Below are 56,728 nucleotides of genomic sequence, written 5' to 3' on the forward strand. Positions count from 1 at the left end.
CCGCGAAGCAGTCGGCCAGCCGGCGAGTGTCCACCAGCACGACCGCACCGATCGCACCCCGCACCAGTTCGTCCCACATGAACCAGAAACGGGTCTGACCCGGCGTACCGAACAGGTACAGGATCAGGTCACGGTCGATCGAGATCCGGCCGAAGTCCATGGCCACCGTGGTCGTCGTCTTGCCCGGCACCTGCCGGGTGTCGTCGACGCCCACGCCAGCGGAGGTCATGATGGCCTCGGTGGTCAGCGGCGTGATCTCCGAGACCGAGCCGACCAGCGTCGTCTTACCGACGCCGAATCCACCGGCGATAACGATCTTCGCCGACGTCACGCGGCCGCTCGGGTTCGGCGGGCGGTGCGACATGTCAGAGCCTGCGAAGTCCACTCAGCACCCTCTCCAGCAGTTCAGTGCCCACCGCGTCGTCGGAGTCGTCCAAAATGGTCGGCTCGTGGACCGCGACCAGGCCGTCCGTCGCCATGTCGGCGATGAGCACCCGGGCCACACCGAGCGGGAGCTGCATCCGCGCCGCGATCTCTGCGAGCGATTGCACGCGTCCGTCACACAGCGCGGCGATGTACTGGTGTTCGCGGCCCTGGCCGCCGTTGCCATTGGCAGCGGCCCGACCGCGCACCGTCGTCTCGACGAGCGCCTCCAGCGCGATGTCGAGCCGGGGACGGGTGCGACCACGGGTCACGGCGTATGGACGGACCAACGCTCCGGTTGGTTCGTCACGATCGGCCATCTCGCCGCTCACCTCCTTCGCACCCGTTACCGGCTCCCACCGGTGAAACCCGTCGTTGTCGTTGTTTCAGTAGTGCCGACCTCACGATCGGCGAAAACGTCAGCCCAGCATGCCCGCAGCCGCACGCGGCTGCGGGGTCAGCGCGTCGCCTACCCGGTCGACCAGCAGCGCCATCTCGTAGCCAACCTGGCCCACGTCGGAGCTGCGGGCGGCCAGCACGGCGAAGGACGAGCCGTCCGAGATGGACATCAGGAACAGGAAGCCATTGTCCATCTCCACGACGGTCTGCAACACCGCGCCTCCCTCGAAGCAGCGTGCTGCCCCCTGGGTCAGGCTGACCAGACCCGATGAGATCGCGGCGAGCTGGTCTGCCCGGTCGCGCGGCAGATCCCGTGACGACGCGAGGAGTAGGCCGTCGGCCGATACGGCGACCGCATGCGCGACGCCGGGCACCCGGTCGGCGAAGTTGGCCAGCAGCCAACCAAGATCCTGCGTAGTTGTCATCCTTCTTGCTCCTTCTGCCCGCTCCCGGCCACCGGGCCTGAGCCAGACTGCGAGGATTGCCCTCCCGGAGTCGCCTCCGGGTTGGTCGGGTTGTCCGAGGTGCTACGCCCTCGCTGCACGCCCCGGTGGTAGGCGGAGAGCAGGCCACGGACCGCCTCCGGGGAGCGCCGCTGGACCGAGGTGGTGGGCTTCTCCACCGCGCCGGGCACCAGCTGCGCCATCGGCTTGCGTTTCGGCAGACCGGTCGTGGTGGTCTCGCTCACCGGCACCGCGCCGGCCGCCGCGGAGGCAGCACGCCAGCCGTCGTCGGCAGCGGTCTGCCAGCCGTTGCTCTGCGGTTGCGACCGGCGGTTCGGCAGGCTCTCGGCGAGGCTCGGGCGGGTGCCCTCGTTCGCTGTGGAGCCGTTGTCCCGCGGCGCTCCTCCGGCCGTCGGAGTGTCTGCCATCGGTGTGTTACCTGTCGTCCCGGGTGGTGTCTTGTGGACTGCCCGACCGCTGGCCTCGACCGTGGCGAACTGCTGGGTCGCGGAGTCGCCGTTCGTCGCTGGCTGGGCGCCGGCCGCGGTCTCCTCGGAGCCCGGGCGACGGGTACGGAACCAGGCCGACTCAAGCTCCCGGAAGATCGGCAGCTCCATCGTCTCGTCCGCGTACCGCTGACGGTTCTGCGCCTGCGGCTGCTGCGGCGTCGGCCGGGTCTGCGGAGCCGGAGCCGGTGCCGCTGCCGGGGTCGGCGCTGGCGCCGGAGGCCGGGCTGCGGCCGGCTGCTCGCCGGGTCGCGGTACCCGAGGCAACTCCGTCGTCATGTCCAGGGCGGCGGCGAGCCGCTCGGGCACCGGCGGGGTGGCCGTGTCCCGGTCGCTGCCCGGCACTGGCGGCCAGGCCGGCGGTGCCGGGGCGCTGGCTGCCTGGGCGGGCGGGGCGGACCGGGGCGCGAACCCGCTGAACGACTGGCCCGAGGCGGGCGGCGCCGAGTACGGCTGGCCCGAGTAGGGCTGACCGGACGCGGGCGAGGCCGAGACCGGCGACGCCGACACCGGCGGACCGGCGTACGGCTGGCCGGAGGCCGGAGCGGCGGACACCGGCGCGCCGCCGTACGGCGCACCCGAGTAGGGCTGCCCGGAGTAGGGCTGGCCGGAAGCCGGCGAGGCGGAGACCGGATCGCCGGAGTAGGGCTGCGCGGAGACCGGCGGCGCCGAGTACGGGTGCGCCTCGGGGCTGCTCGGCAGCTGACGCGGAATGGACGGCTGCTGGCCGGTGGTGGGGCTCTCGTCCCCGGCCCGGCGCTGCGGCAGCGGGTCGATCCCCTGGCCGTTGGCCGACCGGGGGGTGAACCCGTCGCCGCCGTTGACGCCGTTCGTCCCGGCCGCGCCGGTCAGGTCGGACCAGGCCGGCATCGACCGGTACGCGCCACCGTTGGCGGGGGTGCCGGCGCCGTTGCGCGACGCGGGGTCGAACGGACGACCGCCCAGGGTGACCTGGTTGCCGGACTCGCTCGGGCGAGGGCCGTTGCCCAGCGCGGGCAGCGCGCCGAAGACCGGCGCGGGCCCACCGGACTGCGGACCACCGAACTGGGGAGCACCGGCCGCCGGCAGCGCCGGAGGCTGCTGCACCCGACCGGAGAGCGCCCGGGGCACCAGCACCGAGGTGGGCAGGGTCACGTCGGCGACCGTGCCGCGTTCGTTGCCAGGGCGCAGCTCGACCCGGACACCGTGCCGGGACGCCAGCCGGGCGACCACGACCAGGCCCATCATCCGGGAAACGGCCACGTCCACCTGCGGCGGCGTGGCGAGCCGCTCGTTGAGGTCGTGCAACTGCTCGGCGCTGATGCCGATGCCGCGGTCCTCGACGTACAGCGAGGAGCGGTCACCGACCCGGCGAGCCTCGACCATGACCTGCGAGTCGGGCGGGGAGAACGCGGTGGCGTTGTCGAACAGCTCCGCGACGAGGTGCACCAGGTCGTTGACCGCGTGCGCGGCGACCTCGATGTCGCGGTCGATGACCCCGAACTCGATCCGGGTGTAGTGCTCGACCTCGGACTGCGCGGCGCGCAGCACGTCGATGAGAGCGGCCGGCTCACGCTGCACACGGGTGGAGTCGGCACCGGCGAGCACCAGCAGGTTCTCGTCGTTACGGCGCATCCGGGTGGCCAGGTGGTCGAGCTGGAACAGCTCGGCGAGCCGGTCCGGGTCCTCTTCGCCGCGCTCCAGCCGGTCGAGGTGCCCGATGAGGCGGTCGACCAGGATCTGGGAACGGCGGGCCAGGTTGACGAACATGGTCGCGACGGAGGCGCGCAGTGCCGCCTGCTCGGCGGCCGTGCGGACGGCTTCCAGGTGGACGGCGTTGAACGCCTCGGTCACCTGGCCGAACTCGTCCTTGCTGCGAACCGGTAGCGGTTCGGCGATCTGGTTGGCCAACTGCACCGGGGAGAGCTGCCCGACGACCTGCGGGTCGCGCAGTCGGGCCACCGCCTGTGGCAGGCCGTACTGGGCGACGGAGAGCGCGCCCTGCCGCAGCTCACGGAGCGAGCGGGCCATCGAGCGGGCGACCAGGTACGCGAAGAGGATGGCGAGCAGCAGCATGCTGAGCAGCAGGCCGGTCTCCAGGAAGACCTGGCGCTGGACGTCCGAGCGGAGGGTGTCGGCCTGGTCGACCACTTCGCTGTCGAGCTTCCGCTCGACGGTGCGGATCAGCTTGGCGTTGGCCGTCATGGCGGCTTCCCACTGGTCCGGGCCGAACGGCGCACCGCGCATGTTGCCGGTGGTGTTGCCGTCGATCCAGCCGGTGTAGTTCTGTGCCTGCCGGCGGTCGCCGCCCGCGACCGTCTGGTCGTGGAACTTCGCGTCGTCCGGGGTGGCGACGGCCTTGAAGCTCTGCAGGGCCTGCTGCTGGCCGGTGTCACTGGCTACGTAGTCCCTGCGCAGTGCCGGGGTCAGGCGCTGTCCGCCCTTGACACCCAGCGCGCGGTGCACCACGACCCGGCGTACGGCGAGGAACTCCTTCTCCCGGGCGACCGCCGCGGCGGCGCGCATCCGGTCGCTGAGCTGGTTGTCACCGGCGAGCTGCGTGGACGAGTCGCGGATGGCGAGCAGGTCACTGATCAGACCCTCGTACGCCTGCACGGTCTCGGTGAGCGCGAGCTTTCCGTTGAACACCTGGCTGCGGACGCCGGACAGGTCCTGCAGGTTCTGGTCGATGCCGTCGAGCAGACTTTCCAGGCTGCTCGGCAGGTCCTCGATCTCGGTCCGCTGCTGCCGGTAGGGGATCGCGTCCTGGTCCACCCGGGAGTTCACCCGGTTGTAGGCCTCCTGGTACTGCGCCGTCGGCTGCGTCCCGTCCGCGCCCAGCAGCAGCACGGCGGCGGTCCGCTCGTCCTGCAGGCTGTCGACCAGGTCACCCGAATAGCTCGACAGATTCGCCAGGTCGCCAGCTCGGTTGGCATTGTTGAGCGTCTCCACGTGGTCGATAAGACCACTGGTGCCCACCACGACCGTGGCGATGGTCGGCACGATCATGATGAGACCGAGCTTGGACCAGATCGGCATGTCCCGGAGCCGGCTGGCCGGCCGGCGCAGCCGCGACAGGAAGGAGCCCGCCGTCTTTGGCCGTTTGCTCACGTCACCGCCCTCGCGATTACAGCTTGAACGCGTTGCCCCGGGCAACGCCCAGCGACCGACCCGGCGGGTCGGACCCCCGAGATTCCATCACGCCGCTCGACAAGAAGAAAGCCCAGGTTGTCCCCAACCGAAGGTGTGATGAGATGTTGATGCGATTTGATAGCAGTCTGTCTGGCCGGAGTAACTGAAGGTAATGAAACATCCGCACCGAGTTGTCCTACTGGCCGGCCCATCGGGCTCCGGAAAGTCGTACATAGCGCAGCAAACCGGCTTGCCGGTGCTCTGCTTGGACGACTTCTACAAAGACGGCGATGACCCTACGTTGCCGAGACGAAACGGCCAGGTGGATTGGGAATCGCCGCAGTCCTGGGACGCCCCCGGTGCGGTGGAAATCATTGCCCGACTTGCCCGCGAGGGCCGAGCCGATGTGCCGGTTTATGCGATCGGCGCGGATCGAAGGGTGACCACCCGGCCATTTGATGTCGCCGGATCGCCACTTTTCGTGGCCGAAGGGATCTTCGCCGCCGAGATCGTCGAGGAGTGCCGTCGCCGTGGCCTGCTCGCCGGGGCGTACGCGCTGCGCCGGCCTCGCGGGGCGACCTTCCTCCGCCGACTCGCCCGCGACCTGTCCGAGCAGCGCAAGGCACCCCGGGTGCTGATTCGGCGGGGCGTGGCGCTGCTGCGGGCCGAGCCCGCGGTGCTGCGTCGACAGATGGGTCTGGGGGCCGAGGCGGCCCGCGCCCGGGAGGTGCTGCGCCGGGTGGCCGGCCTGCTCGCCGGCCACCCACACGGCTGAACTCAGGCCAGCAACTTCGCGTACGCCGGCTTGATCACCTCATCGATGATCCGCAGCCGCTCGTCGAACGGGATGAAGGCGCTCTTCATCGCGTTGATGGTGAACCACTGCAACTCCTTCCAGCCGTAGCCGAAGGTCTCCACCAGCAGCGACATCTCCCGCGACATCGAGGTGCCGCTCATCAGCCGGTTGTCGGTGTTGACGGTCGCCCGGAAGCGCAGGTCCCGCAGCAGGCCGATCGGGTGGTCCGCGATCGAGGCGACCGCACCGGTCTGCACGTTCGACGAGGGGCACAGCTCCAGGGGGATCCGCTTGTCCCGGACGTACGCGGCCAGCCGGCCGAGCGAGCCGTCGGGGGCGATGTCGTCGACGATCCGCACCCCGTGGCCGAGCCGGTCCGCTCCGCACCACTGGATCGCCTGCCAGATCGACGGCAGCCCGAACGCCTCGCCAGCGTGGATGGTGAAGTGGAAGTTCTCCCGTTGCAGGTATTCGAAGGCGTCCAGGTGCCGGGTGGGCGGAAAGCCCGCCTCGGCGCCGGCGATGTCGAAGCCGACCACCCCGGCGTCCCGGTGCCGCACGGCCAGCTCGGCGATCTCCTGGGAGCGGGCGGCGTGCCGCATCGCGGTGAGCAGGGTGCCCACCCGGATGCTCAGGCCGGCCTCGACCGCCTGCGCGGTGCCCTCGGCGAACCCGGCCAGCACCGCCTCGACCACCTCGTCCAGGCTCAGGTCCCGTTCCAGGTGCTGCTCCGGGGCGAAGCGCACCTCGGCGTAGACCACTCCGTCGGCGGCCAGGTCCAGGGCGCACTCGCGGGCCACCCGACGCAGCGCGGGCGCGGTCTGCATGACCGCCACGGTGTGCGCGAACGTCTCGAGGTAGCGCTCCAGCGAGCCGGAGTCGGCCGCGTCCGCGAACCAGCGTCCGAGCGCCTCCGGGTCGGTGGTGGGCAGTTCGTGGCCCACCTCGGCGGCCAGGTCGACGATCGTCGCCGGCCGCAGCCCGCCGTCGAGGTGGTCGTGCAGCAGCGCCTTCGGGACCTTGACGATGTCCTCGTATCGGATAGTTGCGACCATGCTCAGACCCTAGTCAGCCAGCTCAGGCCCGCCGAGCCAGGCCACTAGGCTCGACGACATGGACGCGTTCCGTGGGTTGGACAAGCCGCGGCCTGACATGGACCCCCGGGTCCTCGACCGGCTGCGCTGCCCGGTCTGCGGCGAACCGCTTCGACAGGCCACCGACGTTCGGGCACTGCGCTGCCCACGGCGGCACAGCTTCGACATCGCGCGTCAGGGCTACGTGAACCTGCTCACCGGTCGGGCGCCGCACGTCGGTGACACCGCCGAGATGGTCGCCGCCCGTGCGGACTTCCAGGCCGCCGGGCACTACGACGTCATCTCGGGAGCGCTTGCCGACGCGGCGACGCGCGCCGGGGCGGGCTTCGGGGCGTACCCCCTGGTGGTGGATGCCGGCGCCGGCACCGGCCGGTACCTCGCCGCGGTGCTGGCGGCGCTGCCGGACGCCGTGGGGTTGGCCCTGGACGTGTCCAAGCCGGCGCTGCGCCGCGCGGCCCGCGCGCATCCCCGGGCCGCCGCCGCGCTCGCCGACACCTGGCAGCGGCTGCCGCTCGCGGACGCCTCGACCGCCGTGCTGCTGAACGTCTTCGCGCCGCGAAACGGCGCCGAGTTCCACCGGGTGCTCGATCCGGCCGGGACGCTGCTGGTGGTCACGCCGGACACCGACCATCTCGCCGAGTTGGTGGACGCCCTCGACCTGCTCCGGGTGGACCCGGACAAGGCCGACCGGGTGACCGACAGCCTCGGCGGGCACTTCACCCTGGTCAGCTCGGCGGCGCACCGGGTGGAGCTCGCCCTGAGCCGGGCGGAGGTCGCCACAGTGGTCGGGATGGGCCCGAGCGCCTGGCACACCGACCCGGACGCGCTCGCCGCCCGGCTGGCCGCCCTGCCCGAGCCGGTACGGGTGACGGTGGCGGTCCGGGTGGACGCGTACCGGCCCCGCTGAGCTCAGGTGGAGAGGTCGACCTCTTCCCAGCCGGGCGGCTCGTCGTGGTACGGCCCGCGCAGGATCACCGCCCACTCCAGCGCCCAACGCCGCTGCCCGATCGCGTTCGCGTCGACCAGGCCCGGCGCACGCCGGCCGCCGCGCTCGGTCTCCAGGTACGCCCAGTCCAGGCAGTAGTGCAGGTCGAGCAGGGCGGCCGCGTCGGCCGGGTGCTGCGGCGCCGTGAGGATCCGGGCTTGCCAGTGCGGGAAGGTCTCCCCCTCGGCGATGTGCGGCAGCCGCTCGACCAGCCGCTCGTCGACGGCGAGCGTCGGGTCGAGCTGCTTGCTCAGCCCGAGCACCCACGCCAGCGCGAAGAGCGCGTCGTGGTGCAGCACGAACGACCGGTGGTCGCCCTTGCCGCCCATCACGAACTGCCACTCCGGCGGGGTGACCATGTCGACCAGGTGCGAGCCGAGCAACCAGCTCATCGCCGCCTGCGGAGGCATCCCGAAACAGCGGGCCAGGATCAGGTGCAGCACCGCGATCCGCGCCTCGATCTCCACCGTCGGGCGCAGGTCGATCTGGTCACCCGGCTCCCAGACGAGGGGAAACTGGGCCGGCGGCAACGGCAGGCCGAGCCGGGACAGCTCGTCCAGGCTCGCCTCGCGCACCTCACGTGGGTCGGGGGCAGCAACGGTCACGGCGGATCTTCCTGTCTGCTCGCGCCGGCGCAAGGCCGGTTGTCCCCCCTTGGCCTGCGACAATAGCGCTCCCAGGTGACCGGCACCACGCCAGGGGACGCCGGATCGATCAGCCGATGCGTTCGATGACCAACGACGTCGCCGCCGGGGCCGTCGACGCGATCCGGACCGCCTCGGCGGCCTCTGTCAGCGCGGCCGGAATCCGCGACGCGTCCTCGGCACGCAGCTCGTAGAGCGGGTCACCGGCCCGTACCTCGTCACCCGGCCGCTTGTGCAACACCACACCGGCCGGCACGCTGACCGGGTCCTCCTTGCGCGCCCGACCCGCGCCGAGCCGCCACGCCGCAACCCCCATGGCGTACGCGTCGACGGCCGCGACGTATCCGTCCCGCTCGGCGCGGACCACCTCCACCTCGGCGGCCGTCGGCATGGGTGCGTCCGGGTCGCCGCCCTGCGCCCGGATCATCGCCCGCCAGGAGTCCATGGCCCGGCCATCGCGCAGGGCCGCCGCCGGATCGGCGTCCGGAAGGCCGGCGGCGTCGAGCATCTCCCGGGCCAGGGCGAGGGTCAGCTCCACCACGTCCGCCGGCCCGCCACCGGCCAGCACCTCGACCGACTCGGTCACCTCGACCGCGTTGCCGATCGCCAGGCCCAGCGGGGTGGACATGTCGGTGAGCAGCGCGACCGTCCGCACACCGTGCGCACCGCCCAGCTCGACCATGGTGCGCGCCAACTCCCGGGCCTGGTCGACGGACTTCATGAAGGCGCCCGAGCCGACCTTGACGTCGAGAACCAGCGCCCCGGTGCCCTCGGCGATCTTCTTACTCATGATCGAGCTGGCGATCAGCGGGATCGCCTCCACGGTGCCGGTCACGTCGCGCAGCGCGTACAGCTTGCGGTCGGCGGGGGCGAGCCCGGCACCGGCGGCGCAGATCACCGCACCGACCTCGTCCAACTGGGCGATGAACTCGTCGTTGCTCACCGTGGCCCGCCAGCCCGGGATGGACTCCAACTTGTCCAGCGTGCCGCCGGTGTGCCCGAGACCCCGGCCGCTCAGCTGCGGTACGGCCGCGCCACACGCCGCCACCAGCGGGGTGAGCGGCAGAGTGATCTTGTCGCCGACGCCGCCGGTGGAGTGCTTGTCGACAGTCGGCCGGCGTACCGCCGACAGGTCCAACCGCTCACCGCTGGCGATCATCGCGGCGGTCCACCGGGCGATCTCCGGCCCGGTCATGCCGTTGAGCAGGATCGCCATCGCCAACGCGGACATCTGCTCGTCGGCGACAACCCCCCGGGTGTACGAGTCGACCACCCAGTCGATCTGGGCGTCCGACAGCACACCCCCATCCCGCTTCGTCCGAATAACGTCAACAGCAGCAAACCCGCTCATCAAATGATCTTTCTTAGTCGGTTGGAGAAATCGTGCCCGACGGACGGCAGTGCCCACGACGGGGCCGGGGCCGACCGTGCCCGGCGGAGGGATCAAGCCTGACCGCCCGGAGCCGGGCGCGGTCGGCCCCGGCCCTCAACCGCAACCAATCCCAAGCTCAATCAGCAGCCCAGCGAACCGGGATCTCCAACGGCGGCTCACCCTCACCAGCCCAGAAGATGGTGCCGGTGGCGTCCACCACGACCACCCGGGGCGTCCGGGCCAGGCCCCAGGTGATCGCCTCGGCCGGGTCGTCCCAGCTCGGCGCCTCCTCCAGCACCCCGGTCTCGGCGCCGGCATCGTCTCCGGCCGACCGCTCCCAGTACGCCGTCCAGACCTGCTGACCCGCGGACATGTCCGGGTGCACGAAGACGGTGCCGCGCCCGCGCCAGGCGGCGAGCCGCTCCGGGACCACCGGCAGCGGCGTCTCACCGGTGACCGCCTCCAGGTCCTCCACGCCGAAGGCGTGCGGCAGCAGCTCGGCCATCCGCAGGGGCCGGGTCTTGCTCTCGATCAGGCAGTCCGGCCCGCCGTGTTCCCAGAGCAGCTGCCGGCAGCGGCCGCACGGCATCAACGGCTCGCCGGTCGCGTCGACGCAGGAGAGCGCGACGAGCCGACCGCCACCGGTGGCGTGCAGGCTGGACACGACCCCGCACTCGGCGCAGAGCGTCACCCCGTACGCGGCGTTCTCCACGTTGCAGCCGACCACCACGCGGCCGTCGTCGACCAGCGCGGCCGCGCCGACCGGGAACGTCGAGTACGGCGCGTACGCGTGCCGCATCGCGTCGGTGGCGGCGGCGCGCAGCCGCGCCCAGTCAATGTCGGTCATGCCACCATTCTGCCCAAGCAGCCCAGGTCAGGAGCGGGCAGGGCGGGGTCCACGGGCACTCTGTACCTACTGGTATGTACAGTGACGCCATGGACTCGCGACAACTACTGGTCGACACCATGAGCGAGCTCATGTGGGAGCGCGGCTACGCCGACACCAGCCCGCGTGACGTTCGCGAACGGTCCGGCGTGGGCCAGGGCAGCATGTACCACCACTTCCCGACCAAGCGGGATCTCGCGCTCGCCGCCCTTGAGCGCAACGTCGCCGATCTGCTGCCGGCGGCGTCCGAACTCGACGATCCGGGCGACCCGATGGCTCGGATCGAGGCATACCTGATGCGTCCCCGCGACGCACTCAAGGGCTGCAAGGTCGGCCGGATGACCCAGGACCCGCAGGTCCGCGAGGACCCGGTGCTGCTTGCCCCGGTGGCGCGCGCGTTCGCCCAGGTCCGCGTCCGCTGGGTCACGGTGCTTCGCGAGGCAGTTGCCGCTGGCGAACTGCGGGACGACCTCGACCCCGAGCAACTCGCCAGCACCCTGATGGCCGTCCTACAGGGCGGCTATGTGCTCGCGATCGCCCAGCAGGACCCGGGCCCGTTCGACGATGCCCGCGCCGGCGCCCTCAGCCTGCTCCGGGCGGCGGCACCAGCCGGGCTCGCCCACGAGAACGACAGGAGGAACTGAAGCCATGACGGTACGCATCGGCATCAACGGGTTCGGACGGATCGGGCGCACCTACCTGCGGGCAGCCCTGGCGAACAACGCCGACGTCGAGGTGGTCGCGGTGAACGACCTCACCGATGCCCGCACGCTGGCCACCCTGCTCGAGTGGGACTCGATCTCCGGCCATCTGGACGGCGTCGCCTTCGACGGCGACGCGATCGCCGTTCAGGGCACGCGCATGAGGGTCTTCGCGCAGTCCGACCCGGCCACCATCCCCTGGGGTGTCGTCGGCGTCGACGTCGTGATCGAGTCCACCGGCCACTTCGCGGATGGCGGCGCGGCGGCGGCCCACCTCAAGGGCGGCGCGAGGAAGGTGATCATCTCGGCGCCGGCCAAGGGGGACGTCCCCACGTTCGTGCTCGGGGTGAATGACGACCGGCTCGACCCGAACAGCCACGACGTCTTCTCCAACGGCTCCTGCACCACGAACTCGCTGGCGCCGCTCGCGAAGGTGCTCAACGACTCGTTCGGCATCGAGTCGGGACTGATGACGACGGTCCACGCCTACACGGGCGACCAGCGGCTCCACGACGCGCCACACTCCGACCTGCGCCGCGCCCGTGCGGCGGCTGTCTCGACGATCCCGACGTCGTCGGGCGCGGCGAAGGCGATCGGCAAGGTCATCCCGGAGCTCGACGGGCGTCTCACTGGCGCCGCTCTGCGCGTACCTGTCGCGACGGGCTCGATCACCGACCTGACCGTGGTCCTCCGCCAGAGCGCCGACGTCCGGGACGTCAACGCGGCCTTCCGCGAGGCGGCCGCATCCCCGGGGTTGCGGCGCTACCTGCAGTACTCAGAGGCGCCGCTGGTCTCGGCGGACATCGTTGGCAACCCCTACTCGTCGATCTTCGACGCGCCGCTGACCGAGGCCGTCGGCAACCAGGTCAAGGTGTTCGGCTGGTACGACAACGAGTGGGGCTTCTCCAACCGCCTCGTGGAGTTCTCCGAGCGGATCGGAGCGGCTGCGGCGGCCTGACGCCGAGGACCACCACGGCGTACCCGGGAAGTGTCTGGGTGGGTTTGGCGGGCGACCGCTGTGGTCGTGCCCGGCGGGACGTCCCGCCGGGCACGCCTGCGGGCATCAGCCCTTGATGTACGGCTTGCCGTCGGCGGCCGGTGCCCGGACCCGGCCGACCAGCCCGGCGACGGCCAGGATGGTCGCCAGGTAGGGCAGCATGGCCAGGAACTGGCTGGGGATGGAGCTGCTGATCGCGCCCAGGTAGGTGGCGAGCTGGTCGGCGAAACCGAAGAAGAGCGCGGCGAGGAGCGCGCCGGTCGGGTTCCACCGGCCGAAGATCAGCGCGGCCAGGGCGATGAAGCCCTTACCGCCGATCATGTTCTTGGTGAACGAGTAGAGCGCCAGCGTGTAGGACGCGCCACCGATGCCGGCGACCACGCCGGCCAGCAGCACGTTGCGGTAGCGGACCCGCAGCACCTTGACGCCGAGCGTGTCGGCGGCGATCGGGTGCTCGCCGACCGATCGGGTCCGCAGCCCCCACCGGGTACGGAACAGCCCGATGTGGATCACCAGCACCAGGAGCAGCCCGAGGTAGAGGAAGATGTTGCCGCGGAACAGCGCCGGCCCGAGCACCGGGATGTCCTTCAGCAGCGGGATCTCCCAGTTGCTGAAGCGGGGCGCGCTGTTGTACTTCTCGGCGTCGGTCTGCATCAGCCGCTCGTAGAGGAAGCCGGTGACGCCGACGGCCAGCAGGTTCAGCACGATGCCCATGACGACCTGGTCGACCAGGTAGCGGATGGCGAAGACGGCCAGCAGCAGCGAGATGAACGCGCCGCCGATGGCGGCGGCGACCAGGCCCACCCAGACGCTGCCGGAGATGCTGCCGAACAGGGCCCCGCTGAACGCGCCCATCAGCAGCTGGCCCTCGATGGCCACGTTGACGACACCGGAGCGTTCGCAGAGCACCCCGGCGAGCGCGCCGAAGATCAGCGGCAGGGCCAGGATGAACGTGCCCCGGATGATGTTGACCAGCGGCATGAAGTTCTGCCCGGCCGGCGCGGCGGAGACCTGCCAGCAGAGGAACGACAGCACGAAGGCGACCAGCCCGACGCCGAGCACGGGAAGGAACCACCGCTTCGGCACCCCGGCGAGCAGCGCCGCGCCGGCGGCGATCGTGATGATCCCGAACAGGATCGCCCCGATCGTGCCGTTGATCTCCAGTGCGGCGCCGGCCGCGTCGTCGCTGAGCGTGAACCGGGCCTGCTGGTCGGTGGCGAGCGCGCCGAAGAGCACCGCGGACAGCAGGCCGAGCCCCAGCAGCGTGAGGCCGACCTTGCGGCTGCGGGTCCAGAAGCCCTCGTCGACCGGGGCGACGGCGATGTCGGGGACAGCCATGGTGGACATGAGTTACCAGCCCTTCGCCAGGCTCGTCTGCAACCGGGCGGCACGTGCGGCCCGGAGCTGGAAGATCGCCTTCACCAGGGCCGGCGCGGCGATGAAGATGACGATCAGCGCCTGGAGCACGGTCACCAGCTCCAGCGAGATCCCGGAGTACGACTGCATCCGGTTACCACCGGCCTGCAGCGCCCCGAACAGCAACGCGGCGAGCAGCACCCCCCAGGGCTTCACCCGCCCCAGCAGCGCCACCAGGATGCCGTCGAAGCCGATCTGCGCGACCACCAGCGGGGTCAACGCGCTGGCGGTGGAGCCGAGCACCATGTTCGAGCCGCCGAGGCCGGCCAGGATGCCGGCGAACACCATGATCAGGATGTACGTCCGGGTGACGCTGATGCCGGCGGTCCGGGCGGCGTCCGGGTTGGCGCCGACCGCGCGCAGCTCGAAGCCGAGCGTCGAGCGGTTGAGCAGCCAGGCGACCGCCCAGGTGGCCAGCACGGCGAGCAGGATGCCGGCGTGCACCCGCAGGTTGTCTCCGAGCAGTCGGGGCAGCTGGGCGGAGCTGTCCACCGCCTTGCTGATCGCGTCGGTACGGGTCGGGTCCTGCACGCCGTTCTGCACGATCAACCAGGTGAGGAAGTACGTGGCGACGTAGTTGAGCATGATCGTGTTGATCACCTCGTGCGCGCCGGCCCGGGCCTTGAGAATGCCGGGGATGAAACCCCAGATCGCTCCACCCAGCGCGCCGGCCAGCACCGCCACCAGCAGGTGCAGGCCGGGCGGCAGCGGCAGCAGGAAGCCGGCCAGCGCCGCCATGATCACGCCGATGGTGGCCTGGCCCTGGGCGCCGATGTTGAACAGGCCGCCCCGGAAGGCCAGCGCCACCGACAGACCGGTGAAGACCAGCGGCGCCGCGTAGGTGAGCGTCTCCGAGATCGGCGCGAGCACGGCCTGCCAACCGTTGGCGCCGTCCAACCAACCGGAGAACGCCTCGGGGTCGAACACCGACCCCTTGAACAGGTTCGCGTACGCCTCGCTGACGAGCGTCCAGCTGGAGTTGATCGCGTCCGACGGGCGGGAGGTGATGTACGAGTAGGTGGAGAGAACCTCGGGATCAGAAATGATCATCAGCACCGCGCCGACCACGATCGCCAGCACCAGCGACAGCAGGGTCACCGTGAAGGTGTTGGCCGCCCAGAGGTTGTCCAGGAACAACCGGCCCAGGCTCGGCTTCGCCTCCGGCTCCCGGTCCGGCTTCGCCGTTGCCGCCGAGCGGTCCGGCTCGGTCGCCACCTCGGCCCGTTCGGTGTTGCCGAGCGCGTTCTGCGCGGCCTGCGCCTCGCTCACCGGCTCCTTGTCCGGCGAACCGGACTGCGGGTTGGGGTTGGTCATGCCTCGTCCTCGCTCGCGGAACCGTCGGCGCTCGCCGGGCTCCCGTCTGCCACGCCGGGCTTCTCGGCGGCGGGTGCCGCGTCGGGCTGATCGGCGGCGGGTGCCGCGTCGGGCTGATCGGCGGCGGGTGCCGTGACGGCGTCGTGGGCCGCGTCCGGGCTGATGCCGGCCATCAGCAGACCGATCTCCTCACGCGCGGTGTCCGGGCCGACGATGCCGATGATCCGGCCGCGGTACATCACCGCGATCCGGTCGGCCAACCCGATCACCTCGTCGAGTTCGCTGGAGACGACCATGACGGCGGTGCCGATGTCCCGTTCGCGGATGATCTGACTGTGGATGAACTCGATCGACCCGACGTCGACGCCACGGGTCGGCTGGGCGGCGATGAGGAGCTTCAGCGGCCGGGACAGCTCCCGGGCCACGATCACCTTCTGCTGGTTACCCCCGGAGAGGGTGCCCACCGCGGCGTCGGCCGATGAGGTACGGACGTCGAACTGCTCGATCCGTTCCTTCGCCGAGGCGGCGATCGCGTTCGGCTTCAGCGCGAGCCCGGCACCGAACGGCGGCCGGTCGTAGATGTCCAGCACCAGGTTCTCCGCGACGCTGAACTCCTTGACCAGGCCGTCCACGCTGCGGTCCTCGGGAACGTAGCCGACGCCCGCCCGGAGCACCTTCTTGGGCTTCCAGCCGTCGATCCGGTCGCCGGCCAGGCTGACCGTGCCGGCGAGCACCGGGCGCAGGCCCATGATCGCCTCGATCAGCTCGGTCTGACCGTTGCCCTGTACGCCCGCCACGCCGAGCACCTCGCCCGCGCGTACGGTCAGGTCGATGCCGTCGACCGCGCGGATCTGCCGGTCGTCGTCGACGACCAGCCCGGCCACCTCCAGCACCGGCTCGCCCGGCGTGGCCGGGGACTTGTCCACGGTGAGCCGGACGTTGCGTCCGACCATCAACGCGGCCAGTTCGTCCCGGCTGGCCTCCGGCGAGGCGGTGCCGACGGTCTTTCCGCGTCGGATCACGGTGATCCGGTCGGCGATGGCCTTGACCTCGCCGAGCTTGTGGGTGATGAAGACGATCGACTTTCCGGCCGCCTTGAGCGACCGCATGACCGTCAGCAACTCCTCGGTCTCCTGGGGGGTGAGCACCGCGGTCGGCTCGTCCAGGATGAGCAGGTCGACGTCGCGGGTGAGCGCCTTGACGATCTCGACTCGTTGCTGGACGCCGACCGGCAGGTCCTCGATCACCGCGTCCGGGTCGACCCGCAGGTTGTAGCGCTCGGACACCTCGGTGACCTCGCGTCGGGCCCGACGCCGGTCCAGGAAGCCGGCGATGCCACCCCGGACCTGCTCGGCGCCGAGCATGATGTTTTCGGCGACGGTGAAGACCGGCACCAGCATGAAGTGCTGGTGCACCATGCCGATCCCGGCCCCGATCGCGTCGGACGGGCCCTTCAGCTTCAGCGGCTTGCCGTCGACCAGGATCTCGCCCTCGTCGGGCTGGTAGAGCCCGTAGAGCACGTTCATCAGGGTCGACTTGCCCGCGCCGTTCTCGCCGAGGAGGGCGTGAATCTCTCCAGGCTCCACCGTCAGGTCGATGTGATCGTTGGCGACCAGATCACCGAACCGCTTGGTGATGCCGCGCAGTTCGAGTCTCAGCGCAACCTCCTGGAGTGCGAGCGATGGTGCAGCCTAGCTGCCGTGGAACCGGCCGGATCGGACCGGCCGCCATGGTGCGCGATCGGCCGCTCCGACCCCGCTGGGTATCCGCGGAGCCGGAGCGGCCGATCGGTCGTACCTGTCCCCCGCCGACCTCACCGATGATCTCACCGGAGGGGCCGGCCGGTTGTCACTTGGTCGGCTGGGCCTTCGAGGTGACGGTGATGGTGCCGGCGGCGATGTCCGCCTTGATCTTGTCGACCTCGGCCTTCAGCTCGGCCGGGACCTTGCTGTCGAAGTCGTGGTACGGGGCGATCGAGACACCGTTGTTGGCCAGGGTGCCGACGAAGCCCGGCTTGGCCGGCAGCTTGTCACCGGCGGCGGCCTTGATCACGGCCTCCTTGACGGCATCCGGGATGTTCTTGACCACGGTGGTCACGATCGCGGAGCAGTCCGGGGTGCTCTCGCAGCCGTCGACGTCCACCCAGATGGTGCTGTACTTGCCACCCGACGCCTTGGCCGCGGCGGTGGTGCCGAGGCCGGAGCCGCCGGCGACCGGCATGATGATGTCCGCGCCCTGGGCGACCAGCGCGTCGGAGACCTTCTTGCCCTCGTCCTGCTTGGCGAAGTCGTTGGTGAAGGAGCCCTTCTGGGTCTCCTTGTTCCAACCCAGCGCCTGGACGTTCTTGCCCTTGGTGGTGTTGTAGTACTTCACACCGTCGACGAAGCCGTCCATGAAGATGGTGACCGGCGGGATCGGCAGACCGCCGTAGGTGCCCACCTTGCCGCTCTTGCTCATCCCGGCCGCCAGGTAACCGGCCTGGAACGCGGCCTGGGCGGTGTCGAACTGCATCGGGTAGATGTTGTCCAGACCCGGGTTGGAGTCGACGATGCCGAACTCCTGGTTCGGGTTCGCAGCCGCGATCTTCTTGGTGGCGTTGGCCATCAGGCCACCGACCGCCAGGATGAAGTTGCACTTCTGGTTGACGTACTGCGTCAGGTTCGGCTCGTAGTCGGCCTCCGCCTTCGACGCGACGAACTTGATGTCGATGTTGTCGTTGGCGGCCTTGGCCTCCTGCAGACCCTTCCAGGCCGAGGTGTTGAACGACTTGTCGTCGATGCCGCCGACGTCGGTCACCATGCAGGCGCTGAACTTCTTGGCGCCACTGCCGGCGTTGTTGTCATCCTTGGGGGCCTCGCCACAAGCGGCGGCGGTGAGCGCGAGCCCACCCACCGCGAAGATCGAGGCGATCCGCATCCCACGCACCGAGCGCAAGACGTCTCCTTCCCATTGCACACCGCGCCTAGTGCGGTGGCAGCCCATCAGCCGACCTGCGGTATGCCGCCGGCTGTCCCACGTTACGGACGGGAGCGTACGCCCGCGCCCACCCACCGGCCGACAATCGTGCACGACTGTTGAGCGCCTGTTACCCGGGTGTAACCCTTGCGTGGGGCAAGTCACTCTTCGTGCTGGTAACCGAGCGCCGTGGCGTCCGCAACGTCCGTTTTCTGGAGGCGTTTCCCTCCTCGGACGTTACCGCCAAAAGACCGCGACCGCCGCGTTGACCAGGGTCAGACCGATGATCGCGAGGAAATGACCACGGTTGACCATGTCCCGCTTCCGGGAGAAGAAGACCATGACGAAGATCAGCAGCCCGATCACCAACTTTGTCACAAGTTTTGCCGGTGCCGGCTCGTCGCCGTCGCGCAGGGGGGCGGACAGGCCCAGCCCGGTCAGCACCTGGATCACCGAGCCCCACAACATGGCCGGGTTGATCCGCAGCCGGCCGCTGGCGTACTGGGCGATCGAGCCACCGAGCAGCAGGGCGAACCCGATCAGATGGACGTAGAGGAGGATGAGTCTGAGAGCTTCCACGCTCGCCATACTTCCCTATGAACGACGGATCGTAGTAGTGGGAACCGCCGACAAACGCGAATCAGTCGATCAACCGGTCGCTGTCGGGGCGGCGCGCGACAGGGCCGGCTCGTGCGGCTGGTCGAGCACCGGTCGCGACTCCGCCCGATCGTCACCGCCGAACGCGACGGCGACCCACCCGGCGAGGCTCACCGCCGACAGGAGCGTCACCGGCAGCGTCACCCGTTGCACCGAGGTCGCCAACCACCACTCGATGTCGTTCGGGCCGGACAGGTAGGTCCCGACAAGGACGGCCAGGTAGTAGCCGTTGGCCGCCCACAGCCAGCCGTCCGCTGCCAGCCCGGTCGCACGGCGTCGCCCGCGCAGGAACAGGGTGCCGAGCAGCGCCACCACCGCGGCACCCACCAGCAGCAGACCGACCACGTCCCACAACGCCACGATGGTGAGCTGGAACCGCTCCATCACCGGCGCAGTCCGGTCACCCGAGGCGCCTTCGGTGATGTCCGACTGGGCGTCCAGCAGGCGGGCCAACACCGCCCAGGCGCCCCCGGCCAGCACCGGCAGCCAGACCAGCGCGGCTCGCCGCAGGTCGGCGCGGGCCCGCACGGTGACCAGCAGGGCGAGGCCCACGACGGCGATCAGCCCCTCGTTCTTGCTGAGCGCCGCGACGGTCAGCAACAACAGCGGCAACAGGGGCCGGCGCAGCGGATCCGCACCGAGCAGCAGGGCCACCACCGCGCCGGCGAAGGCGGCGGACCAGAGCGCGTCGGCGAGCCCGCCGGTCACCGCGTACTCGACGTTCGACCAGGTGGCCAGGCCCACCGCGATGGCCAGCGCCCAGGCCACCCGCGCGGACACCCGGCCCAGCGCCCGCCGGACCAGGTAGACCAGCATCGCGATCGCGGAGACGGTGACCAGCGCGCCAACGAGCTGGGCGGTACGGAAGTCCGGCTCGACGACGCTCCACACGGCAGCGATCGGCGCGGAGGCGAAGGGCGGGTAGTCGGTGTGCGAGAAGACGAAGGCGGGGCTGCCGATCGTCGTCCGCGCGTACTCGCTCCCGTTGGCGAAGTAGCCGGCGTGCAGCCACCAGATGGAGTGCGCGTCCCACTGGTAGGGCGGTTCGAAGATCATGAAGCACGGCGGTAGCAGTGGCAGCGCGATCAGCAGCGCGTGCGACCACCCTCCGTACGGCACCGGCTCGCCGGGGCGGCGCAACAGCCACCAGGCGCAGCCCACTCCGGCGGCCACCACCAGGGCGATCCAGAGCGGCAGCGGACCGCCGACGACCAGCATCAGGAGCACCGCGACCGTGCTCAGCAGCGCCGCCACCAGGGGCGCGAGGAGCAGGGCGAGAAAGGGACTGCGCAGGATCGCGAAGGCCAGCGGGAAACCGGCGACGAGGAGGGCGAGTACGGCGAGGATCGGGGTGACATCCATGTCGTCAGTCGCCCTTCCGGACGACCAGCCGTACGCCGGCGCTGGTCGGCCGCTTCCGCTGCACCGCGGCGACGCCCACCGAGTAGTCCCGCGGCGCCCCCTGGACGACGACACACCCGCGCAGCGCGGCGAGCTCACTCAACCGCTGGTGCCACAGGCCCTTGTTGGTCCGGGCGGGAGTGAGCGAGATCCGGCTGCCCGGCGGCACCTGCTCGACGAACTGACGCCAGAGCGTCTCCAGGTCCACCTGGTGCTGGGTTGCCGGGAGGTCGTGTTCCCGGTCACTCATCAGGGCGATGCCGCGGCCGGTCGCCTGCACGGCGCCCTGAGCCGTCAGGAGTAGACAGCCCACCCCGACGAGGGCCACGACGATCCGGACGATGGTGGTCTGGTCCGGGCGCCTCGTGGTCGTCATCGGTCAGCGAGCGTCTTGGCGGGAACGACGCCGGGACGACGGCGGGCCCGTTCCCGGCCCAGGATCCACAACGCCTCCACCCCGTCCCGCCAGGTGATCTTCTTGCCCTCGGCACGGCCCCGCGCCCGGTAGGCGATCGGCACGTCGTAGGGGCGGATCCGCCGCCGCAGCAGTTTGCCCGTCACCTCGGCCTCCATGCCGAACCCGCGGGACCGGATGTCCAGCGATCGGTACAGCTCCACCGGCATCAGTTTGAAGCACGTCTCCAGGTCGCCGATGTAGGAGTTGAACAAGACGTTCGCCGCCGTGGTGACTCCCCGGTTTCCGACCACGTACCAGAAGCTGTAGGCGCTGTGGCTGCCGAAGGTGCGGTTGCCGTAGACGACGGTCGCGTTCCCCTCCAGCACCGGCGCCAACAGCTTCGGGATGTCCTGTGGGTCGTACTCCAGGTCGGCGTCCAGGATCACCATGTACTCGCCCCGGGCGTTGTCCACGGCCGTCTTGATCGCCGCGCCCTTGCCCGCGTTGCGGGGGTGCGTCACGACCCGCAGCCGCGCGTCATCCATTCGACCGAGGATCTCGGCGGTCTCGTCCGTACTGCCGTCGTCGACCACCACGATCTCGATCTCACACGGGTACTGCACGGCGAGGGCCTGCTTCAGGGCCTCCGCGACGCGTTCCGCTTCGTTGTAGACCGGCATCAAGATCGACAGTTGCACGAAAGTCTCCCCGGGAACAGCACCGGACGGCGGATGAAGGGCGGCGGGCCACCAGCGGCTAGTGAAGCAGGCCCGCCACACGTTCGCTGACCCGCTCTCGCTGAGCGGCATCGGCGCGGTGCCGAAGCACCCTACCTCGCGCCACCGGAGACCGGCCGTACCGCGGTCTCAGCCCTTGACGGCTCCCGAGGTCAGCCCGGAGACGATGTAGCGCTGGAGGAACTGGAAGACCAGCACCGTCGGGATCGCGGTCAGCAGGGTGCCGGCCGCGAAGATGCCGAAGTTGTTGTTGCGCTCGTTGCCCTCCAACAGGCCGTACATCCCCACCGCCAGGGTCTTGGAGTCGGTACTGGTGAGGAAGACGTTGGCCATCAGGAACTCGTTGATGGTGCCGATGAAGGCCAACAGCCCGGCGACCGCCAGGATCGGCGCCACCAGCGGCAGCATGATCCGGAAGAAGACCTGGGCGTGCGAGGCACCGTCCATGGTCGCCGACTCGTCCAACTCCCGCGGCAGCGTGTCGAAGAAACCCTTCATCAACCAGGTGTTCACGCCGAGCGCGCCACCCAGGTAGAGCAGAAGGAGGCCCCAGGGTGTGTTGAAGCCGATCGACGGCCACAGGTCGGTGATCGTGCCGAAGATGAGGTAGATCGCCACGATCGCCAGGAACTGCGGAAACATCTGGATCAGGAGCAGCGAGAGCAGCCCCACCCGGCGGCCGCGGAACCGCATCCGGGAGAAGGCGTACGCGGCGAGCGCCGAGAGGAACACCGACGCGAACGACGCCAACCCGGCGATCAGCAGCGAGTTGAGGAACCACCGCCCGAAGGCGGTCCGCTCGAACAGCCCACCGAAGTTGCCGAGGGACACCCCGCCGGTCGGCACCAACTCGGTGGTGGACAACGTGCCGAGCGGGTTGAGCGCGGCGGAGAGCACGAACACGATCGGGAACAGGCTGAACAGCACGCCGAGCAGGGCCACCAGATGCCGCCAGCCGACCTGGGCGAACCAGCGGTGACGCCGCCGACCGGTCCGGTTGAGTTTGCGGTCGACCACGCTCACGCGAGCCACCTTTCGTTCGCGACTGCGGGGCTCGCAAGCTCACTCCTCGCGCTCACGCGTACACCTCTTCCTGTTTGCGGGTCCGCCGGAAGCTGATCGCGGAAACCACCGCGACGATGGCGAAGATGAACAGCGAGATCGCGGCGGCGAAGCCGAACTGCGCGCCCTGCCCGCCGAAGGCCAGCCGATAGGTGTACGTGATGAGCAGGTCGGTGGCACCGTTGGCCGGGTTGTCGGCCGGGAAGGGCGCACCCTCGGTGGTCAGGTAGATCGCGTTGAAGTTGTTGAAGTTGAACGCGAACGACGAGATCAGCAGCGGCGAGAGCGCGACCAGCAGCAGCGGCAGGGTGACCGCCCGGAAGGACTGCCAGGGCGAGGCCCCGTCGACCGCGGTCGCCTCGGTCAGCTCGCGCGGGATGGCCTGCAACGCGCCGGTGGCGACCAGGAACATGTACGGGTAGCCGAGCCAGAGCTGCACCAGGATGACCGCGAAGCGGGCCGTCCACGCCTGCCCGAACCAGTCCACATTCACCCCGAACATATTGTTGATCAGTCCGAAGTCGGCGTTGAACATGTCCCGCCAGGCGAGCAGCATCGCGAACGACGGCATGGCGTACGGCAGGACGAGCACCACCCGGTACAGGTTCGTGCCGCGCATCCGGGGCGAGTGCAGGACCAGGGCGATCAGCATGCCGAGCAGGAACGTTCCTCCGGTGGAGCCGATGGCGAAGGCGAAGTTCCAGATGAGACTGCCCAGGAACGGGCCGGAGATGTTCTCGTCGGTGAGCACCCGGGTGAAGTTGGTGAGCCCGACGTTGACCTTCCAGCCCTGGGCCAACCGCTCACCGTCGGCGGCGACGAAGGCGCCCGCCCCGTCGTCGGCGGTCCAGGTCCGCCCGGTCTCGGCGTCCCGGACACAGTCGCAGCCTGGCTCGTACGCCCGCACCGCCTTGCCCTCGTACGCCCGGGACAGGCCGCTGGAGCGCACCGCGCCGCCCGGGGTGGGCACCACCAGGTCGGTGATCTCCTTGCTGCGGGAGCTGGCCTGGCCGACGGTCAGCACGGTGTACCCGTCGGCGGCGGTGACCCGGCCACCGGTGGCGACGGTGACGTCGGTGGGGTCGAGTCGGCGCAGCCCGTCGGTGTCGCCGACGGAGACCGTGCCGGTGCCCGGATCGGTGACCAGGAAGACCAGCGCACCGGTGGCCGGGTCGCCCATGGTGGCGATGGACAGGGCGTACTCGGCGGACCCGGGCACCTGGGTGACCGACGAGGACGCGATGGCGACGACCGCGTCGTCCTTGCTGCCCCGGTGCCCGTCGCCGAAGTTGGTGAAGGCGGTGCTGGCGGTGTACAGCACCGGGAAGACCTGGAAGGCGATCAGGAACAGGGTTCCCGGGACCAGGTACTTGGCCGGGATGTGCCGACGGGTGAGGTACAGGTAGAACAGTCCGGCGGTGGACGCCGCCAGCAGCGCCAGGCCGGCCCACATTCCGGATGCGACGAGCGGGAACGCCGCCCAGACCGCGACACCGGCGGTCAGGCCGAGCAGGAGCACCTTGCCGGCGAGCCCGGTCAGGGTGATCGGTGCGTCGTCGCGGGTACGCGACGGACGGGAGCGCGCGGGGTGGGAGCCGTCGGGCTCCCGGCCCGGGGCCTGCGTGGCAGACCCCGGGCCGGACAGCGGCGTACTCATTACTTGATCTGGCCGGAGATGGTCTTGCCGGCCGCGGTGATGGTGCTGGTCGGGTCGGCCCCACCGATGACGGCGGCCTCGGCCTTGCCGAACGGGTCCCAGATCGCGGCCATCGCCGGGATGGCCGGGAGCACCTGCCCGTTCCTGCCCGCCTCCTGGAACTTGGCCAGGTCCGGGTCGGTGCCCTTGACCTGGTCGAGGGCGGCGGTCAGCGCCGGCGGCCGGGGCTCGGCGTTGTACAGCGCGACGGCCAGCTCGGGCGTGGTGGTGTAGTTGGCCACGAACTCCTGGGCCAGCGCCTTGTTCTTGCCCTTGGCGGCGACGTAGAACGCCTGCACACCCACGAACGGCTGGGCTTCCTTGCCGCCGGCGAAGCCGGGGATCGCCGAGATGTCGTACTTGATGTTGGCCTTCTTGACGTCGGCCACGGCCCACGGTCCGGAGACCAGGTACGCGCACTTCTTGCCGGTGAAGGTGGCGATCGAGTTGGTGTCCGCGATGGAGCGCTTGAGCACCCCCGCGCCCTTCTCGCCGAGCGCGCCGATCTTCTTGAAGGCCTCGACCGACTCGGGCTTGCCGACGCCCAGGTCCTTCGGGTCGTAGTCGCCGTTGGCGCCGGTCCCGAAGAGGTAACCGCCGGCCGAGGTGTAGAGCGGGTAGATGTGGTACGCGTCGCCGTTCTGGCCGACCTGGAGGCAGAGCGTCTCGGTGGCCTTCTTCGACGCCTTGAGCGCCCGGCCGTTGGCGACCAGGTCCTCGATGGTCTTCGGCGCCTCCGGGGCCAGCTCGGTGTTGCGGATCAGCGCCAGGTTCTCCTGCGCGTACGGCACGCCGTAGAGCTGACCGTTGAAGGTGACCGCCTTGATGGCGGTCGGGTTGAAGGCGCTCTTCTGCTCGGCGGCGAGCTGCACCGGGTCGATGGCGCCGTTCTGCACCAGGTTGCCGATCCAGTCGTGTGCGCCGACCACCACGTCCGGGCCGCTGCCCTGCTGGGACGCGGTGACGAAGTTGGTCTGCAGGTCCTTGCTGACGGCCTGGACCTCGACGCTGACGCCGTTCTCCTGGCCGAACTTCTCGGCGAACGGCTTGAGGGCGGCGGTCCGCTTGTCGTCCGCCCAGATCACCAGTTTGCCGCCGGCGGCCTTGGGGGTGTCCTTCGCGGCCGGCTCGTCGCTGTCGCCACCGCAGCCCGAGGCGGCGAGCGCCAGGGCGAAGAGGGCGACCACACCCGCGGTACGGATGCGCATCGGTGCTCCTGTCGTCATGGCGGGTCCGCCCGGGGGAAGGGCGGCCCGCCAGTGGAAACGTCTGGAAGTTCTTGCCAACCGGCGCATGGATGTGCGCCGCTGCTCTCGCATGTTGCCGGGACGTTAGCAAGACGTTGCAAGTAATGGAAGGGCTTGCAGAGCACCCCGCAAGAACTTGCCGGTGGGCTAAAGTGCCGCCATGCGCGCTCGACTGTCCGACATCGCCCAGCAGGCCGAAGTCAGCGAGGCCACGGTGTCGCGGGTGCTCAACGACCGCCCCGGCGTGGCCCCGGAGACCCGGCAGGCCGTCCTCACCGCCCTCGACGTGCTCGGGTACGAGCGCCCGGCCCGGCTGCGCAAGCGCAGCGCGGGGCTGGTCGGCCTGGTGGTGCCGGAGCTGGACAACCCGATCTTCCCCGCCTTCGCCCAGGTCATCGAGTCCACTCTGGCGCAGAGCGGGTTCACCCCGGTGCTCTGCACCCAGACCGCCGGCGGCGTGACCGAGGACGAGTACGTGGAGATGCTGCTGGACCGGCAGGTCTCCGGGATCGTCTTCGTCTCGGGCCTGCACGCCGACACCGCGGCCAACCACGACCGCTACCGGGCGCTGCTCGCCCGGCCGCTGCCGGTCGTGATGATCAACGGGTACGTGCCCGGCATCGGGGCGCCCTTCGTCTCCTGCGACGACCGGGAGGCGGCCGAGCTGGCCGTCGCCCACCTGGTCGCGCTCGGGCACCGGCGGATCGGCCTGATCACCGGCCCGGACCGGTTCGTTCCGGTGCAGCGCAAGGTGGCCGGCTGGCGCTCCGCGATGACCCGGCTGGCCGGCGTCGCCGAAGCCGACCTGGGCCCACTGGCCGAGCTGTCACTGTTCGGAGTGGAGGGTGGCGAGGCGGCGGCCGGCCGCCTGCTGGACCGCGGCGTCACCGGGGTGGTCTGCGGCTCCGACCTGATGGCGCTCGGCGCGGTCCGGGCTGCCCGCCAACGCGGCCTCAACGTGCCCGACGGCCTCTCCGTGGTCGGTTACGACGACTCCCCGCTGATGGCCTTCACCGACCCGCCGCTGACCACCATGCGGCAGCCGGTCACCGCGATGGCGGTGGCCGCCGTCCGCGCCCTGGTGGACGAGATCAACGGGCACGGGGCCCCGCACTCGGAGTACCTGTTCCGCCCGGAGCTGGTGGTACGCGGCTCCACCGCCGTCGCGCCGACTTCCGCCCGCCTTTCTTACGCAAGATCTGCTTGACTCTTGCAGCGACGGGCCGGCATATTGCTCGAATGATCAGCACCGCCACCCCGCCGCACGCCACCGACGACGACTGGTGGCGCTCCGCGGTCGTCTATCAGGTGTACGTCCGCAGCTTCGCTGACAGCGACGGCGACGGCACCGGCGACCTCCAGGGCATCCGGCAGCGCCTGCCGTACCTGCGCGACCTCGGGGTGGACGCGCTGTGGCTGACCCCCTTCTACACCTCGCCGATGATCGACGGCGGGTACGACGTGGCCGACTACCGGGACGTCGACCCGATGTTCGGCACCCTCGACGACTTCGACGCGATGATCACCGACGCGCACGCCCTCGGCCTGCGGATCATCGTCGATCTGGTGCCCAACCACACCTCCAGCGCGCACCACTGGTTCACCGCCGCGCTCGCCGCCGGGCCCGGCTCGCCGGAGCGGGCCCGCTACCTCTTCGCCGACGGTCAGGGCGCGCACGGCGAGTTGCCCCCGAACGACTGGGAGAGCATCTTCGGCGGCGCCGCCTGGACCCGGATCGCGGACGGTCAGTGGTATCTGCACCTGTTCGACAGGTCCCAGCCGGACCTGAACTGGCGTCACCCGGAGGTCCGCGCCGAGTTCGAGGACGTGCTGCGGTTCTGGCTGGACCGGGGCGTGGACGGATTCCGCGTCGACGTGGCGCACGGCATGATCAAGGCGGAGGGGCTGCCGGACGTCGGCTTCAGCTCGGCCACCACCGGCCAGCGCCAGGTCGAACTGCTCGGCAGGGGCCGGCTGCCGTACTTCGACCAGGACGAGGTGCACGAGATCTACCGGGCGTGGCGGCCCATCCTGGACAGCTACCCGGGCGGTCGGATGGCGGTCGCCGAGGCGTGGGCCGAGACGCCCCAGCGCCTGGCCCGCTACATCGGGCCGGACGAGCTGCACCAGGCCTTCAGCTTCGACTTCCTGGACGCCACCTGGTCGGCCGACTCGTTCCGCAAGGTGATCGACACCGCGTTGGCCGAGGCGACCGTGGTCGGGGCGCCCACCACCTGGGTGCTGTCCAACCACGACAAGCAGCGGCACGTCACCCGGTACGGCGACGGCGCCGAAGGGCTGCGCCGAGCCCGTGCCGCCAGCCTGCTGATGCTCGCCCTGCCCGGCTGCGCCTACCTCTACCAGGGCGAGGAACTGGGCTTGCCGGAGGTCCTCGACCTCCCCGACGAGCTGCGCCAGGATCCGGCGTTCCTGCGCACCGGCGAGAGCCGCGACGGCTGCCGGGTGCCCATACCGTGGAGCGGCGAGTTGGCCCCGTACGGCTTCGGGCCGGCCGGCAGCGAGCTGAGCTGGCTACCCGCCCCGGCGGTCTGGCAGGCGCTGTCCGTCACGGCGCAGACCGACGTGCCCGGCTCCACCCTGGAGTTGTACCGGGCCGCGCTGCGGATCCGTCACGACCATCCCGCGCTGGCCCTCGACGCCGACGGGGTCACCTGGCGGGAGAGCGAGCCGGGCGTGCTGGCCTTCTCCCGCACCGCCGGCGCGACCGTGCTGACCTGCGTGGTCAACCTCAGCGGCGCGCCGGTACTGATCGACGGGTACGGTCAGCCGCTCGTCGCCAGCGACGAGCTCACCGAACGGGGCTCCGGTCATCTGCTGCCAATTGACGCGGCAGTCTGGTTGGAACAGCGCTGAACGGGTAACTCGTTCTCGACCTGGTCGTTCGTCGTGCCCCGCGCCGACGGGCGACTGGGCTACCGGCCCCTTGTGGTGGGGGGTGAGGTGCCACCGGCGCCACGCGGAGTCCGCTCCGCGCGGCGCCGGTGTCGTGTGCCGCCGCTGGTTAGACCCGCAGGCGTCGCGGGTACCGCATCGGGCACCATCGCTACGGAGGTGACCCCATGGTGGTACGGATCGCCCAGTGCACGCTCGACGTCGAGGACCTGGACGTGATGGTCGCGTTCTGGTCGGCGGCGCTCGGCTACGAGGTCGAGCAGGGCGACGACGGCAGCGCCAAGCTCTGGCCGCCGGGGCAGCCGTCCGCCGCCGCGCCCACCGTGTGGTTGCAGGGCTCGGGCACCGCCAAGCGGGGCAAGAACCGGCTGCACCTCGACCTGGTCGCGGACGCCGACCCTCAGGCCGAGGTACAGCGGCTGCTGAGCCTCGGCGCGCGGCACGTCGACGTCGGGCAAACCGGGGCCGAGCAGTTCACGGTGCTCGCCGATCCCGAGGGCAACGAGTTCTGCGTGCTGGACCGCGCGCCGACCCGCTGACGTCTCACTTCGCGGTGAGCAGCGCCGCGATCCGGGTCCAGCCGGCGCGTACCTCGGCCTCGTCCGGCGGTTCGGCGGGCTCACCGTGGCCGGCCTCGTCGGCCGCCGCGTCCAACTCCTCGTCGATCACGTCCTCGAAGTCCCCGTACAGGTCGGCCCCCTCAACCTGACGGGCCTCGTCCTCGGCGGCGACCTGCGCGGCGGCGATCTCGCTGCGGATCTCGTCCGCGGACAGCGCCGGCAGCAGCGGCTCCACCACGGCCATCAACTGCTCCTCGGCGACCACCGCCTCGGCCAGGGCCAACGCGGCCGGTCGCTCGTACGGCCCGCAGACCACCGGCTCCCACTCGTCGAGGTCACCGAGCGGACCGAAGGTGATGATCCACGGCAGGCCGAGGAGTGGTGAGTCCGCCGGCAGGTCCAGTGTCATGAGTGCGCCCACCGGCTCATCATGGTCCGCGAACGCGAGCGCCGACGCCGTTCTCCTCAGTTATCGCCCGTCCGACTGTCGATCGGCGACCGGTCAGCCGGGACGGGCAGCGTCCAGGGCGGCGCGGACCAGGGCGAGCGCCGTGGCCGGCGGCACGCCGAGCCGGGCCGCCTCCGCCGCGTAGCCGGCCGCCGCCCGCTGCAACCGGTCGACGGCGTCGTCCCGCCCGGGGGCGACGAAGGTGCCGTTGCGCCCCCGGGTCTCCAGCAGCCCGGCGGCTTCCAACTCCCGGTAGGCGCGGGCCACCGTATTCGCGGCCAACCGCAGGTCGGCGGCGAGCTGCCGGACGGTCGGCAGGCGGTTGCCCACCGGCAACCGGCCATCGCCGATCAGCTCGGCGATCTGCACGCGCACCTGCTCGTACGGCGGCACCGACGAGTCCGGGTCGACCGAGATCAGCACCTGCACGCCTTCCGTCATCAGCCCGCACCGCCCGGCGTACCGGGATCAATGCCCTCGTCGACATCCTTCGCTGGCGCGGGGGTTTCCGCCAGGTCCACGACTCGGCCGTTGGTGCTGGTCGCGAGGAGCGCAGCGCCGAACAGCACCAGCTGGTTGAGAAGGTAGAGGTAGAGCAGCAGACCGACCGCGCCGGCCACCACGGTGTACGCCGGATTCCGCTCGGTCCGCACCACGTAGTACCGCCCGACGGTGTTCAGCAGCGTGATGCCGACCGCCACCAGCACCACCACCGGGCGCAGCCGGGACCGACTCATCCGCAGCCGGGGCACGGCCAGCAGCAACGCGGTGGCGAGCACGGTGTTGACCAGCACGCTGAGCACCGCGCTGATCGTGGTCAGACCGACCGAACCGGTGCTGCGCAGCAGGAAACGCAGCAGCGACTCCAACGCGTCCACCGCCGCGACCGAGACGCCGAGCAGCACGAACACGCCGATCATCACGCCCAGGTCGACGAGGCGTCGCACCACCAGATTGCCCGGTTGCTGGTTGAGCTGGTACATCAACCGCTGCGAGGACCGGATGGCCTCCACCCAGCCGATCCCGGTGAAGACCAGGATGACCAGGCCGACCACCCCGACCGTGCCGCTGGAGTTGGCGATCTGCTCGGCGTCCAGGAACGGCAGATTCTCCTTGAGGAAGTCGGCCGCCGCCGCGCTGACCTCGTCGTTGTCCTCCAGGATCGCGCCGAAGATGGAGAACGCCACCAGGGCGAGGGCGAACACCGCGAAGAAGCCGTAGTAGGCGATCGCGGCGGCCAACCGGCCGGCCAGCACCTCGCCGTACAGCACACCGGCCCGCCACACATGATCGAAGAGCCCTGACCGGTGGCGCGCGGCGCTCACCCAGCGGTCGATGCCCGCCTCAATTTGGCCGATCACGTTCACGCGATCATCCTCGCCGATCTCCCACCGCTGTAGGGGCAACCGGCTCCCGATGCTCGCCGGCCGGCGCGTCGTCGTCGCATCAGTTGCCGGCGGTCCGGTTGCTGGCACTTTCAGGTGCCGGCAGCCTTGGTTGCCGGCGCTTCAGGTGCCGAGGCAGAAGTCGCGACGCGGCTGCCACCTGGCCTGCCCGCTGTGCGAGAAGAGGGTGAACGCGTCGACCTCGAACATCGCGGAGAAGTCGGCCAGATCCTCGTACACCTTGTCCAGGGCCTCCGGCGCCACGTCCTGCGCCACGGTGACGTGCGGATGGTACGGGAAGCGGAGCTCGCGGTGCAGGCCCGGCGCCGCGGCGATGGCCGCGGCCAGCAACTCGCATTCACTGATCCCGGCGGCCACCGCGACGAACACCACCTGGGTGACCGGACGGAACGTGCCGGTGCCCCGCAGGTGCAGCGTGAACGGCAGGTGCGTGGCGGCGACGGCGGCCAGGTGCCGCTCGACCGCCGGCAGGTTGGCCGTCCGGATCTCGGTGGGCCCGAGCAACGTCACGTGCGCGGGCACCGCCAGCGGATCACCGGCCTCGACCCGCCGCCGGGTGAGCTGGGCACCCCACGGCTCGGGGATGTCCACCGCGATGCCGATCTGGATGGTGTCGCCGGTCGGCGGCACCCCGCCACTGCGATCCACGCTTCGCGCCGCCCCTCCGACCACCGACCCGTCCACCTGTACGCGGACCTACTCGCCGCGCACGGGCGGGAAGAACCCGACCCGCTCGTACGCGGACCGCAGGGTCGTCGCGGCCACCGCACGGGCCTTCTCCGCGCCGGCCGCGAGCAGCTTGTCCAGCTGTGCCGGATCGTCGAGGTAGGCGCGGGTGCGCTCCTGGATCGGACGGACGAAGTCCGTCACCACCTCGGCCAGCTCCTTCTTCAGGTCGCCGTAGCCACGGCCCGCGTAAGCGGCCACCAGCTCGTCGATGCTGCGGCCGCTGAGCGCCGAGTGGATGGTCAACAGGTTGGACACACCCGGCTTGGTCTCGGCGTCGAAGACGATCTCCCGACCGGTGTCGGTCACCGCCGAACGGATCTTCTTGGCGGACCGGGCCGGGTCTTCGAGCAGGTCGATGATGCCGGCCGGCGAGGACGACGACTTCGACATCTTCGCGGTCGGGTCCTGCAAGTCGGTGATCTTGGCAGTGTCCTTGACGATGTGCGGCGCGGGCACCGTGAACGTCGCGCCGAACAGCGAGTTGAACCGCTGGGCCAGATCCCGGGAGAGCTCCAGGTGCTGGCGCTGGTCCTCGCCGACCGGCACCGCGTTGGCCTGGTAGAGCAGGATGTCGGCGGCCTGCAGGACCGGATAGGTGAACAGCCCGACGCTGGCCCGCTCGTTGCCCTGCTTCTGCGACTTGTCCTTGAACTGGGTCATCCGGCTGGCCTCGCCGAAGCCGGTGATGCAGCCGAGCACCCAGGCCAACTGCGGGTGCTCGGGCACCTGCGACTGGACGAACAGGGTGCTGCGTTCCGGGTCGAGCCCGACCGCGAAGAGCTGGGCCGCGGCCACCCGGGTCCGCTGGCGCAGCAGCGCCGGGTCGTGCCCCGCGGTGATGGCGTGCAGGTCCACCACGCAGTAGAAGGCGTCGTGGGTGTCCTGTAGCGCCACCCAGTGCCGCACCGCGCCCAGATAGTTGCCGAGATGGAACGAGTCGGCTGTCGGCTGGATGCCGGAGAAGACGCGGGGCCGGGCGGGAACGTCGGACATGGCGATAATTCTGTCAGCAAGCAACCCGGTCCGTCATGACGGGCCGGCGGGTCGGCTCCGGCCCGCCGGTGCCGAGGTGCTGACCTCGCGTGGTTCGCCCGCGCCGACCCGGCGCGTCGCCCCGACCGCGACCCGGCGGTGCTGCCCCGCCATCGCCTCCCGGGCCTGCTCGGGGCCGCCCGCCGACGCCGGCGCCGGGTCGTACTCGCGGCGCTGCCCGGCGTTCTGCGCGCCGTGCTGCTCGGTGCTCAGCTCGCGGCGCTGCTCGGTGGTGCCGGTCGGCCCGGTGCCGGTCGGCCCGGTGCGGGCGGCGGAGACGGCGAGCCGGGCCACCCGGCGGCCGTCCAACGTGAGCACCCGCAGCAGCCAGCCGGCCGGCAGCTCGGCCGCCGGATCGGATGCACCGACGTCGGCGGGTTCACCCGGCACCGGTACCTCGTCGCCGGTCACCGGGAGCCGGCCCAGCGCGGCCATGACGAAACCGCCAACCGTCTCGTACGGTCCGGCGGGCAGCGCCACCCCGGTCCGCTCGGCGAAGTCAGCGAGGTTGAGTCGACCGTCCACCACGGCGGGCAGACCAGCGTGCACCGGGTCCGGGGCGGCGTCGTACTCGTCGTGGATCTCACCGATCAACTCCTCGATGAGGTCCTCCAGGGTGACGATCCCGGCCGTGCCGCCGTACTCGTCGACCACCACGGCGAGGTGCTGGCCCTCCCGGCGCATCTCGGTCAGCGCGGCGAGCACCCGTTTGCTGCCGGGGAGCCGCTTCACCTCCCGGGCCAACTCGCCGACGGTGACGCACGGGTCGGCGTCCGGGCGCAGCAGTACGTCACGGAGGTGCACGAAGCCGACCACGTCGTCGTGGGTGCCGTCGGTGACCGGGTAGCGGGTGTGCGTTTCGGCGCGGACCAGCCGGGCGGCTTCGACGATGGTCAGCCGCGCTGGGAGGAAGACCACCTCGGTACGCGGCATCATCACCTCGCGGATCAGACTGGCACCGGCCACCAGGACCTCGTCGATGATCCGCCGCTCGTCCGGGTCGAGCACCGTGTTCGCCGCGACCAGGTCCCGCAGATCGGCCTCCGAGATGTGCTCCCGGCCGGCCGTCGGGCCGGTCCCGAGCAGGTCGGTGACGAGTCGGGTGGCGCCATCCGCGGCGCGGACCAGCACCCGGGCGACGGCCCGGGCGAGCGGGCCAGGGTCGCGGCGGGGGTGCACCCGCGCGCGTCGCCGGAGCCCGGTACGGGCCACTTCCCGCATGACAGAGATGGTAGACACCGTGGGCCCACCGCACCGGGGATCACGCGGAGCGACCCACGGATGTTCGGCTCTGTTTAATCATGAGAGATTATGATGGAATGGGGTTGGCGGTGGCATCGGCGAGGGTGCCGGCCACCGCCCTAGTGTGATCACCAAAGGGCCACGTCCCGGGCGGGCCAGGCAGGAGGCAACGACGTGAAACTGCTCGTCACCGGGGGCGCTGGCTTCATCGGGAGCGTGGTGACCCGGATGCTGCTCGACGCGGGTCACCAGGTGGTCATCCTGGACGACCTACGCACCGGGCACCGCGAGGCCCTCGCCCCGGAGGCCACCCACGTCGAGGCGTCCATCCACGACGCCGCCCGCGTCATCACCGCGAACGCCGGGTTCGACGGGGTGCTGCACTTCGCCGCCCTGATCGCCGCCGGCGAGTCGATGGTCAAGCCGGAGCTGTACTGGCAGAACAACACCGTCGGCACGCTCGCCCTGATCGACGCGGTCCGAGCAGCCGGGGTGCCCCGGATGGTCTTCTCCTCCACCGCCGCCGTCTACGGCAACCCCACCGAGCTGCCGATCACCGAGAACGCGGTCAAGGCACCCACCAACACGTACGGCGCCACCAAACTCGCCGTCGACATGGCACTCACCTCCGAGGCGATCGGGCACGGGCTGGCCGCCGTGTCGCTGCGCTACTTCAACGTGGCCGGCGCCCACCTCGACGGCGACATCGCCCTCGGCGAGCGGCACGACCCGGAGACGCACCTGATCCCGATCGCGCTGGACGTCGCCGCCGGCCGGCGGGAGAAGCTCCAGCTCTTCGGGGACGACTACCCCACCGTGGACGGCACCTGCGTCCGGGACTACATCCACGTCGCCGACCTGGCCCGCGCGCATCTGCTGGCGCTGGACGCGGCCACCAGCGGCCAGCACCGGATCTACAACCTGGGCAACGGCAACGGCTTCACCAACCGCCAGGTCGTCGACGTGGTCCGCGAGGTCACCGGGCACCAACTGCCCGTCGAGGTAGCCCCGCGCCGCGAGGGCGACCCGGCTGAGTTGGTCGCGTCCTCCGCGCTGGCCCGCGACGAGCTGGGCTGGGTGCCGCAGAAGCCGACCCTGCACGACATGGTTGGGGACGCCTGGGCGTTCTACCGCACGCACATCCTGGGGCAGTCATGACCCATCCGAGCCGTGACGTCGCCGAACGGGCTGCCGCCGGCTTCTCCGCGCAGTTCGGCGGCCAGCCTGCCGGCCGCTGGGCCGCCCCGGGCCGGGTCAACCTGATCGGCGAGCACACCGACTACAACGAAGGCTTCGTGCTGCCGTTCGCGCTGCCGATGCGCACCGTCGTCGCGGCCGACCGGCAGGACGGGGAGCACTGGACGGCCTGGTCCGAGCTCTCTGGCGAGGCGATCACGTTCGGCGCGGACGACGTCGCCGAGCCGGGTCGGGTCACCGGATGGGGCGCGTACGTCGCGGGTGTGGTCTGGGCGCTGCGCGAGGCCGGTCACCCGGTGCCGGGTGCCCGGCTGGCGATCGCCTCCGACGTGCCGCTGGGCGCCGGGCTCTCCTCGTCGGCCGCGCTTGAGTCAGCCGTGCTGGCTGCCCTGCTCGACCTCGGCGGGCTGGAGCTCGCCCCGGCACTGCAGCCCCGGCTGGCCCAGCGGGCGGAGAACGTCTACGTGGGTGCGCCGACCGGGATCATGGACCAGTCCGCGGCGATCCGTTGCCGCGCCGGGCACGCCCTCTTCCTCGACTGCCGCGACGAGTCGGTCGAGCAGATCCCGTTCGACCTGGACGCCGCCGGCCTGGCTGTGCTGGTCATCGACAGCCGGGCACCACACCGCCACGCCGACGGGGAGTACGCGGCCCGCCGTCGCTCCTGCGAGGCCGGAGCCAGCGCGCTCGGCGTCGCCGCCCTGCGGGACGTGGGCATCGACCAACTCGACGACGCGTTGGCCCAGCTCGACGACGAGGAGACCCGGCGGCGCGTTCGGCACGTGGTGACCGAGGACCAACGCGTACTGGACACGGTGGCGCTGCTCCGCGCCGGCCGGGTCCGCGACATCGGCCCACTGCTGACGGCCTCCCACGTCTCGATGCGCGACGACTTCGAGATCACCGTGCCGGAGATCGACACCGCGGTCGAGGCGGCGTTGACGGCTGGTGCGCTCGGCGCCCGGATGACCGGCGGTGGCTTCGGCGGATGTGTGCTCGCGCTGATCGAGGCCGACCGTGCCGATGCGGTAGCCGCCGCCGTAACCGACGCGTACGCCGACCGGGGCTTCACCGCCCCCGGCACCGTGACCGTCCTCCCCTCCCCCGGCGCCACCCGCCTGCCCTAACGCCACCCGCCCCCCATTCCCCCGCCCCACCCCGGCCGGTTTAGACCGGTCCCGGCCGGTGATCAAGAGGTTCGCGTCAATTCAAGCCCAGATCCTGACGCAAACCTCTTGATCACCGCGTGGGGCCGGCAGGCAGCCGGGCCGGCAGGCGGCCGGGGCTGGAGATCGTGCTTCTTCATGGAAGTAGTGGCCTCGCCCGTTGGGCGAGGCCACTACTTCCTGGATCGTGCGCGATCTTGGGGGGCAGGCGCGAGCCGGCGGGCACGGACGAGCGGGCGGGCCGGCCGGTGGTGGGTGGGTTGGGGTTAGCTGGCTTCGACGATCATGGCGGCGCCTACCGTGCGGTTGGTCGCCTCGTCGATGATGACGAAGCCGCCGGTGGTGCGATTGCGGCGGTACTCGTCGGCCAGCAGCGGCACCGTCGTGCGCAGTCGCACCCGGCCGATCTCGTTGAGCCGCAGTTCGTCGGCCGACTCGTCGCGGTGCAGCGAGTTGATGTCCAGCCGGTAGTGCAGCCCGCGCACGATCGCCCGGGCCGACCGGGTGGTGTGCTTGATCGCGTACCGGCCGCCGACCCGCAGGGGGGCCGTCTCGTCCATCCAGCAGACCATCGCCTCGATGTCCTGGGCCACCGCCGGTGCGTTGTTCGGCCGGCAGATCAGGTCACCGCGAGAGATGTCGATCTCGTCGGCCAGTCGTACCGTCACCGACATCGGCGGGAACGCCTCCGGGACCGGCCCGTCCGCGGTCTCCACGGCGGCGATCCGGCTGGTGAAGCCGGAGGGCAGCACCATCACCTCGTCGCCTGGCTTCAGCACGCCGGAGGCGACCTGACCGGCGTAGCCGCGGTAGTCGGTGATGGTGGTGGACTGCGGACGGATCACGTACTGCACCGGGAACCGGACGTCGACCAGGTTGCGGTCACTGGCGATGTGCACCCGTTCCAGGTGGTGCAGCAGCGACGGGCCCTCGTACCAGGGCATGTTGTCCGACCGGGCGACGATGTTGTCGCCGCGCAACGCGGAGATCGGCACCACGGTCAGGTCCGGTGCGTCGAGCTTCGCCGCGAACGCGGTGAACTCGTCGGCGATCCGTTCGTAGACCTCCTGCGACCAGTCGACCAGGTCCATCTTGTTGACACACAGGACCAGGTGCGGCACCCGCAGCAGGGAGCAGAGGAACGCGTGCCGGCGGGACTGCTCGACGAGGCCCTTGCGCGCGTCCACCAGGATCAACGCCAGGTCCGCCGTCGAGGCCCCGGTGACCATGTTGCGGGTGTACTGGATGTGCCCCGGGGTGTCGGCGATGATGAACTTGCGCCGGGGGGTGGCGAAGTACCGGTACGCCACGTCGATGGTGATGCCCTGTTCCCGCTCGGCACGCAGACCGTCGGTGAGCAACGCCAGGTTGGTGTATTCGTCACCGCGGGCCGCGCTGACCGCCTCCACGGCGGCCAACTGGTCGGTGAAGAGCGACTTGGTGTCGTAGAGCAGCCGCCCGATCAGGGTCGACTTCCCGTCGTCCACGCTGCCGGCGGTGGCGAACCGCAGCAGGTCCATAGCCCGGGCCTCCGGCCCGGCCCCGGTAACAGCCCGGGCCTCCGCATTCGCGGACGCCATGATCTCGGTGCTCATCAGAAGTAGCCCTCCCGCTTGCGGTCCTCCATGGCGGCCTCACTGACCCGGTCGTCACCACGGGTGGCGCCGCGCTCGGTGATCCGGGTGGCCGCCACCTCCTCGATGACCTTCTCCACGGTGTCCGCGTCGGAACGGACCGCGGCGGTGCAGGAGGCGTCGCCGACGGTGCGGTAGCGCACCTGCGCCTTGAACCGCTCCTCACCCGCGCGGGGGCGGAAGAACTCGTTGACGGCGTAGAACATGCCGTCCCGCTCGATCACCTCGCGCTCATGGGCGTAGTAGATCGAGGGCAGCGGGATGCGTTCCCGGGCGATGTAGTGCCAGACGTCCAGCTCGGTCCAGTTGGACAGCGGGAAGACCCGGATCGACTCGCCCGGGTGGTGCCGGCCGTTGTAGAGCGACCACAGCTCGGGCCGCTGGTTCTTCGGGTCCCACTGACCGAACTCGTCGCGGAAGCTGAACACCCGCTCCTTCGCCCGGGCCTTCTCCTCGTCCCGACGGGCGCCTCCGAACAGCGCGTCGAAGCGGTGCTTCTCCACCGCGTCCAGCAGCACCGGTGTCTGGATCCGGTTGCGCATGCCGTCGGCGGACTCCCGGACCATGCCGCTGGCCAGGGCCTCCGGCACGCTCGCCACCACGAGCTGCAACCCCAGCTCGGCGACGCGTTGGTCGCGGTATTCCAGGACCTCGGGGAAGTTGTGCCCGGTGTCGACGTGCATGACCGGGAAGGGGACATTGGCCGGGGCGAACGCCTTCTGCGCCAACCGCAGCATGACGATCGAGTCCTTGCCACCGGAGAAGAGCAGCACCGGGCGTTCCATCTCGGCGACCACCTCGCGCATCACGAAGATGCTCTCCGCTTCCAGGGCGTCCAGGTGGGAGACCTGGTACGCCGCGGGGGTGGTCATGACACCGGCTCGATTCGCTCGCTCATCCGATTTCCAGACCTTTCCGGTCGGGCATGTCAAGAAAGTCCGCTCAGGCTACCCGGAATGTTTCTGCAGCGCTGCAAGCAACCGGGTGGCGAGATCCTTGCGACAGACCAGGAGGTCGGGCAGGCGCGGATCCGCCTCGTTGTATTTCAGCGCAGAACCGTCGATCCGGGAAGCGTGCAGTCCGGTGGCCGTCGCCACAGCGATCGGGGCCGCCGAGTCCCACTCGTACTGCCCACCTGCGTGGATGTACGCGTCCACCTCGCCGGTGACCACGGCGGCGATCTTCGCTCCGGCCGAGCCCATCGGCACCAGGTGCGCCCCGACGTCCTCGGCCAGATCGGTCAGGAAGACCGGCGGCCGGCTCCGGCTCGCCGCCAAACGGATCTTCCGCTCGCCGGCCGTCGCCGCCTCCACAGTCATCGGCGGGTACGCCGGCGGGTAGTCCGTGCCCAGCACCCGGTGCTGCGCCGGCAACCCCACCGCCCCGGCGACCAGGCCGTGCGGACTCGGCGCACTGCGTGCCCAGAGCGCCACGTGCACCGCCCAGTCCGAGCGGCCCTCCTCGGAGAACTCCCGGGTGCCGTCCAACGGGTCGACGATCCACACCCGATCCGCGGTCAACCGCGACACCGCTCCGCTGTTCACCTCCGCGGCCCAGGCCAACCGCGATCCCTCGTCCTCCTCGGAGAGCACCGCGTCATTAGGACGCCACTTCGCCAACTCCGTGCGGATCAGGTCGTGCGACACCTTGTCACCGGCCGACTTCAGCGCGCCGGTGTCGGCGAAACCCATCTCCGTGCGCAGGTCGAGCAGCGCCTGCCCGGCCCGGGACGCCAGCCACCGGGCGAACGCGCCATCGATCATCGGAGGACTGCTCATCTGTCCGCTCCCGTCGCCTCGCCGCGCTGCCCGCACGGGCCGATCCGCCGCGACTCGCGTCGCCGGTCGCGGCACGCCGAAAGGCGCAGACTACCGGCCCGCGGTTTCCGATTCGGGTACGCCCCGCCCGGCTCAGCTGCCGTGGTAGAGGTTCTGGGTCGGCTCCACGCCCTTGCTGATCACCGACTCCACCACGTCGGCGGCCCGGTCCACCAGGAAATCCAACTCCTTGCGCTCGGCCGCGCCAAAATCCGACAGCACATAATCCGCTGGGTCCTGCCGCCCCGGCGGTCGGCCGACGCCGAACCGCACCCGGGCGTAGTCCTTCGTCCCCAACGACTTCGACATCGAGCGCAGGCCGTTGTGCCCGCCCTCGCCGCCGCCGAACTTGATCCGCACCTGACCGAAGTCGATGTCCAGCTCGTCATGCACCGCGATCACCTGCGTCGTCGGCACCTTGTAGAACTGGGCCAGAGCCGCCACCGGCCCGCCGGACAGGTTCATGTACGTCAGTGGCTTCACCAGCACCAGCTTCGGCCCACCGAACCCCAGCCGCGCCTCGGCCACCTCGGCCACCGCCCGCTTGTGCCGGCCGAAACGCGCGCTCACCCGCCCGGCCAGCAGGTCGGCCACCATGAACCCGACGTTGTGCCGGTTGCCGGCGTACTCCCGACCCGGGTTGCCCAGGCCGACCACCAGCCACGGCCCCGCCTCGTCCGTCACGACCCGTCCCTTCCGACGCCCATCCCAGCCGACTCCCGATATGCCGACAGGCGCCCCCGAACACTCGGGGACGCCTGTCGCACAGTACGAACCGATCAGGCCTCGGTGCGCCCCTCGGTGGCCTCGGCGGCCGCCTCGGTGTCCGCGCCCTCGGAGCCCTCGGTGGTCTCGCCGACCTCGGCCTCGGCCTCGTCGGTGGCGGTCTCGACCTCGGGCAGCGTCGCCTCAAGCTGCTCGGCGGTCGGGGCGGCGGTGATCGACGCGACGGTCAGCTCCGAGTCGACGGCCAGCTCGACGCCGGCCGGCAGCTCGACGTCGCCGGCGGTCACCAGGGTGCCCGCCTCCAGGCCCTCGATCGACGCGTCGAGGTGGTCCGGAACCTTGGTGGCGTCCGCGGTCACCGAGAGGGTGTCGTGGTCGTGCACGATCAGGGTGTCCCGAGCGGCCTCGCCGGTCAGCTGGACCGGAACGTCGACGGTGACCTTCTCGCCCCGGCGGACCAGGATGAGGTCGACGTGCTCGAAGGTGTCGCGGATCGGGTCACGCTGGATCGCCTTCGGCAGCGCCAGCACCTGGGTGCCGTCGGTGATGTCGATCGCGAAGAGCTGGTTGGCACCGCCCTTGCGGATCGCGGCGGCGAACTCCCGCGACGGCAGCGCGATGTGCTTGGGCTTCTCGCCGTGGCCGTACAGCACGGCGGGCACCTTGCCGGCCCGGCGGGTACGGCGGGCACCACCCTTGCCGAACTCGGTACGGGGCTCGGCGCTGATCTTTACCTCGGACACGGGGAAACTCCTGATGCTTTTCGCTGCGGCGGCTTGTCGTCTAACGGTGCTGGGGCGAGGGGCTCGCTGGGGCTCATGCGTCATGAACGACTGCCCGGAGCACCGCGTCGATGACGGTGCCTCCGTGCGGCGCTTTTCAGCGGCCCGCCGGGCACCCTCGCCGTGGCAACCGCACCAGTCTACCCGAGCTGTTTCCAGGGTTTCCGGCAGTCCCCGTTCACGGCTCATGACCGACGCGCCGGTGGGCCTCCCACCAGCGTGCCGGCCCCGTTTCCGCCAGTTTGCCAGCCCCGTTCCCACCAGCGAGTCAGGTGGCGGAAACGGGGCTCCAGCTCAGCTCAGGCCACCGAAGAGGGTGGTCACCGAGCCGTCGTCGAAGACCTCTCGGATCGCCCGCGCCAGCAGCGGCGCGATCGACAACACGGTGAGCTTGTCCAGCTGCTTCTCGGGCGGGAGCGGCAGGGTGTTCGTCACCACGATCTCGCTGATCGAGCTGTTCTTCAGCCGCTCGGTGGCCGGGTCGGAGAGCAGCGCGTGGGTGGACGCGACCACGATCTCCGCCGCGCCCGACTCCTTCAGGATGTCGGCGGCCTTGGCGATGGTGCCCCCGGTGTCGATCATGTCGTCGACGATCAGGCAGACCCGGCCCTCCACCTCGCCGACCACCCGGTTCGCCACGACCTGGTTCGGCTTCATCGGGTCACGGGTCTTGTGGATGAACGCCAGCGGGCAGCCGCCCAACCGGTCGGTCCACCGCTCGGCCACCCGTACCCGGCCCGAGTCCGGTGCCACCACGGTCATCGGCCGGCCGGCGTACTTGTGCTCCACGTACTCGGCCAGGATGTCCATCGCGAAGAGGTGGTCCACCGGGCCGTCGAAGAAGCCCTGGATCTGCGCGGTGTGCAGGTCGACGGTGAGGATGCGGTTCGCGCCGGCGGTCTTCAGCAGGTCCGCCACCAGGCGGGCCGAGATCGGCTCCCGGCCGCGGTGCTTCTTGTCCTGGCGGGCGTACGGGTAGAACGGCAGCACCACGGTGATCCGCTTGGCCGACCCCCGCTTCAGCGCGTCCACCATGATCAGGGTCTCCATGACCCAGGTGTTCACCCCGTGCGTGACGGACTGCACCACGAAGGCGTCCGAACCACGCACCGAGTCCTTGAACCGTACGAAGATCTCACCGTTGGCGAACTCGTACGCGTCGGCCGGCGTCGGCGCGACGCCGAGCACCTCGCCGATCTCCTTGGCCAACTCCGGAAAGCCACGTCCGGAAAAGAGCATCAGGCTTTTGCGGTTTTCGGCGACGATGCTGCCCATGGGCCCGTCTGCTCCCGTTATGTCGGCGGTACCCGACCCGGTGGTGGTGGGTCAGGGACTATTCGGTTGCAGTATCTCCCGCGCCGGATGCGCCGCCCACCGTCTCGGTCGCCCCGTGCATTGCCTCACTGTCGCTTGCGGCGCCGGCCACCCCCGACGCACCCTTCGCGTCGCCGACTCGCTGCGCCGCCTCCGCCGCGGCGGTGCCGGGGCGCCGCATGACCACCCAGCCCTCGATGTTGCGCTGGCGCGCCCGGGCGACACCCATCGCGCCTGCCGGCACGTCGTCGACGATCACCGAACCCGCCGCCGTGTACGCCCCGTCGCCCACCTCTACCGGCGCCACGAACATGTTGTCCGCACCGGTCCGCGCGTGGCTGCCGATCACCGTGCGGTGCTTGTTCACCCCGTCGTAGTTCACGAAGACCGACGCGGCGCCGATGTTGGTCTGCTCGCCGATCGTCGCGTCGCCGACGTACGTCAGGTGCGGCACCTTCGCGCCGGCGCCGATCTGCGAGTTCTTCACCTCGACGAACGTGCCGACCTTCGCCTTCTCGGCAAGCTGGGCCGCCGGCCGCAGGTACGCGTACGGTCCGACGGTCGCGCCCGCGCCCACCTCGGCGCCGACGGCGTGGCTGCGGATCACCGACGCGGCGGGGCCGACGACGGTGTCGATCAGGGTGACGTCCGGACCGATCAGCGCGCCCGCGCCGACCACCGTGGCGCCGCGCAACTGGGTGTTCTGGTCGACCACCGCGTCCCGGTCCAGCGCGACCGTCACGTCGACCCAGGTGGTGGCGGGGTCGAGCAGGCTGACCCCGGTGCGCATCCACGCCTCGTTGATCCGGTCGCGCAGCAGCCCGCGCAGCGTCGCCAGCTCCACCCGGTCGTTGCAGCCCAACGTCTCGACGTGGTCCGTGGCGACGTGCACCGCCACCGGCTCACCGGCCGAGCGGAGCAGGCTGAAGACGTCGGTGAGGTACTCCTCGCCCTGGTCGTTGTCGGTGGAGAGCTTGCCCAGCGCCTCGCGCAGCCGCACCGCGTCGAACGCGTAGATGCCGGCGTTGATCTCCCGAATCGCGCGCTGCGTCGCGTCGGCGTCGCGTTCCTCGACGATCCGCTCCAGGCGGCCGTCGGCGTCCCTGACGATCCGACCGAGGCCGGTCGGGTCGGGCACCTCGGCGGCCAGCACGGTGGCCGCCGCGGCGGCCTCCTCGTGTGCGGTCACCAGCGCACCCACCGTCTCGGGTCGCAGCAGCGGTACGTCCCCGTTGATCACCACGACCGTGCCGGCACCGTCCGGTACGGCGTCCAGCGCGATCCGCACCGCGTGCCCGGTGCCGAGTTGCTCGGCCTGGAGCACCGGCGTGGCGTCCGGGGCGACCTCGGCCAGGTGCGCCCGGACCTGGTCGGCACCGTGCCCCACGACGACGACGGTGCGGTCCGCGCCGAGCGGGGCGGCGGCGCTCAGCACGTGGCCGAGGAGCGTCCGACCGAGCAGGGGGTGCAGCACCTTGGGCAGCGTCGACTTCATCCGCTTGCCCTCACCGGCGGCAAGTACGACGACGGTACGGAGGTGGGGCTGGGGCACGACGTGGCTCCCGTCGGGACGGCGGACACTCTCGCGGCCATGCTAGCCGCGGGGCCCGGCGCGTTCCCCTCTTACCCCCACCGGACCCTAAAACGGGCGTAGGTGGGCAGCTCGGCCGCCAGGGTTCGAACCTGAAATACGGGTACCAAAGACCCGGGTGTTGCCAATTACACCACGGCCGATCAGCGACGCGCGCACGCCGCACGAGGGATGGACATCCCGCCGCTACACCTTAGCGCCCCGACCGGCGGACGCCAGCGCTCATCCCGCCGCACCGCCAGCGCTCGGCGCCGTCGACGTCCCGGGCTGGACGACCCGCACCCCCGGCCGCCCCGATTCCCGGACCGGTCAGGTACTCACCGCCAGGGTGGCTGACCTGCGACTTTGGGCGGTTACGCGAGGACAATTCGAAACTTCCCCGTGCGATCTACGGTGCCGTAAGTTACGGTGACGTAGGCGTAGCTTCGTGATCGTTACCATCCCCCTGCGAGGTCCCATGTCCACTGCTGTGCTCGATTCCAACACCGCCGGCCCCGGCCCCAAACCACTCACCGACGGCAGCCAGTCCCCCGGCATCCTGGCCGCCCTCTGGGCTTTCGTGGTGATCCCCTTCGTCGCCCTGCTGGTCGCCGTGCCAATGGCGTGGGGCGGCTGGCTGGGCTGGTCCGACGTGATCATCGGCCTGGTCTGGTACGTCGTCTCCGGACTCGGCATCACCGTCGGCTTCCACCGCTACTTCACGCACGGCTCGTTCAAGGCCAAGCGGTGGCTGCGGGTGACGCTCGCGGTCGCGGGTTCGCTGGCGGTGCAGGGCGAGATCATCCAGTGGGTCGCCGACCACCGGCGGCACCACGCCTTCTCGGACCTGGAGGGTGACCCGCACTCGCCGTGGCGCTTCGGCACCAGCTTCTGGGCGTTGACCCGGGGCCTGTTCCACGCACACGTGGGCTGGCTGTTCCGCCGGGAGCTGTCCAACCGCGAGCGTTTCGCACCGGACCTCATCGCCGACCGGGACATCAGCCGGGTCGACCGGCTCTTCCCCGCACTGGTGGCCATCTCGCTGCTCGGCCCGGCGCTGATCGGCGGCCTGGTGACCTGGTCCTGGCAGGGTGCGCTGACCGCGTTCTTCTGGGCCGGGCTGGTCCGGATCGGCCTCCTGCACCACGTCACCTGGGCGATCAACTCGGTGTGCCATGTCTACGGCGAGCGTCCGTTCGCGATGCGCCAGGGCGACCGCGCGTCGAACTTCTGGCCGCTGGCGATCCTGTCCTTCGGCGAGAGCTGGCACAACCTGCACCACGCCGACCCGACCAGCGCCCGGCACGGCGTACTGCGCGGTCAGGTGGACATCTCCGCCCGGGTGATCTGGTTGTTCGAGAAGGCCGGCGCGGCGACGCAGGTGCGCTGGCCGAAGCCGGAGCGCCTCGCCGCCAAGCTCGTGAAGCCGGTCGCACCCCACTGAAACCGGGCGGTGCACGCGGATGCCGCCTGGCAGGATGGCCGGATGACCGAGCCATGCGGGGGGACCGGGCGGCTCGGCGGACGGGGGGCCGCGCCGGATCCGGGTACGGTCGAACGGCGCGGCAGGGTGGTCGGACCGCCCGACAGTGAGGCGACGACGTGAACGGGCACAGCGGAGGAACCATTCCACGGCAGGGCGTCACCGAGCGCCAGCAAGGTGGCGACATGCCTGAGGTCAGCGACGACGCGGGGGCGGGTGTCGGCGGCCGACGGGTGACGCCAGCCGCGGCTCCGAAGGCCAAAGCGCCCTCCCGGGTCCGCATGTCGGCGGCCCAGCGACGGGAGCAGTTGATCGCGACCGGCCGGCAACTCTTCGCCGAGCGTGGGTTCGACGCCACCTCCATCGAGGAGGTGGCGGCCCGCGCCAAGGTCTCCAAGCCGGTGGTGTACGAGCACTTCGGTGGCAAGGAAGGGCTCTACGCGGTGGTGGTGGACCGGGAGGTCCGGGCCCTGCTGGACCGGATCACCACGGCGTTGACCGCCGGGCATCCGCGGGAGCTGCTGGAACAGGCGGCGCTGGCCCTGCTGACCTACATCGAGGAGGAGACCAGCGGTTTCCGGGTGCTGGTCCGCGAGTCGCCGCTGATGTCCGGCACGGCCACCTTCAGCAGCGTCATGAACGATGTGGCGCACCAGGTCGAGCACATCCTGGGCGCCGAGTACAAGAGCCGCGGGTACGACCCGAAGCTCGCCGAGCTGTACTCGCAGGCGCTGGTCGGCATGGTGGCGTTGACCGGCCGCTGGTGGTTGGAGGTGCGTAAGCCGCGCAAGGAGACGGTGGCGGCGCACCTCGTCAACCTGGCCTGGAACGGGTTGTCGCACCTGGAGGCGAAGCCGACGCTGATCACCGCGCGGCGTCACTGACCCCGATCAGCGGCGGTGCACGTCGGCCACCGGGTGCTTGCGGTGCTCCAACTCCGCCTCGGCGGACTCCGGTGGACCGACCTTGTCGTAGAGACCGGTGCCGAGCAGGATCAGGCCGAACAGCATCGACACGACCACTGTCGACATCGAGAAGTTGAGGAAGTTCGCCTCGGTCTGCAGCACCGACATCATCAGGATGCTGGTCACCAGGAACACCACGCCGGCGGTGAGATTCATGTAGTGGCCGAGGTTGGTGCGCCGTGACGCCCCGATGATCAGGACGATCCCGAAGATCACCGAGGCGAGCGAGAAGGCCAGGTTGGTCCGGAGCCCGAGGGCCCAGGTGCTGCTACGGGCAAAGAGCGGGTCGCCGAGCGTCTCAGCGACGCCCCAGACGCCGAAGACGAGGATGTAGACGCCGATCAGCCCGGAGAGGACCCGGTAGAGCGGCCGTGCCGGATGGTTAACCGGAAAATGCGGCATAGCCCAGACCCCCAAGATGACCGTTTCAGGGGAATTGTCACCCAGGGCAGAGCCGACTGTCCGCAGAACCACAAAGCCGACGGGTCCGCCGAATGGCTGGACCAGTTTTCGCCGGAGCCCGAGCTGCGCAGGGATCAAGCCTGACCGCCCGGAGCAGCTCGGGCTCCGGCGAAAACCCACGGCCGCAACCAACCAAAGCCACCGCCGCAACCAAGGATCAGAGAACGAGACGAGCCTTCTGGAACGCCTCGGCCTCGTCCTCCGTGCCGACCTTGCCGTACATGCCGACCATGAGCAGCACCAGGGCGGCCGTCATCACCACGATCACGGTGGTGATGCTGAAGTTGAAGATGTTGGCGTCGGTCCGGATGAACGCGAGACCGGCGAGGCTGACCACCATGAGGCTGTACGCCAGCCACTGGTTGATCGCCACGTCGATGTTGCGGCCGAGCGCGGTGCCGGCCAGCACGACGAGCCCGAGCAGCACGCTGAGCAGCGAGAAGCCGAGGTTGGTGCCCTGACCGAGGACCCGGGTGTCGTCCTGGGCGAGGATCTCGTTGCCGGTGCTCGCGATGATGCCGAGCACACCGAAGACGACCAGGTACAGACCGGTCAGCCCGCCGATCGCCCGGTAGATCGGCCGCGCGGGGTGGTTGACGGGGGTGTGTGCCATGTCTGTGTCTCCAACGCCGTGGGGTAGGTGTCGCCGACGATTGTCTCGCATGTGGTGGTGTGACGCCGCACACGGGGCCCGGGCCGGCGCGCCCGGCCGGTCAGCTCTCGGGCAGGTCCTCGGCGAGGGTCATCCAGCTCTCCTCGATCCGCTCCCGCTCGGCGCGCAGATCCTTGAGCTGGGTGTCCAACTCGGCGACCCGGGCGTAGTCGGTGGCGTCCGCCGCGAGCTGGTCGAGCAGCGTGGTCTCGCGCTGGTCGAGCTTGCTGAGCTGCCGCTCCAGCCGGGTCAGCTCCTTGCGGGCCTGACGGACCTCGGCGGCGGACATGCCACCTCCCGAGGGGGCAACGGGCGCGGAGGTCGAGGTGACGCCCGCCCGGGGAGAGCCGGCCCGCTCGGCGGTCCGCGCGAGGTACTCGTCCACACCGCCCGGCAGGTGCACCAGCCGACCGTCGCCGAACATCCCGTACGCCGTGTCGGTGACCCGCTCGATCAGGTACCGGTCGTGGCTGGCCACGATGATCGTGCCGGGCCACGAGTCGAGCAGATCCTCCAGCGAGGCGAGGGTGTCCGTGTCCAGGTCGTTCGTGGGCTCGTCGAAGAGCAGCACGTTGGGCTCGCCGGCCAGCAGCCGCAGCATCTGCAACCGGCGGCGTTCCCCACCGGAGAGGTCACTGACCGGGGTCCAGAGGCGGCGGTCGTCGAAGCCGAACACCTCGGCGAGCTGCGACGCGGAGACCTCCCGGTCGCCGAGCTGAACCCGGCGGGCGACCTCCTCCACCGCCTCCAGCACCCGCAGGTGCCCGGGCAGCTCGGTGAGCTCCTGGGAGAGGAACGCGGGCCGCACGGTGGAGCCGGTGCCGAGCCGGCCGCCGTCGGGGCGGGTGATGCCGGCGAGCATCCGCAGCAGCGTGGTCTTGCCGGCGCCGTTGGCACCGAGGATGGCGATCCGGTCACCGGGGCCGACCAGCCAGGTGACGTCGCGAAGGATTTCCTTCGGGCCGGCGTGCAGCTCGACGTTCTCCAGGTCGTACACCTGCTTGCCGAGCCGGGAGGTGGCCATGCGCTGCAACGACATGGTGTCGCGGGCCGGCGGCACGTCGGCGATCAACGCGTTCGCGGCGTCGATGCGGAACTGCGGCTTGGAGGTCCGCGCGGGCGGGCCACGGCGCAGCCAGGCGATCTCCTTGCGGAGCAGGTTCTGCCGGCGGGCCTCGGTGGCGGCGGCGACCCGCTCGCGCTCGGCGCGGGCGAGGGTCCAGGCGGCGAAGCCCCCCTCGTAGGCGCGGACGGTCTGGTCGGCGACCTCCCAGGTGGTGGTGCAGACCGCGTCCAGGAACCACCGGTCGTGGGTGACCACGACCAGGGCGCCCTTGCGGCCGACCAGGTGCCGGGCCAGCCAGTCGACACCGCCGACGTCCAGGTGGTTGGTGGGCTCGTCGAGGATGAGCAGGTCGGAGTCGCGGACGAGCAGCGCGGCGAGCGCGACCCGGCGTCGTTCGCCACCGGACATCGGGCCGACCGGCTGGTCGAGGCCGAGGTGCGGCATGCCGAGGCCGTCGAGGATGGCCCGCACCCCGGCGTCGCCGGCCCACTCGTGCTCGGCGCCCATGCCCTCGGCGAGCCAGGCGGTGCCGAGCACCACGTCCCGGACGGTGGCCTCGGGGGCGAGGGTGAGCTGCTGGGGCAGCCAGAGCACGCGCAGGTCACGGCGGTGGGTCACCCGGCCGTCGTCGGGGTCCTCCTGCTTGGTGAGCAGCCGCAGCAGGGTGGACTTGCCGGCGCCGTTGAGGCCGACCACGCCGATCCGGTCGGCGTCGTCCAGGCCGAGCGAGACGTCCGTGAGCAGCCGCCCGGCGGCGCCGTACCCCTTGGACACCCGGTCCAGATTGACGATGTTCGCCACGTTCCACCCTTCATGATCAAGGCGTCCCGGTGCCGGCGGGCACCTGGACGCCTGTCCCAAGGGTACGCGGACGCCCCGAACGCCCGCGCCGCGTGCCAGCAGCCCCGGTGGGACGGCTCGTCAGCCGACGCGGGCGCCGGCGACCGGACCGTGCGCGACCCGCGCCTCCCGGCAGACGCCCGCGGCGGTCAGCTCGGCGGCGATCCGCTCCGCGTCGGCCGCGTCGGCGGCGAGGAACACGCAGGTCGGGCCGGAGCCGGAGACGATGCCGGTGAGCGCGCCGGCCGCCTCGCCGGCCTTCAGCGTGTCGGCCAGCGCCGGGCGCATGGCCAGCGCGGCGTCCTGGAGGTCGTTGCCGAGCGTACGGGCGAGCACCCGGGGGTCACGCTGGCGCAGCGCGCCCAGTAGGGCGTCGGTACTGCCCAGCGGGGTGCCAGCGGCACCGGAGTCACGGAGCCGGTCCAACTCGCGGTACGCCGTCGGGGTGGACAGGCCGGCGTCGGCGATCGCCACCACCCAGTGCCAGGAGGTGGGGCGGACCAGCACCGGGCTGATCGCCTCACCCCGGCCGGTGCCCAGCGCGGTGCCACCGTAGATCAGGAACGGCACGTCGGAGCCGAGGTCGGCGGCGATGCCCGCCAGCTCGTCGCGGGACAGCCCGGTGCCCCAGAGCGCGTCGCAGGCCACCAGCGCGGCCGCCGCGTCGGCGCTGCCGCCGGCCAGCCCACCGGCGAGCGGGATCTGCTTGCGCAGGTGCAGTCGGGCGTGCGGCAGCACCCCCGCGTACCCGGCGAGGGCGTGCGCGGCGCGGATCACCAGGTTGGTGTCGTCCAGGGCCAGCTCGCCGGTGCCCTCACCCTCCATCGTCAGGGCGAGGGTGTCGCCCCGGCGGGCCGTAAGCTCGTCGTAGATCGAGATGGCGTGGTAGACCGTGTTCAGCTCGTGGTAGCCGTCCCGGCGCAGCGGGCCCACCCCGAGGTGCAGGTTGACCTTCGCGGGCACCCGCACCCGCACCGGGCCGATGGCCCCGCGTCGCTCGTCGTCGTCCGGTCGCCAGGCCTCGGTCACGGGGTGATGTCCCGCAGGTGCAGGCGGATGTCGAACGGCTTGGCCACGATCAGCTCCTCGGCGGAGTCGGCGGCCAGCTCGTACCGGCCGCCGACCAGGTCGTACGCGTACACGTGCAGCGGGTCCTGCTCGATCCGCCAGTAGTGCGGAATCCCGGCGTCTGCGTAGTCGGCCGGCTTTTCCAACCGGTCCCGACGACGGGTGCCGGGTGAGACGACTTCGACGGCGAGCACGACCTGCTCAGCCTCGAAGTAGTGGTGGTCGGGCGCCACCGGACGCCGCAGCACGACGACGTCGGGTTCGAGGGTGTTCCGATGGTTGATCGCCACCCCGACGGCGGTGGCCGGCGTCAACTCGGCCGGCGCGTGCTGCCGTAGCCACATCCACAGCAGGTTGCCGATGTTCTGATGACCAAAGGTCGGGGAGGGGACCACGACGAGGACTCCGTCACGTAGCTCGACGCGGGGGGCGTCGTCGGGCAGGGCAAGCACGTCCTCGATGGTGTGGTTGGCCAGCCGCTGCCGGACGGGATCCGGACTCCACATCCCGTGGGCGGCCGGCTCGATCGGCTGCGCTGTCACTCGTACACCTCCTCGGCGGGCACGGCGTCAGCCTACTTCCCGGCCGGCGTACCGACCGGAGCCGACGCGGCGATGGCGGCGAACTGCTCGACGGTCAGTGACTCCCCACGGGCGCCGGGGTCGACGCCGGCGGCGGTGAGCGCCGCGGCGGCCCGGTCCGCGCCACCGGCCCAGCCGGCCAACGCGGCGCGCAGCGTCTTGCGGCGCTGCGCGAACGCCGCGTCCACCACGGCGAAGACCCGTTCCCGGGGTACGTCGGCGCGGGGCGGCTCGTGGCAGGTGAAGGCGACCAGGCCGGAGTCGACGTTGGGCACCGGCCAGAACACGTTCGGCGGCACCTTGCCGGCGCCCCGGGCCTGGGCGTACCAGGCGAGCTTCACGGACGGGATGCCGTACACCTTGGAGCCGGGACCGGCGACGAGCCGGTCGGCGACCTCCTTCTGCACCATCACCAGGCCGTGTCGCAGGGTGGGCAGTACGGCGAGCAGGTGCAGCACCACGGGCACGGCCACGTTGTAGGGCAGGTTCGCCACCAGCGCGGTCGGCGGCGGGTCGGCCAGCTCGGCGGCGGCGATGCGCAGCGCGTCGGCGCGGTGCACGGTGAGCCGGGCGGCGTCGGCCCCGGCGTGCCGCGCGACGGTCTCCGGCAGCGCCCCGGCGAGCACCGGGTCGATCTCCACGGCGTGCACGTGCCCGGCGACCGGCAGCAGCCCCAGGGTCAGCGAGCCGAGCCCGGGCCCCACCTCCAGGGCCACGTCGTCGGGGGTCAGGCCGGCGGCGGTGACGATCCGGCGCACGGTGTTCGGGTCGTGCACGAAGTTCTGGCCCAGCTTCTTGGTGGGCGCGACGCCCAGCCGGGCGGCGAGTTCCCGGATCTCCGCCGGGCCGAGGAGACCGGTCATGCCGGGCAGCGTACCGACGGGGCCCCCGCCGACCGTCGGGCCGGGCTCACCACGGGCCGAAGGCCCGGTCGCCGGTGGCGGAGATGGCCGCGCACAGCTCGTCCAGGTCGCTGCCGGTGGTCGCGGCGAGCGCCCGGACGGTGAGCGGGATGAGGTACGACGCGTTCGGCCGGCCGCGGTACGGCATCGGGGTGAGGTACGGGGCGTCGGTCTCCACCAGCATCTGGTCCAGCGGGGTGAGCGCGGCGGCCTCGCGCAGGGCGGCGGCGCTGCCGAAGGTGACGGTGCCGGCGAAGCTCAGCAGGTAGCCGCGGCGGACGCACTCGCGGGCGAAGTCGGCGTCGCCGGAGAAGCAGTGCAGCACCACCCGGTCGGGAGCGCCCTCGTCGTCGAGGATCCGCAGCACGTCCGCGTGCGCGTCGCGGTCGTGGATCACCAACGTCTTGCCGTACCGCTTGGCGATGGCGATGTGCGCCCGGAAACTCTGCTCCTGCGCGGCACGCCCCTCGTCGCCGGTCCGGAAGAAGTCCATCCCGGTCTCGCCGATCCCCCGGACCCGGTCACGGGCGGCGAGTGACTCGATCTCCCGCAGCGCCTCGTCGAGGTCGCTCAGCCGGGGCGCCTCGTTGGGGTGCAGCGCCACGGTGGCCAGCACGGCGGGGTAGCGGTCGGCGGTGTCCGCGCCCCACCGGGAGGAGGCGACGTCCACGCCCACCTGGACCAGTCGGTCCACGCCGACCTTCGCGGCCAACGCGATGGCAACGGCGACCGGGTCGTCGGCCGACCCGCCGCCGGGCACACCGGCCTCGCTGACCGTGATGTCCAGGTGGGTGTGGCTGTCCAGCACCGCCCGGGGCAGCGACTCGGGGGCGGGCGGAAACTCTCCGGCCCGCCGGGCGGCACGCTCGCGGCGGGATTCAGTGGGCTCGCTCATCAGCGACAGCATCACACACCGGGCCTGTCCATCTGCCCGCCACCCGACGTTCACCTCGACTACGCCGTGCGACTCTACGGTCACCAGCGACCGGACGCGAAAGCGTGCGGACCTCATCCCACCGAGCAGGGAGGCGACGGCATGAGCGTCAGCCCCCAGACCGGCGGCAGCGCTGGCGAACGGACCGGACTGCACGTGGCGTTCGGCGGCGGCGTGTACCCGGCCGAGGAACTCGCCCGAGGCGCCGCGTACGAGTTGTTCAGCGCCGACGAGGTGGCCGGCTTCGAGTGGGCGCCCCGCCCGGGTAGCGCCCTGCCGTGGCGCCGCTTCGTGCACGTCACCGAGGTGACCGTGGTGCACGGGGCGACGGAGCCGGCCGACGAGCCGGAGACGCCGCTGCTGATGCCCGCCCACCGCGAGCGGGGTTGGGCGTACCTGCACCAGCTCAGCCAGCAGCCGGCGGCGGCGGGCGACCCGATGCTGACGATGGCGCGCGCGTCGGCGGTGGTTCGGCGGGGCACCCGGATGATGAAGGTGCTCTCGGCCCAGCAGCTCGCCGGCTACGTACGGGGTTGGCTGCCGCACGGCTTCTGCTTCCGCGAGCACGACGTGGCGCACCTGCGTACGCCGGCGACGACGACGGTGCTGCGTACCGACGGTGACGCCGGCCGGGACGGCCCGGACGTGGCGTACGCGCTGCGCTGGCGCGCGTCCGACCCGGGCGACTACGACGTGCCGGTGGGCCCGGCACACCGCGGCCTGACCGCGTTGGGCTCCCGGGACCGGCTGGGCGCCCCGGTGCTGGGCACCGGCTTCGTGCCCAGCAACGGTCAGCTCATCCCGGAGTTCATCACCCGGGACTTCGCCGACCTGCCGATGCCGGCGAACGCCGCCCTCATCGCGTACCCGGCGGAGGGGGTGGAGGTGGTGCTGTACACCTACCAGGCCGAGCAGCGCGGGTGGCTGCGGATGGTGGGCCCGCAGTGGCGGCACCTACTGGCCGCGGTGCCGGGCCTCTCCCCGGACCAGGAATACGTGCCGAACGCCGACGCGCCCCGCTCCACCCAGTTGGTCGGCATGTACGGCGACACCGAGTACGAGGCGGTCGCCGACCTGCCCGGCGGGTTCCGGGTGCTGGCGATGACCCGGGCGGCCCGTTACCCGGTGGACGCGGTGGCCCGCCGAGTCCGGTTCGCCCAGTGGCGGGGCGTGCCGTGCCTGGTGCTGCGGGAGGAGGCCGGCTGGCTGCGGGTGCGCCTGCGCTACCCGAACCCGGACACCGTGGTCACCACCGGCGCGCAGTGCCAGGAACGTGGCATCTACGAGGCCTGGGCGCCCAGCGCCGAGGTGACCGACGACCAGGTGATGGACACCCGGTACGCGATGTGAGGGCGCGCGGCGGGCGGGTCACCCCGCCGCCGCGCGCGTCGTGCGTTCAGTCGGCCAGCCGGGCCAGTTCCTCGTCGACGATCGACGGGTCGAGCTTGCGGAACACCGGCTTCGGCACGGCCAGCGGCCGGCCCGCCTCGATCGGCACCGACTCCCAGCGCGCGCCGACGGTGTAGTCCCCGGTGAGCACCGGGTACGCCGGGCCGCCGTCCAGGTCGTCGACCTGCTCGATCACCGGCATCGGCGCGTGTACGCCGGTGCCTCCGAGCAGCTCGTGCACCTGCTGCGCGGAGTGCGGCAGGAACGGGGTGAGCAGCGTGTTGGCATCGCTGATCACCTGGAGGGCGACGTGCAGGATGGTGCCCATCCGGGGCTTGTCCGCCTCGTCCTTGAGCTTCCAGGGCGCCTGCTCGGAGAGGTACCGGTTGGCCTCGGCGACGACCTTCATGGCCTCACCGATCGCCTGCTTCTGCCGGTGCCGGCCGATCAGGTCGCCGACCGTGGTGAACCCGGCCCGGGCAACGGCGAGCAGCGCCTCGTCGGCCTCGGTGAGCCCGGCCGGGTCGACCGGCGGGATCGCCCCGAAGTTCTTCGCGGCCATCGAGACGCACCGGTTGACCAGGTTGCCCCACCCGGCGACCAACTCGTCGTTGTTGCGGCGAAGGAACTCGGCCCAGGTGAAGTCGGTGTCGTTGCTCTCCGGGCCGGCGGCGGCGATGAAGTAGCGCAGCGCGTCGGCGTCGTAGCGCTCCAGGAAGTCGCGAACGTAGATGACCACCTTGCGGGACGACGAGAACTTGCGCCCCTCCATGGTCAGGTACTCGCTGGAGACCACCTCGGTGGGCAGGTTGAGCCGGCCCAGCTCGCCCGGCTCGCCGTCGCGGGAGCCCTCACCGGAGTATCCGGAGAGCAGCGCCGGCCAGATCACCGAGTGGAAGACGATGTTGTCCTTGCCCATGAAGTAGTAGGACTGGGAGTCCTTACCGGCACCGTCGGTGGACCACCACTTCCGCCACGCGTCGGGGTCACCGGAGCGGCGGGCCCACTCGATCGAGGCGGACAGGTAGCCGATCACGGCGTCGAACCACACGTAGATCCGCTTGTCCGACCGGTCGCGCCAGCCGTCGAGCGGGATCGGTACGCCCCACTCCAGGTCGCGGGTGATCGCCCGTGGCTGGAGGTCGTCGAGCAGGTTGCGGGAGAACCGCAGCACGTTGGGCCGCCACCCCTCGCGGGTGTCCAGCCACTGCCGCAGCACGTCGGCCAGGGCCGGCAGGTCCAGGAAGAAGTGCTCGGTCTCGACGAACTTCGGAGTCTCCCCGTTGATCCGCGACTTCGGGTCGATCAGGTCGATCGGGTCGAGCTGGTTGCCGCAGTTGTCGCACTGGTCACCGCGGGCGCTGTCGTACCCGCAGATCGGGCAGGTGCCCTCGATGTAGCGGTCGGGCAGGGTGCGCCCGGTGGACGGGGAGATCGCCCCCATGGTGGTCTTCGGGACGATGTAGCCGTTGCGGTACATCCCCTCGAACAGCTCCTGCACCACCGCGTAGTGGTTGCGGGTGGCGGTGCGGGTGAACAGGTCGTAGGAGAGACCGAGGCCGTGCAGGTCCTCGACGATCACCCTGTTGTACCGGTCGGCCAGTTCGCGCGGGGTCACCCCGTCCGCGTCGGCCTGCACCTGGATCGGGGTGCCGTGCTCGTCGGTGCCCGAGACCATGAGCACGTCGTGACCGGCCATCCGCATGTACCGGGCGAAGACGTCGGAGGGAACGCCGAAACCGGAGACGTGGCCGATGTGGCGGGGGCCGTTGGCGTACGGCCAGGCCACTGCCGCGAGAACGTGACTCATGAGCAGTGAGCCTAGTGACCCGTCCGGGGCGTCCGCGAACCAATGGGGGGTGCCCGACCGGCGGACCGGGCCGACCAGCTCGCCCGTTGGTCCGATTTGTCGTCGACACGCGGCTCAGCTGCCCGTTTCACCTCCTGCAGCGGTGTGCAATGAACGTCGTGACGGGCAGAGGAGCGGCGCGGGACCACGAGGACCGTCCCACCGGACCGGCGGTCGGCGACGATCCGGGGCCCGAACCCGTCGTGCCCCGGGTCACCGGGGTCGCGCCCCAGCCCCGGCTGGTCCCGGGCGCCGACCCGGGCGCGCAACGACCCACCCCGACCGGGAGGTCCGCTGCCCCGGCCCGCCCCACGCCGGCGGCGCCGTCGCCCACCCCGACCCGACCGACCCCGGGGGCACCCGTACCCAGCCCGGCCCGGCCGGGCTCGGCGGGCGCGCCGACCGGATCGGCGTCGGCCGGTGCGGAGCCCGTCGAGGTGGAGCCGACGACCGGCGCGCCGGTGGACGCGGTGCCGCGTCGGGTGCCGGTCCGGCAGCAGGGCCGCCGGCAGCGGGACCACCGGCCCGACGGCGACCCGTCGGACGACGACGGCGCTTTCTGGGCACCGATCGAGCAGGTGCACTGGGACGGCACCCCGGTCCGCACGGACCCGGCACCGGCGCGGTTCCGCGGCTTCCGGCTGGCGCGGCGCCGGGCACCCAGCCGTACGCCCCCACCGCCGGATCCGCTGCCCGGGCTCGCCGCGCTGGTGATGCTGAGCCTGGTCGCGGCCTTCTTCGCCTGGGTCAGCGCCGGCCCGT

At 71.0% G+C, this 56,728-nt stretch carries 52 protein-coding genes, 1 tRNA gene and 1 pseudogene (1 of these 54 cut by a window edge); 13 read left to right on the forward strand and 41 right to left on the reverse strand.

Going from position 1 to position 56,728, the window contains the following annotated elements:
• From ACIBD9_RS30740 to ACIBD9_RS30755, 4 genes are all read right to left on the reverse strand, one after another.
• Positions 1–364, reverse strand: a 364-nt coding sequence (locus ACIBD9_RS30740) for an ATP/GTP-binding protein (RefSeq protein WP_358130702.1), incomplete at its 3' end; no start/stop codon positions are given.
• A 1-nt stretch (position 365) separates the two neighbouring features.
• Complete coding sequence (locus tag ACIBD9_RS30745) at positions 366–743, reverse strand: DUF742 domain-containing protein (protein WP_030329021.1); 378 nt, start codon at positions 741–743, stop codon at positions 366–368.
• Between the two features lie 99 nt (positions 744–842).
• The gene (locus tag ACIBD9_RS30750) at positions 843–1,247 is read right to left on the reverse strand and encodes a roadblock/LC7 domain-containing protein (RefSeq protein ID WP_030329023.1); all 405 of its coding nucleotides are present in this window, start codon (positions 1,245–1,247) and stop codon (positions 843–845) included.
• Entirely contained in the window at positions 1,244–4,861 is a 3,618-nt protein-coding gene (locus ACIBD9_RS30755; protein ID WP_396722898.1) for a nitrate- and nitrite sensing domain-containing protein, read from the reverse strand. Before ACIBD9_RS30755 ends, ACIBD9_RS30750 begins: the two co-directional genes overlap by 4 nt.
• A gap of 502 nt (positions 4,862–5,363) precedes the next feature.
• On the opposite strand from ACIBD9_RS30755, the gene ACIBD9_RS30760 reads away from it, so the two are divergent.
• Entirely contained in the window at positions 5,364–5,657 is a 294-nt protein-coding gene (locus tag ACIBD9_RS30760; RefSeq protein ID WP_238410792.1) for a hypothetical protein, read from the forward strand.
• Between the two features lie 2 nt (positions 5,658–5,659).
• On the opposite strand, the gene ACIBD9_RS30765 is transcribed toward ACIBD9_RS30760, so the two are convergent.
• Positions 5,660–6,733 (reverse strand): adenosine deaminase, encoded by a 1,074-nt coding sequence (locus ACIBD9_RS30765; RefSeq protein ID WP_387172356.1) that lies wholly within the window; start codon positions 6,731–6,733, stop codon positions 5,660–5,662.
• A gap of 97 nt (positions 6,734–6,830) precedes the next feature.
• Here ACIBD9_RS30765 and ACIBD9_RS30770 point away from each other — a divergent pair, with 97 nt between their 5' ends.
• Positions 6,831–7,679 (forward strand): putative RNA methyltransferase, encoded by an 849-nt coding sequence (locus tag ACIBD9_RS30770; protein WP_396722964.1) that lies wholly within the window; start codon positions 6,831–6,833, stop codon positions 7,677–7,679.
• A gap of 2 nt (positions 7,680–7,681) precedes the next feature.
• Here the strand turns inward: ACIBD9_RS30770 and ACIBD9_RS30775 are convergent, their stop codons facing one another.
• The 3 genes from ACIBD9_RS30775 to ACIBD9_RS30785 form a co-directional block, all read right to left on the reverse strand.
• Positions 7,682–8,362 (reverse strand): DUF4272 domain-containing protein, encoded by a 681-nt coding sequence (locus ACIBD9_RS30775; protein WP_396722900.1) that lies wholly within the window; start codon positions 8,360–8,362, stop codon positions 7,682–7,684.
• A gap of 109 nt (positions 8,363–8,471) precedes the next feature.
• Positions 8,472–9,752 carry a thymidine phosphorylase gene (locus ACIBD9_RS30780; protein WP_396722901.1) on the reverse strand — a complete coding sequence of 427 codons (1,281 nt, stop codon included), beginning with the start codon at positions 9,750–9,752 and terminating at the stop codon, positions 8,472–8,474.
• 157 nt (positions 9,753–9,909) lie between these two features.
• A complete protein-coding gene (locus tag ACIBD9_RS30785; RefSeq protein ID WP_396722902.1) occupies positions 9,910–10,620 on the reverse strand; it encodes a cytidine deaminase in 711 nt (236 codons plus the stop codon).
• 89 nt (positions 10,621–10,709) lie between these two features.
• On the opposite strand from ACIBD9_RS30785, the gene ACIBD9_RS30790 reads away from it, so the two are divergent.
• Together ACIBD9_RS30790 and gap are read left to right on the forward strand one after the other, a co-directional pair.
• Positions 10,710–11,303, forward strand: a complete 594-nt coding sequence (locus ACIBD9_RS30790; RefSeq protein WP_396722904.1) for a TetR/AcrR family transcriptional regulator — start codon at positions 10,710–10,712, stop codon at positions 11,301–11,303.
• Positions 11,304–11,307: 4 nt separating this feature from the next.
• Complete coding sequence (gene gap, locus ACIBD9_RS30795; RefSeq protein ID WP_396722906.1) at positions 11,308–12,318, forward strand: type I glyceraldehyde-3-phosphate dehydrogenase; 1,011 nt, start codon at positions 11,308–11,310, stop codon at positions 12,316–12,318.
• Between the two features lie 105 nt (positions 12,319–12,423).
• Here gap and ACIBD9_RS30800 read toward each other — a convergent pair whose 3' ends face one another.
• From ACIBD9_RS30800 to ACIBD9_RS30850, 11 genes are all read right to left on the reverse strand, one after another.
• Complete coding sequence (locus ACIBD9_RS30800) at positions 12,424–13,704, reverse strand: ABC transporter permease (protein WP_396722908.1); 1,281 nt, start codon at positions 13,702–13,704, stop codon at positions 12,424–12,426.
• A 3-nt stretch (positions 13,705–13,707) separates the two neighbouring features.
• The gene (locus tag ACIBD9_RS30805; protein ID WP_387172370.1) at positions 13,708–15,087 is read right to left on the reverse strand and encodes an ABC transporter permease; all 1,380 of its coding nucleotides are present in this window, start codon (positions 15,085–15,087) and stop codon (positions 13,708–13,710) included.
• The gene (locus tag ACIBD9_RS30810; protein ID WP_396722966.1) at positions 15,084–16,745 is read right to left on the reverse strand and encodes an ABC transporter ATP-binding protein; all 1,662 of its coding nucleotides are present in this window, start codon (positions 16,743–16,745) and stop codon (positions 15,084–15,086) included. The genes ACIBD9_RS30805 and ACIBD9_RS30810 overlap by 4 nt, the downstream gene beginning before the upstream one ends.
• 190 nt (positions 16,746–16,935) lie before the next feature.
• The gene (locus ACIBD9_RS30815) at positions 16,936–18,003 is read right to left on the reverse strand and encodes a BMP family protein (protein ID WP_396722968.1); all 1,068 of its coding nucleotides are present in this window, start codon (positions 18,001–18,003) and stop codon (positions 16,936–16,938) included.
• Positions 18,004–18,279: 276 nt separating this feature from the next.
• On the reverse strand, positions 18,280–18,621 hold the full coding sequence (locus ACIBD9_RS30820) for a hypothetical protein (protein ID WP_396722911.1): 342 nt from the start codon (positions 18,619–18,621) through the stop codon (positions 18,280–18,282).
• 69 nt (positions 18,622–18,690) lie between these two features.
• Positions 18,691–20,061, reverse strand: coding sequence for a hypothetical protein (locus tag ACIBD9_RS30825; protein ID WP_396722913.1), 1,371 nt, complete (start codon positions 20,059–20,061; stop codon positions 18,691–18,693).
• A gap of 4 nt (positions 20,062–20,065) precedes the next feature.
• Positions 20,066–20,476 carry a hypothetical protein gene (locus ACIBD9_RS30830; RefSeq protein WP_396722914.1) on the reverse strand — a complete coding sequence of 137 codons (411 nt, stop codon included), beginning with the start codon at positions 20,474–20,476 and terminating at the stop codon, positions 20,066–20,068.
• On the reverse strand, positions 20,473–21,195 hold the full coding sequence (locus tag ACIBD9_RS30835; protein ID WP_387172374.1) for a glycosyltransferase family 2 protein: 723 nt from the start codon (positions 21,193–21,195) through the stop codon (positions 20,473–20,475). Before ACIBD9_RS30835 ends, ACIBD9_RS30830 begins: the two co-directional genes overlap by 4 nt.
• A 168-nt stretch (positions 21,196–21,363) precedes the next feature.
• Positions 21,364–22,257, reverse strand: a complete 894-nt coding sequence (locus tag ACIBD9_RS30840) for a sugar ABC transporter permease (RefSeq protein WP_396722916.1) — start codon at positions 22,255–22,257, stop codon at positions 21,364–21,366.
• Between the two features lie 52 nt (positions 22,258–22,309).
• On the reverse strand, positions 22,310–23,953 hold the full coding sequence (locus tag ACIBD9_RS30845) for an ABC transporter permease subunit (RefSeq protein ID WP_396722919.1): 1,644 nt from the start codon (positions 23,951–23,953) through the stop codon (positions 22,310–22,312).
• Positions 23,953–25,200 carry an extracellular solute-binding protein gene (locus ACIBD9_RS30850; protein ID WP_387172379.1) on the reverse strand — a complete coding sequence of 416 codons (1,248 nt, stop codon included), beginning with the start codon at positions 25,198–25,200 and terminating at the stop codon, positions 23,953–23,955. Before ACIBD9_RS30850 ends, ACIBD9_RS30845 begins: the two co-directional genes overlap by 1 nt.
• Positions 25,201–25,399: 199 nt before the next feature.
• On the opposite strand from ACIBD9_RS30850, the gene ACIBD9_RS30855 reads away from it, so the two are divergent.
• The 3 genes from ACIBD9_RS30855 (at position 25,400) to ACIBD9_RS30865 (ending at position 28,691) form a co-directional block, all read left to right on the forward strand.
• On the forward strand, positions 25,400–26,446 hold the full coding sequence (locus ACIBD9_RS30855) for a LacI family DNA-binding transcriptional regulator (protein ID WP_396722921.1): 1,047 nt from the start codon (positions 25,400–25,402) through the stop codon (positions 26,444–26,446).
• Positions 26,447–26,478: 32 nt separating this feature from the next.
• Positions 26,479–28,113 (forward strand): glycoside hydrolase family 13 protein, encoded by a 1,635-nt coding sequence (locus tag ACIBD9_RS30860; protein WP_396722923.1) that lies wholly within the window; start codon positions 26,479–26,481, stop codon positions 28,111–28,113.
• Positions 28,114–28,319: 206 nt separating this feature from the next.
• The gene (locus ACIBD9_RS30865; RefSeq protein ID WP_396722925.1) at positions 28,320–28,691 is read left to right on the forward strand and encodes a VOC family protein; all 372 of its coding nucleotides are present in this window, start codon (positions 28,320–28,322) and stop codon (positions 28,689–28,691) included.
• Between the two features lie 4 nt (positions 28,692–28,695).
• Here ACIBD9_RS30865 and ACIBD9_RS30870 read toward each other — a convergent pair whose 3' ends face one another.
• From ACIBD9_RS30870 to ACIBD9_RS30895, 6 genes and pseudogenes are all read right to left on the reverse strand, one after another.
• The gene (locus ACIBD9_RS30870; RefSeq protein WP_387172385.1) at positions 28,696–29,133 is read right to left on the reverse strand and encodes a hypothetical protein; all 438 of its coding nucleotides are present in this window, start codon (positions 29,131–29,133) and stop codon (positions 28,696–28,698) included.
• A gap of 81 nt (positions 29,134–29,214) precedes the next feature.
• On the reverse strand, positions 29,215–29,601 hold the full coding sequence (locus tag ACIBD9_RS30875; protein WP_396722927.1) for a GntR family transcriptional regulator: 387 nt from the start codon (positions 29,599–29,601) through the stop codon (positions 29,215–29,217).
• Complete coding sequence (locus ACIBD9_RS30880) at positions 29,601–30,527, reverse strand: YihY/virulence factor BrkB family protein (protein ID WP_396722928.1); 927 nt, start codon at positions 30,525–30,527, stop codon at positions 29,601–29,603. Before ACIBD9_RS30880 ends, ACIBD9_RS30875 begins: the two co-directional genes overlap by 1 nt.
• Positions 30,528–30,668: 141 nt before the next feature.
• Complete coding sequence (locus tag ACIBD9_RS30885) at positions 30,669–31,250, reverse strand: 2'-5' RNA ligase family protein (protein ID WP_396722930.1); 582 nt, start codon at positions 31,248–31,250, stop codon at positions 30,669–30,671.
• A 12-nt stretch (positions 31,251–31,262) separates the two neighbouring features.
• Positions 31,263–32,288 carry a tryptophan--tRNA ligase gene (trpS, locus tag ACIBD9_RS30890; protein ID WP_196920989.1) on the reverse strand — a complete coding sequence of 342 codons (1,026 nt, stop codon included), beginning with the start codon at positions 32,286–32,288 and terminating at the stop codon, positions 31,263–31,265.
• A gap of 267 nt (positions 32,289–32,555) precedes the next feature.
• Positions 32,556–33,548 (reverse strand): annotated as a pseudogene (locus ACIBD9_RS30895) (hemolysin family protein); the annotation flags it as partial.
• A gap of 195 nt (positions 33,549–33,743) precedes the next feature.
• On the opposite strand from ACIBD9_RS30895, the gene galE reads away from it, so the two are divergent.
• Entirely contained in the window at positions 33,744–34,727 is a 984-nt protein-coding gene (gene galE, locus ACIBD9_RS30900; RefSeq protein ID WP_396722932.1) for a UDP-glucose 4-epimerase GalE, read from the forward strand.
• Positions 34,724–35,893 (forward strand): galactokinase, encoded by a 1,170-nt coding sequence (gene galK / locus ACIBD9_RS30905; protein ID WP_396722935.1) that lies wholly within the window; start codon positions 34,724–34,726, stop codon positions 35,891–35,893. The genes galE and galK overlap by 4 nt, the downstream gene beginning before the upstream one ends.
• Positions 35,894–36,198: 305 nt before the next feature.
• On the opposite strand, the gene ACIBD9_RS30910 is transcribed toward galK, so the two are convergent.
• The 8 genes from ACIBD9_RS30910 to ACIBD9_RS30945 all read right to left on the reverse strand — a co-directional run bounded on the left by ACIBD9_RS30910 (position 36,199) and on the right by ACIBD9_RS30945 (position 43,939).
• Positions 36,199–37,527, reverse strand: a complete 1,329-nt coding sequence (locus ACIBD9_RS30910; RefSeq protein ID WP_396722936.1) for a sulfate adenylyltransferase subunit 1 — start codon at positions 37,525–37,527, stop codon at positions 36,199–36,201.
• The gene (gene cysD / locus ACIBD9_RS30915) at positions 37,527–38,438 is read right to left on the reverse strand and encodes a sulfate adenylyltransferase subunit CysD (RefSeq protein WP_396722938.1); all 912 of its coding nucleotides are present in this window, start codon (positions 38,436–38,438) and stop codon (positions 37,527–37,529) included. The genes ACIBD9_RS30910 and cysD overlap by 1 nt, the downstream gene beginning before the upstream one ends.
• A 75-nt stretch (positions 38,439–38,513) precedes the next feature.
• Positions 38,514–39,344: a 3'(2'),5'-bisphosphate nucleotidase CysQ gene (locus tag ACIBD9_RS30920; RefSeq protein ID WP_396722940.1), complete on the reverse strand. Its 831-nt coding sequence runs from the start codon at positions 39,342–39,344 to the stop codon at positions 38,514–38,516.
• A 132-nt stretch (positions 39,345–39,476) separates the two neighbouring features.
• Entirely contained in the window at positions 39,477–40,067 is a 591-nt protein-coding gene (gene pth, locus ACIBD9_RS30925; protein ID WP_396722941.1) for an aminoacyl-tRNA hydrolase, read from the reverse strand.
• Between the two features lie 95 nt (positions 40,068–40,162).
• Positions 40,163–40,852: a 50S ribosomal protein L25/general stress protein Ctc gene (locus tag ACIBD9_RS30930; protein ID WP_387172401.1), complete on the reverse strand. Its 690-nt coding sequence runs from the start codon at positions 40,850–40,852 to the stop codon at positions 40,163–40,165.
• Positions 40,853–41,185: 333 nt separating this feature from the next.
• Positions 41,186–42,166: a ribose-phosphate diphosphokinase gene (locus tag ACIBD9_RS30935; protein ID WP_030329105.1), complete on the reverse strand. Its 981-nt coding sequence runs from the start codon at positions 42,164–42,166 to the stop codon at positions 41,186–41,188.
• 58 nt (positions 42,167–42,224) lie between these two features.
• Positions 42,225–43,757 carry a bifunctional UDP-N-acetylglucosamine diphosphorylase/glucosamine-1-phosphate N-acetyltransferase GlmU gene (glmU, locus tag ACIBD9_RS30940; protein ID WP_396722943.1) on the reverse strand — a complete coding sequence of 511 codons (1,533 nt, stop codon included), beginning with the start codon at positions 43,755–43,757 and terminating at the stop codon, positions 42,225–42,227.
• Between the two features lie 110 nt (positions 43,758–43,867).
• Positions 43,868–43,939: transfer RNA gene (locus ACIBD9_RS30945), tRNA-Gln, on the reverse strand.
• A 314-nt stretch (positions 43,940–44,253) separates the two neighbouring features.
• On the opposite strand from ACIBD9_RS30945, the gene ACIBD9_RS30950 reads away from it, so the two are divergent.
• Together ACIBD9_RS30950 and ACIBD9_RS30955 are read left to right on the forward strand one after the other, a co-directional pair.
• On the forward strand, positions 44,254–45,219 hold the full coding sequence (locus ACIBD9_RS30950) for an acyl-CoA desaturase (protein WP_396722944.1): 966 nt from the start codon (positions 44,254–44,256) through the stop codon (positions 45,217–45,219).
• A gap of 224 nt (positions 45,220–45,443) precedes the next feature.
• Entirely contained in the window at positions 45,444–46,142 is a 699-nt protein-coding gene (locus ACIBD9_RS30955; protein WP_387172407.1) for a TetR family transcriptional regulator, read from the forward strand.
• Positions 46,143–46,148: 6 nt separating this feature from the next.
• Here ACIBD9_RS30955 and ACIBD9_RS30960 read toward each other — a convergent pair whose 3' ends face one another.
• From ACIBD9_RS30960 to ACIBD9_RS30990, 7 genes are all read right to left on the reverse strand, one after another.
• On the reverse strand, positions 46,149–46,625 hold the full coding sequence (locus tag ACIBD9_RS30960; RefSeq protein ID WP_396722946.1) for a DUF4383 domain-containing protein: 477 nt from the start codon (positions 46,623–46,625) through the stop codon (positions 46,149–46,151).
• Positions 46,626–46,842: 217 nt separating this feature from the next.
• Positions 46,843–47,298 (reverse strand): DUF4383 domain-containing protein, encoded by a 456-nt coding sequence (locus tag ACIBD9_RS30965; RefSeq protein WP_396722947.1) that lies wholly within the window; start codon positions 47,296–47,298, stop codon positions 46,843–46,845.
• A gap of 100 nt (positions 47,299–47,398) precedes the next feature.
• Positions 47,399–49,204, reverse strand: a complete 1,806-nt coding sequence (locus ACIBD9_RS30970; protein WP_396722949.1) for an ABC-F family ATP-binding cassette domain-containing protein — start codon at positions 49,202–49,204, stop codon at positions 47,399–47,401.
• A 120-nt stretch (positions 49,205–49,324) separates the two neighbouring features.
• Entirely contained in the window at positions 49,325–50,272 is a 948-nt protein-coding gene (locus ACIBD9_RS30975; protein WP_396722951.1) for a 4-(cytidine 5'-diphospho)-2-C-methyl-D-erythritol kinase, read from the reverse strand.
• A complete protein-coding gene (locus tag ACIBD9_RS30980) occupies positions 50,269–50,853 on the reverse strand; it encodes a Uma2 family endonuclease (RefSeq protein ID WP_396722953.1) in 585 nt (194 codons plus the stop codon). The genes ACIBD9_RS30975 and ACIBD9_RS30980 overlap by 4 nt, the downstream gene beginning before the upstream one ends.
• A gap of 32 nt (positions 50,854–50,885) precedes the next feature.
• Positions 50,886–51,755, reverse strand: coding sequence for a 16S rRNA (adenine(1518)-N(6)/adenine(1519)-N(6))-dimethyltransferase RsmA (gene rsmA, locus ACIBD9_RS30985; RefSeq protein ID WP_238661153.1), 870 nt, complete (start codon positions 51,753–51,755; stop codon positions 50,886–50,888).
• Positions 51,756–51,801: 46 nt separating this feature from the next.
• The gene (locus ACIBD9_RS30990; RefSeq protein WP_396722955.1) at positions 51,802–52,701 is read right to left on the reverse strand and encodes a TatD family hydrolase; all 900 of its coding nucleotides are present in this window, start codon (positions 52,699–52,701) and stop codon (positions 51,802–51,804) included.
• Between the two features lie 129 nt (positions 52,702–52,830).
• On the opposite strand from ACIBD9_RS30990, the gene ACIBD9_RS30995 reads away from it, so the two are divergent.
• Positions 52,831–54,078 carry a hypothetical protein gene (locus tag ACIBD9_RS30995; protein WP_396722957.1) on the forward strand — a complete coding sequence of 416 codons (1,248 nt, stop codon included), beginning with the start codon at positions 52,831–52,833 and terminating at the stop codon, positions 54,076–54,078.
• 46 nt (positions 54,079–54,124) lie between these two features.
• Here ACIBD9_RS30995 and metG read toward each other — a convergent pair whose 3' ends face one another.
• Positions 54,125–55,927 carry a methionine--tRNA ligase gene (metG, locus tag ACIBD9_RS31000; protein ID WP_396722958.1) on the reverse strand — a complete coding sequence of 601 codons (1,803 nt, stop codon included), beginning with the start codon at positions 55,925–55,927 and terminating at the stop codon, positions 54,125–54,127.
• A 149-nt stretch (positions 55,928–56,076) separates the two neighbouring features.
• On the opposite strand from metG, the gene ACIBD9_RS31005 reads away from it, so the two are divergent.
• Positions 56,077–56,728, forward strand: partial view of a hypothetical protein gene (locus ACIBD9_RS31005; RefSeq protein ID WP_396722959.1) — the 5' portion only. 407 nt of this gene lie beyond the right edge of the window; the window shows 652 of its 1,059 coding nt (coding positions 1–652); the start codon lies at positions 56,077–56,079; its stop codon lies beyond the right edge, outside the window.

It is taken from the genome of Micromonospora sp. NPDC050784 (genome assembly GCF_044456765.1).
Taxonomy (GTDB): Bacteria; Actinomycetota; Actinomycetes; order Mycobacteriales; family Micromonosporaceae; genus Micromonospora; species Micromonospora foliorum.

What these genes read in the sequence shown, in the direction of transcription:
- ACIBD9_RS30745 (WP_030329021.1), bottom strand. Translation starts at nt 743, where the DNA reads ATGGCCGATCGTGACGAACCAACCGGAGCGTTGGTCCGTCCATACGCC.
- ACIBD9_RS30750 (WP_030329023.1), bottom strand. Translation starts at nt 1,247, where the DNA reads ATGACAACTACGCAGGATCTTGGTTGGCTGCTGGCCAACTTCGCCGAC.
- ACIBD9_RS30765 (WP_387172356.1), bottom strand. Translation starts at nt 6,733, where the DNA reads ATGGTCGCAACTATCCGATACGAGGACATCGTCAAGGTCCCGAAGGCG.
- ACIBD9_RS30770 (WP_396722964.1), top strand. Translation starts at nt 6,831, where the DNA reads ATGGACCCCCGGGTCCTCGACCGGCTGCGCTGCCCGGTCTGCGGCGAA.
- ACIBD9_RS30780 (WP_396722901.1), bottom strand. Translation starts at nt 9,752, where the DNA reads ATGAGCGGGTTTGCTGCTGTTGACGTTATTCGGACGAAGCGGGATGGG.
- ACIBD9_RS30785 (WP_396722902.1), bottom strand. Translation starts at nt 10,620, where the DNA reads ATGACCGACATTGACTGGGCGCGGCTGCGCGCCGCCGCCACCGACGCG.
- ACIBD9_RS30790 (WP_396722904.1), top strand. Translation starts at nt 10,710, where the DNA reads ATGGACTCGCGACAACTACTGGTCGACACCATGAGCGAGCTCATGTGG.
- gap (WP_396722906.1), top strand. Translation starts at nt 11,308, where the DNA reads ATGACGGTACGCATCGGCATCAACGGGTTCGGACGGATCGGGCGCACC.
- ACIBD9_RS30800 (WP_396722908.1), bottom strand. Translation starts at nt 13,704, where the DNA reads ATGTCCACCATGGCTGTCCCCGACATCGCCGTCGCCCCGGTCGACGAG.
- ACIBD9_RS30805 (WP_387172370.1), bottom strand. Translation starts at nt 15,087, where the DNA reads ATGACCAACCCCAACCCGCAGTCCGGTTCGCCGGACAAGGAGCCGGTG.
- ACIBD9_RS30815 (WP_396722968.1), bottom strand. Translation starts at nt 18,003, where the DNA reads ATGCGGATCGCCTCGATCTTCGCGGTGGGTGGGCTCGCGCTCACCGCC.
- ACIBD9_RS30825 (WP_396722913.1), bottom strand. Translation starts at nt 20,061, where the DNA reads ATGGATGTCACCCCGATCCTCGCCGTACTCGCCCTCCTCGTCGCCGGT.
- ACIBD9_RS30830 (WP_396722914.1), bottom strand. Translation starts at nt 20,476, where the DNA reads ATGACGACCACGAGGCGCCCGGACCAGACCACCATCGTCCGGATCGTC.
- ACIBD9_RS30845 (WP_396722919.1), bottom strand. Translation starts at nt 23,953, where the DNA reads ATGAGTACGCCGCTGTCCGGCCCGGGGTCTGCCACGCAGGCCCCGGGC.
- ACIBD9_RS30850 (WP_387172379.1), bottom strand. Translation starts at nt 25,200, where the DNA reads ATGCGCATCCGTACCGCGGGTGTGGTCGCCCTCTTCGCCCTGGCGCTC.
- ACIBD9_RS30855 (WP_396722921.1), top strand. Translation starts at nt 25,400, where the DNA reads ATGCGCGCTCGACTGTCCGACATCGCCCAGCAGGCCGAAGTCAGCGAG.
- ACIBD9_RS30860 (WP_396722923.1), top strand. Translation starts at nt 26,479, where the DNA reads ATGATCAGCACCGCCACCCCGCCGCACGCCACCGACGACGACTGGTGG.
- ACIBD9_RS30865 (WP_396722925.1), top strand. Translation starts at nt 28,320, where the DNA reads ATGGTGGTACGGATCGCCCAGTGCACGCTCGACGTCGAGGACCTGGAC.
- ACIBD9_RS30875 (WP_396722927.1), bottom strand. Translation starts at nt 29,601, where the DNA reads ATGACGGAAGGCGTGCAGGTGCTGATCTCGGTCGACCCGGACTCGTCG.
- trpS (WP_196920989.1), bottom strand. Translation starts at nt 32,288, where the DNA reads ATGTCCGACGTTCCCGCCCGGCCCCGCGTCTTCTCCGGCATCCAGCCG.
- galK (WP_396722935.1), top strand. Translation starts at nt 34,724, where the DNA reads ATGACCCATCCGAGCCGTGACGTCGCCGAACGGGCTGCCGCCGGCTTC.
- ACIBD9_RS30910 (WP_396722936.1), bottom strand. Translation starts at nt 37,527, where the DNA reads ATGAGCACCGAGATCATGGCGTCCGCGAATGCGGAGGCCCGGGCTGTT.
- cysD (WP_396722938.1), bottom strand. Translation starts at nt 38,438, where the DNA reads ATGACCACCCCCGCGGCGTACCAGGTCTCCCACCTGGACGCCCTGGAA.
- ACIBD9_RS30920 (WP_396722940.1), bottom strand. Translation starts at nt 39,344, where the DNA reads ATGAGCAGTCCTCCGATGATCGATGGCGCGTTCGCCCGGTGGCTGGCG.
- ACIBD9_RS30935 (WP_030329105.1), bottom strand. Translation starts at nt 42,166, where the DNA reads ATGGGCAGCATCGTCGCCGAAAACCGCAAAAGCCTGATGCTCTTTTCC.
- ACIBD9_RS30950 (WP_396722944.1), top strand. Translation starts at nt 44,254, where the DNA reads ATGTCCACTGCTGTGCTCGATTCCAACACCGCCGGCCCCGGCCCCAAA.
- ACIBD9_RS30955 (WP_387172407.1), top strand. Translation starts at nt 45,444, where the DNA reads ATGCCTGAGGTCAGCGACGACGCGGGGGCGGGTGTCGGCGGCCGACGG.
- ACIBD9_RS30960 (WP_396722946.1), bottom strand. Translation starts at nt 46,625, where the DNA reads ATGCCGCATTTTCCGGTTAACCATCCGGCACGGCCGCTCTACCGGGTC.
- ACIBD9_RS30965 (WP_396722947.1), bottom strand. Translation starts at nt 47,298, where the DNA reads ATGGCACACACCCCCGTCAACCACCCCGCGCGGCCGATCTACCGGGCG.
- rsmA (WP_238661153.1), bottom strand. Translation starts at nt 51,755, where the DNA reads ATGACCGGTCTCCTCGGCCCGGCGGAGATCCGGGAACTCGCCGCCCGG.
- ACIBD9_RS30990 (WP_396722955.1), bottom strand. Translation starts at nt 52,701, where the DNA reads ATGCTGTCGCTGATGAGCGAGCCCACTGAATCCCGCCGCGAGCGTGCC.
- ACIBD9_RS30995 (WP_396722957.1), top strand. Translation starts at nt 52,831, where the DNA reads ATGAGCGTCAGCCCCCAGACCGGCGGCAGCGCTGGCGAACGGACCGGA.
- metG (WP_396722958.1), bottom strand. Translation starts at nt 55,927, where the DNA reads ATGAGTCACGTTCTCGCGGCAGTGGCCTGGCCGTACGCCAACGGCCCC.